General features: G+C 72.4%; 53 protein-coding genes (1 of these 53 cut by a window edge). 26 read left to right on the top strand and 27 right to left on the bottom strand.

Translation table 11 applies throughout. The features are described from left to right. Window positions 1–28 precede the first annotated feature (28 nt). The 7 genes from cobU (at window position 29) to OG403_RS10820 (ending at window position 8,609) form a co-directional block, all read left to right on the top strand. Window positions 29–604 (top strand): bifunctional adenosylcobinamide kinase/adenosylcobinamide-phosphate guanylyltransferase, encoded by a 576-nt coding sequence (gene cobU / locus OG403_RS10790; RefSeq protein WP_329563557.1) that lies wholly within the window; start codon window positions 29–31, stop codon window positions 602–604. A gap of 25 nt (window positions 605–629) precedes the next feature. Beyond that, entirely contained in the window at window positions 630–1,745 is a 1,116-nt protein-coding gene (locus tag OG403_RS10795; protein ID WP_329563558.1) for a nicotinate-nucleotide--dimethylbenzimidazole phosphoribosyltransferase, read from the top strand. A gap of 50 nt (window positions 1,746–1,795) precedes the next feature. After that, window positions 1,796–2,560 (top strand): adenosylcobinamide-GDP ribazoletransferase, encoded by a 765-nt coding sequence (locus OG403_RS10800; protein WP_329563560.1) that lies wholly within the window; start codon window positions 1,796–1,798, stop codon window positions 2,558–2,560. Between the two features lie 198 nt (window positions 2,561–2,758). Further along, window positions 2,759–4,252 carry a leucyl aminopeptidase gene (locus OG403_RS10805; RefSeq protein WP_329563561.1) on the top strand — a complete coding sequence of 498 codons (1,494 nt, stop codon included), beginning with the start codon at window positions 2,759–2,761 and terminating at the stop codon, window positions 4,250–4,252. A gap of 425 nt (window positions 4,253–4,677) precedes the next feature. After that, entirely contained in the window at window positions 4,678–6,066 is a 1,389-nt protein-coding gene (gene lpdA, locus OG403_RS10810; RefSeq protein WP_329563563.1) for a dihydrolipoyl dehydrogenase, read from the top strand. A gap of 74 nt (window positions 6,067–6,140) precedes the next feature. Next, entirely contained in the window at window positions 6,141–7,946 is a 1,806-nt protein-coding gene (sucB, locus tag OG403_RS10815; protein WP_329563565.1) for a 2-oxoglutarate dehydrogenase, E2 component, dihydrolipoamide succinyltransferase, read from the top strand. Between the two features lie 147 nt (window positions 7,947–8,093). Then, complete coding sequence (locus OG403_RS10820; protein ID WP_329563567.1) at window positions 8,094–8,609, top strand: DUF4240 domain-containing protein; 516 nt, start codon at window positions 8,094–8,096, stop codon at window positions 8,607–8,609. Window positions 8,610–8,616: 7 nt separating this feature from the next. Here OG403_RS10820 and OG403_RS10825 read toward each other — a convergent pair whose 3' ends face one another. Together OG403_RS10825 and OG403_RS10830 are read right to left on the bottom strand one after the other, a co-directional pair. Beyond that, the gene (locus OG403_RS10825; protein ID WP_329563568.1) at window positions 8,617–9,501 is read right to left on the bottom strand and encodes an acyl-CoA thioester hydrolase/BAAT C-terminal domain-containing protein; all 885 of its coding nucleotides are present in this window, start codon (window positions 9,499–9,501) and stop codon (window positions 8,617–8,619) included. 14 nt (window positions 9,502–9,515) lie between these two features. Next, complete coding sequence (locus OG403_RS10830; RefSeq protein WP_329563571.1) at window positions 9,516–10,745, bottom strand: DUF2510 domain-containing protein; 1,230 nt, start codon at window positions 10,743–10,745, stop codon at window positions 9,516–9,518. Between the two features lie 109 nt (window positions 10,746–10,854). Here OG403_RS10830 and OG403_RS10835 point away from each other — a divergent pair, with 109 nt between their 5' ends. Continuing rightward, window positions 10,855–11,760, top strand: coding sequence for a TIGR01777 family oxidoreductase (locus OG403_RS10835; RefSeq protein WP_329563572.1), 906 nt, complete (start codon window positions 10,855–10,857; stop codon window positions 11,758–11,760). 290 nt (window positions 11,761–12,050) lie between these two features. Continuing rightward, a complete protein-coding gene (locus OG403_RS10840; RefSeq protein ID WP_442911058.1) occupies window positions 12,051–13,367 on the top strand; it encodes an NAD(P)/FAD-dependent oxidoreductase in 1,317 nt (438 codons plus the stop codon). A 146-nt stretch (window positions 13,368–13,513) separates the two neighbouring features. Here OG403_RS10840 and OG403_RS10845 read toward each other — a convergent pair whose 3' ends face one another. Next, window positions 13,514–15,496: a regulator gene (locus OG403_RS10845; RefSeq protein ID WP_329563576.1), complete on the bottom strand. Its 1,983-nt coding sequence runs from the start codon at window positions 15,494–15,496 to the stop codon at window positions 13,514–13,516. A 462-nt stretch (window positions 15,497–15,958) separates the two neighbouring features. On the opposite strand from OG403_RS10845, the gene lipB reads away from it, so the two are divergent. The 4 genes from lipB to OG403_RS10865 all read left to right on the top strand — a co-directional run bounded on the left by lipB (window position 15,959) and on the right by OG403_RS10865 (window position 18,981). After that, a complete protein-coding gene (gene lipB / locus OG403_RS10850) occupies window positions 15,959–16,729 on the top strand; it encodes a lipoyl(octanoyl) transferase LipB (protein WP_329572238.1) in 771 nt (256 codons plus the stop codon). A 149-nt stretch (window positions 16,730–16,878) separates the two neighbouring features. Further along, the gene (locus tag OG403_RS10855) at window positions 16,879–17,832 is read left to right on the top strand and encodes a lipoyl synthase (RefSeq protein WP_329563578.1); all 954 of its coding nucleotides are present in this window, start codon (window positions 16,879–16,881) and stop codon (window positions 17,830–17,832) included. A 195-nt stretch (window positions 17,833–18,027) separates the two neighbouring features. Further along, on the top strand, window positions 18,028–18,216 hold the full coding sequence (locus tag OG403_RS10860) for a hypothetical protein (RefSeq protein ID WP_329563579.1): 189 nt from the start codon (window positions 18,028–18,030) through the stop codon (window positions 18,214–18,216). Between the two features lie 75 nt (window positions 18,217–18,291). Then, window positions 18,292–18,981: a DUF4191 domain-containing protein gene (locus tag OG403_RS10865; protein WP_329563581.1), complete on the top strand. Its 690-nt coding sequence runs from the start codon at window positions 18,292–18,294 to the stop codon at window positions 18,979–18,981. Between the two features lie 127 nt (window positions 18,982–19,108). Here OG403_RS10865 and OG403_RS10870 read toward each other — a convergent pair whose 3' ends face one another. Continuing rightward, window positions 19,109–19,576, bottom strand: a complete 468-nt coding sequence (locus OG403_RS10870; protein ID WP_329563583.1) for an RDD family protein — start codon at window positions 19,574–19,576, stop codon at window positions 19,109–19,111. A gap of 308 nt (window positions 19,577–19,884) precedes the next feature. Here OG403_RS10870 and glnA point away from each other — a divergent pair, with 308 nt between their 5' ends. Continuing rightward, window positions 19,885–21,300, top strand: coding sequence for a type I glutamate--ammonia ligase (gene glnA, locus OG403_RS10875; RefSeq protein WP_329563586.1), 1,416 nt, complete (start codon window positions 19,885–19,887; stop codon window positions 21,298–21,300). Between the two features lie 253 nt (window positions 21,301–21,553). Here the strand turns inward: glnA and argF (OG403_RS10880) are convergent, their stop codons facing one another. The 18 genes from argF (OG403_RS10880) to OG403_RS10965 form a co-directional block, all read right to left on the bottom strand. Further along, window positions 21,554–22,537, bottom strand: coding sequence for an ornithine carbamoyltransferase (argF, locus tag OG403_RS10880; protein WP_329563588.1), 984 nt, complete (start codon window positions 22,535–22,537; stop codon window positions 21,554–21,556). Between the two features lie 63 nt (window positions 22,538–22,600). Continuing rightward, the gene (locus OG403_RS10885) at window positions 22,601–24,139 is read right to left on the bottom strand and encodes an amino acid adenylation domain-containing protein (protein ID WP_329563589.1); all 1,539 of its coding nucleotides are present in this window, start codon (window positions 24,137–24,139) and stop codon (window positions 22,601–22,603) included. Beyond that, a complete protein-coding gene (locus OG403_RS10890; protein WP_329563591.1) occupies window positions 24,126–24,368 on the bottom strand; it encodes an acyl carrier protein in 243 nt (80 codons plus the stop codon). Before OG403_RS10890 ends, OG403_RS10885 begins: the two co-directional genes overlap by 14 nt. A gap of 29 nt (window positions 24,369–24,397) precedes the next feature. Continuing rightward, a complete protein-coding gene (locus OG403_RS10895) occupies window positions 24,398–25,222 on the bottom strand; it encodes a hypothetical protein (RefSeq protein ID WP_329563593.1) in 825 nt (274 codons plus the stop codon). Then, the gene (locus OG403_RS10900; protein WP_329563595.1) at window positions 25,213–26,538 is read right to left on the bottom strand and encodes a hypothetical protein; all 1,326 of its coding nucleotides are present in this window, start codon (window positions 26,536–26,538) and stop codon (window positions 25,213–25,215) included. Before OG403_RS10900 ends, OG403_RS10895 begins: the two co-directional genes overlap by 10 nt. A gap of 37 nt (window positions 26,539–26,575) precedes the next feature. Then, entirely contained in the window at window positions 26,576–27,652 is a 1,077-nt protein-coding gene (locus OG403_RS10905; RefSeq protein ID WP_329563597.1) for an SDR family oxidoreductase, read from the bottom strand. Then, window positions 27,649–28,095 carry a type II toxin-antitoxin system RatA family toxin gene (locus tag OG403_RS10910; protein WP_329563599.1) on the bottom strand — a complete coding sequence of 149 codons (447 nt, stop codon included), beginning with the start codon at window positions 28,093–28,095 and terminating at the stop codon, window positions 27,649–27,651. Before OG403_RS10910 ends, OG403_RS10905 begins: the two co-directional genes overlap by 4 nt. 60 nt (window positions 28,096–28,155) lie before the next feature. Next, window positions 28,156–29,388, bottom strand: coding sequence for an aspartate aminotransferase family protein (locus OG403_RS10915; protein WP_329563600.1), 1,233 nt, complete (start codon window positions 29,386–29,388; stop codon window positions 28,156–28,158). Next, the gene (locus OG403_RS10920) at window positions 29,385–29,933 is read right to left on the bottom strand and encodes a DUF6031 family protein (protein ID WP_329563602.1); all 549 of its coding nucleotides are present in this window, start codon (window positions 29,931–29,933) and stop codon (window positions 29,385–29,387) included. The genes OG403_RS10915 and OG403_RS10920 overlap by 4 nt, the downstream gene beginning before the upstream one ends. A 28-nt stretch (window positions 29,934–29,961) precedes the next feature. Next, the gene (locus tag OG403_RS10925; protein ID WP_329563605.1) at window positions 29,962–31,041 is read right to left on the bottom strand and encodes a DUF6001 family protein; all 1,080 of its coding nucleotides are present in this window, start codon (window positions 31,039–31,041) and stop codon (window positions 29,962–29,964) included. A gap of 22 nt (window positions 31,042–31,063) precedes the next feature. After that, on the bottom strand, window positions 31,064–32,035 hold the full coding sequence (locus tag OG403_RS10930) for a fatty acid desaturase family protein (protein ID WP_329563606.1): 972 nt from the start codon (window positions 32,033–32,035) through the stop codon (window positions 31,064–31,066). A 1-nt stretch (window position 32,036) separates the two neighbouring features. Next, complete coding sequence (locus OG403_RS10935; RefSeq protein WP_329563608.1) at window positions 32,037–32,561, bottom strand: dCTP deaminase; 525 nt, start codon at window positions 32,559–32,561, stop codon at window positions 32,037–32,039. Next, window positions 32,558–33,112 carry a hypothetical protein gene (locus OG403_RS10940; protein ID WP_329563609.1) on the bottom strand — a complete coding sequence of 185 codons (555 nt, stop codon included), beginning with the start codon at window positions 33,110–33,112 and terminating at the stop codon, window positions 32,558–32,560. The genes OG403_RS10935 and OG403_RS10940 overlap by 4 nt, the downstream gene beginning before the upstream one ends. Beyond that, complete coding sequence (locus OG403_RS10945; RefSeq protein ID WP_329563610.1) at window positions 33,109–34,152, bottom strand: hypothetical protein; 1,044 nt, start codon at window positions 34,150–34,152, stop codon at window positions 33,109–33,111. The genes OG403_RS10940 and OG403_RS10945 overlap by 4 nt, the downstream gene beginning before the upstream one ends. A gap of 7 nt (window positions 34,153–34,159) precedes the next feature. Beyond that, complete coding sequence (locus OG403_RS10950; protein ID WP_329563611.1) at window positions 34,160–35,746, bottom strand: alkaline phosphatase family protein; 1,587 nt, start codon at window positions 35,744–35,746, stop codon at window positions 34,160–34,162. Window positions 35,747–35,752: 6 nt separating this feature from the next. Beyond that, window positions 35,753–36,523 carry an HAD hydrolase-like protein gene (locus tag OG403_RS10955; RefSeq protein WP_329563613.1) on the bottom strand — a complete coding sequence of 257 codons (771 nt, stop codon included), beginning with the start codon at window positions 36,521–36,523 and terminating at the stop codon, window positions 35,753–35,755. After that, window positions 36,520–37,713: a hypothetical protein gene (locus tag OG403_RS10960; RefSeq protein ID WP_329563614.1), complete on the bottom strand. Its 1,194-nt coding sequence runs from the start codon at window positions 37,711–37,713 to the stop codon at window positions 36,520–36,522. The genes OG403_RS10955 and OG403_RS10960 overlap by 4 nt, the downstream gene beginning before the upstream one ends. Beyond that, window positions 37,706–40,183, bottom strand: coding sequence for a dCTP deaminase domain-containing protein (locus tag OG403_RS10965; protein ID WP_329563616.1), 2,478 nt, complete (start codon window positions 40,181–40,183; stop codon window positions 37,706–37,708). Before OG403_RS10965 ends, OG403_RS10960 begins: the two co-directional genes overlap by 8 nt. A 407-nt stretch (window positions 40,184–40,590) precedes the next feature. Here OG403_RS10965 and OG403_RS10970 point away from each other — a divergent pair, with 407 nt between their 5' ends. The 7 genes from OG403_RS10970 (at window position 40,591) to OG403_RS11000 (ending at window position 47,435) form a co-directional block, all read left to right on the top strand. Then, the gene (locus OG403_RS10970; protein ID WP_329563617.1) at window positions 40,591–41,373 is read left to right on the top strand and encodes an SDR family NAD(P)-dependent oxidoreductase; all 783 of its coding nucleotides are present in this window, start codon (window positions 40,591–40,593) and stop codon (window positions 41,371–41,373) included. Window positions 41,374–41,386: 13 nt separating this feature from the next. Further along, window positions 41,387–42,190: a phytanoyl-CoA dioxygenase family protein gene (locus OG403_RS10975; RefSeq protein ID WP_329563619.1), complete on the top strand. Its 804-nt coding sequence runs from the start codon at window positions 41,387–41,389 to the stop codon at window positions 42,188–42,190. 24 nt (window positions 42,191–42,214) lie between these two features. After that, the gene (gene argF / locus OG403_RS10980; protein WP_329563620.1) at window positions 42,215–43,168 is read left to right on the top strand and encodes an ornithine carbamoyltransferase; all 954 of its coding nucleotides are present in this window, start codon (window positions 42,215–42,217) and stop codon (window positions 43,166–43,168) included. A 323-nt stretch (window positions 43,169–43,491) separates the two neighbouring features. Then, on the top strand, window positions 43,492–44,469 hold the full coding sequence (locus tag OG403_RS10985) for an ABC transporter ATP-binding protein (protein ID WP_329563622.1): 978 nt from the start codon (window positions 43,492–43,494) through the stop codon (window positions 44,467–44,469). Continuing rightward, a complete protein-coding gene (locus tag OG403_RS10990; protein WP_329563623.1) occupies window positions 44,466–45,269 on the top strand; it encodes an ABC transporter permease in 804 nt (267 codons plus the stop codon). The genes OG403_RS10985 and OG403_RS10990 overlap by 4 nt, the downstream gene beginning before the upstream one ends. Continuing rightward, entirely contained in the window at window positions 45,230–46,042 is an 813-nt protein-coding gene (locus tag OG403_RS10995) for an ABC transporter permease (RefSeq protein WP_329563625.1), read from the top strand. Before OG403_RS10990 ends, OG403_RS10995 begins: the two co-directional genes overlap by 40 nt. Further along, entirely contained in the window at window positions 46,035–47,435 is a 1,401-nt protein-coding gene (locus OG403_RS11000; protein ID WP_329563627.1) for a condensation domain-containing protein, read from the top strand. Before OG403_RS10995 ends, OG403_RS11000 begins: the two co-directional genes overlap by 8 nt. A 187-nt stretch (window positions 47,436–47,622) precedes the next feature. Here the strand turns inward: OG403_RS11000 and OG403_RS11005 are convergent, their stop codons facing one another. The 3 genes from OG403_RS11005 to OG403_RS11015 form a co-directional block, all read right to left on the bottom strand. Beyond that, a complete protein-coding gene (locus OG403_RS11005) occupies window positions 47,623–47,862 on the bottom strand; it encodes a hypothetical protein (protein ID WP_329563629.1) in 240 nt (79 codons plus the stop codon). Window positions 47,863–48,309: 447 nt separating this feature from the next. Further along, a complete protein-coding gene (locus OG403_RS11010) occupies window positions 48,310–48,990 on the bottom strand; it encodes a response regulator (RefSeq protein ID WP_442910899.1) in 681 nt (226 codons plus the stop codon). Next, the gene (locus OG403_RS11015) at window positions 48,987–50,123 is read right to left on the bottom strand and encodes a sensor histidine kinase (RefSeq protein ID WP_329572242.1); all 1,137 of its coding nucleotides are present in this window, start codon (window positions 50,121–50,123) and stop codon (window positions 48,987–48,989) included. Before OG403_RS11015 ends, OG403_RS11010 begins: the two co-directional genes overlap by 4 nt. A gap of 190 nt (window positions 50,124–50,313) precedes the next feature. On the opposite strand from OG403_RS11015, the gene OG403_RS11020 reads away from it, so the two are divergent. The 5 genes from OG403_RS11020 (at window position 50,314) to OG403_RS11040 (ending at window position 53,924) form a co-directional block, all read left to right on the top strand. Continuing rightward, entirely contained in the window at window positions 50,314–51,012 is a 699-nt protein-coding gene (locus OG403_RS11020) for a hypothetical protein (RefSeq protein WP_329563631.1), read from the top strand. Beyond that, entirely contained in the window at window positions 51,009–51,818 is an 810-nt protein-coding gene (locus OG403_RS11025; RefSeq protein ID WP_329563632.1) for a hypothetical protein, read from the top strand. The genes OG403_RS11020 and OG403_RS11025 overlap by 4 nt, the downstream gene beginning before the upstream one ends. After that, on the top strand, window positions 51,815–52,729 hold the full coding sequence (locus OG403_RS11030) for an ABC transporter ATP-binding protein (protein WP_329563634.1): 915 nt from the start codon (window positions 51,815–51,817) through the stop codon (window positions 52,727–52,729). Before OG403_RS11025 ends, OG403_RS11030 begins: the two co-directional genes overlap by 4 nt. Window positions 52,730–52,761: 32 nt before the next feature. Next, window positions 52,762–52,926, top strand: coding sequence for a hypothetical protein (locus tag OG403_RS11035; protein WP_329563636.1), 165 nt, complete (start codon window positions 52,762–52,764; stop codon window positions 52,924–52,926). Window positions 52,927–53,720: 794 nt separating this feature from the next. Beyond that, on the top strand, window positions 53,721–53,924 hold the full coding sequence (locus OG403_RS11040) for a cold-shock protein (RefSeq protein WP_329563638.1): 204 nt from the start codon (window positions 53,721–53,723) through the stop codon (window positions 53,922–53,924). 6 nt (window positions 53,925–53,930) lie between these two features. On the opposite strand, the gene OG403_RS11045 is transcribed toward OG403_RS11040, so the two are convergent. After that, window positions 53,931–55,139 carry a PP2C family protein-serine/threonine phosphatase gene (locus tag OG403_RS11045; protein ID WP_329563640.1) on the bottom strand — a complete coding sequence of 403 codons (1,209 nt, stop codon included), beginning with the start codon at window positions 55,137–55,139 and terminating at the stop codon, window positions 53,931–53,933. 115 nt (window positions 55,140–55,254) lie between these two features. Beyond that, window positions 55,255–56,122: the 3' portion of a cytochrome P450 gene (locus OG403_RS11050; protein ID WP_329563642.1), read on the bottom strand. The gene runs 353 nt beyond the window's last position; the window shows 868 of its 1,221 coding nt (coding positions 354–1,221); its start codon lies off the right edge, out of view; it ends in the stop codon at window positions 55,255–55,257.

Below are 56,122 nucleotides of genomic sequence, written 5' to 3' on the forward strand. Positions count from 1 at the left end.
CTCAACCCCGTGCACCAGGATGACCCGCATGACTCGTACCTTGATCCTCGGCGGCGCCCGGTCGGGCAAGTCCACCCGGGCCGAGTGGCTGCTGCGCGAGCGGACCGACGTGCTCTACGTGGCGACCGGCGGCCGGCGGGCCGACGACCCGGACTGGCAGCAGCGCGTCGCCCTGCACCGGGGACGGCGGCCGACGAGCTGGCGGACCGCCGAGACGGTGGAGCTGGAGCGGATCCTGGCCGACGGCGACGATCCGGCGCCGGTGCTGATCGACTGCCTGGGTATGTGGCTGACCACCGTGATGGACGAGGCGGACGCCTGGGACGACGCGGCCTGGGAAGAACGGGCGGCGGACTCGGTGGAGCAGCGGTGCGCCGGACTGGCCGGCGCGATGCGGGTGACCCGGCGCCAGGTGGTGGCCGTCAGCAACGAGGTGGGGCTGGGCGTGGTGCCCGCCACCACGGCCGGGCGGCGGTTCCGGGACACCCTGGGACGGCTGAACATGGCGGTCGCCGAGGCCTGCGACGAGGTGCTGCTGGTGGTGGCCGGGCAGCCGCTGACCATCAAGGGCCAGATCACCGACGCCGCACCCCGGACAGCGTGAGGCGCGGTTGGTAAGGTTCCGCACGATGGACACCACCGTGGATCTCGATTCCTTCGCCTCGCTCGTCGAGCGCCCCGACGACGCCGCCCGCCGAGCGGCCGAGGAGCGCCGGCTGGAGCTGGAAACGCCGCGCGGCGGGCTCGGCCAACTCGAGGAGCTGGGCAGCTGGCTCGCCTCGGTCCAGGGCGGCAGCGAGGTGCGGGCGGTCAACGCGCCCAAGGTGCTGCTCTTCGCCGGCGACCACGGCATCGCCTCACTCGGGATCTCCCGGCTGGCCGCCGACGGCGGCACCGCCCGCCGGGTGCGTGCCGTGCTGGACGGCAGCGCGCCGGTGGCCCGGCTGGCCCGCCGGTTCGGCGCCGAACTGCGCGTGGTGGACGTCGCGGTGGACGCGCCGGCCGAGGAGTTCGGGCCCGAGGTGAGCGAGCACCGGATCCGGCGCGGCTCCGGGCGGATCGACCTGGAGAACGCGGTGACCGTCGAGGAGGCCACCAGGGCCTTCGCCGTCGGCATGGCGATCGCCGACGAGGAGGCCGACCTCGGCACCGACCTGGTGCTGCTCGGCGATCTGGGCGTCGGCTCGACCGCGGTGGCCGCCGTGCTGATCGGCGCGCTCTGCGGCACCGACGCCGCGGCGGTCTGCGGACGCGGTTCGGGCATCGACGACAAGGTCTGGATGGTCAAGTGCGCGGCGATCCGGGACTCGCTGCGGCGGGCCCGGCCGGTGCTCGGCGACCAGCTGGCCCTGCTCGCGGCCACCGGCGGCGCCGATTTCGCGGCGATCACCGGCTTCCTGCTGCAGGCCGCGGTCCGCAAGCTCCCCGTGGTGCTGGACGGCGTGGTCTCGGCGGCCTGCGCGCTGGTGGCGCAGCGGATCTCGTTCCGGGCCCCGGAGTGGTGGCGGGCCGCGCTGCTGACCGGCGAGCCCGCGCTGGCCAAGGCCTACGACCGGCTGACCCTGACCCCGCTGCACGATGAGCGGATCACCATGGGCGAGGGCGTCGGCGCGCTGATGGCACTGCCACTGCTGCAGGCGGCCTCCGACGTGCTGACCGAGCAGCCGTTCACCCCGGCCTCCCCCGCCGCGCCGCGCCCGCCGGCCCGGCTGCCCTCCGCCGCCGAGCTGCTGGGCCGACTCTGAACACGGCGGAGCCGAACCTGACGCAGTCCCAGCCGACGGATCGCCAGCCGATGGACCGTCAGTTGCGGCTGCCCGGGCTGCGGTTCGCCTTCGGCACGCTCTCCGTGCTGCGGGTACGGGTGGCGCGGTGGGACCGGGCGGCGGGCGGGCGGGCGATGGCACTCGCGCCACTGGTCGGCCTGGTGCTGGGCGGGCTCGCGGCCGGGCTCGGCGCGCTGGCCTGCTGGCGCGGCGGCCCGCTGCTCGGTGCGGTGACCGCCGTCGCCGCGCTCGCGGCGCTGACCCGCGGACTCCATCTGGACGGGCTGGCGGACGTCGCCGACGGGCTGGGCAGCGGCAAGCCCGCCGAGGACGCGCTGCGGATCATGAAGCAGTCCGACATCGGCCCGTTCGGCGTGCTGACCCTGCTGCTCGTGCTGCTCGCTCAGATCGCCTGCCTGACCGGCCAGTTCGCCCATTCCACCGAGCGCGGCGCGCTCGCCGTGCTGACCGCCGCGGTGGCCGGCCGGTGCGCGCTCGGCTGGGGCTGCCTGCGGCCGGTGCCGGCCGCGCGGCCCGGCGGGCTCGGGGCGATGGTCGCGGCGACCGTGCCGGTGCCGACCGCCCTCGCCGGCACCCTGCTGAGCGCCCTCGCACTGGCCCTGCTCGGCCTGCACCCGCGCTACGCGCTGGCCCTGACGCTGGCTCAGCTCGCCGCCGCCGCACTGCTGCGGCGCTGCCTGCGCCGGTTCGGCGGGGTCACCGGCGACGTGCTCGGCGCGCTGGTCGAGACGGCGGCGCTGGCCGCACTGCTGGTGCTCGCCCTGGGGCCCTGAACCAGCGGCCCGGATGACACCGTGTGTCCCTGTGAACCCGGCCGTTGACCGGACGGACGCCCGGGCGCGGCCGCATCCCACCATGCGGACTACCATGCGGTGAGCACCGTAGCCCTGCGCCGTCACGGCGGAGCATGCTGGGGCTGATGCCATACGGCAGATCCGGCCGTGGACCGCGAAAGAACAGGACGCAAATACGTGACTGCATTGTCTGTGAGCACCTCCTCCGCCGCCGCGCTGCGCGCGGATGCCTTGGTGATCGGTGTCGCGAAGGGGCCCAAGGGCCTGGTGGTGACCTCGGGCGCGGAGGCGCTGGTCGAGGCGTTCGAGGGCAAGCTGGCCGAGGTGCTGACCACCCTGGGCGCGACCGGTCGTGAGGGCGAGGCCGTCAAGCTGCCCGCTCCCGCCGGGCTCAAGGCCGGCTTCGTGCTGGCCGTCGGCCTCGGTGAGGTCGCCGAGGCCAACTACTCCACCGAGGCGCTGCGCCGCGCGGCCGGCGTGGCCGCCCGCACCCTGGCCGGGGCGAAGAAGGCCGGTCTGGCGCTGCCCGCCGAGTCGGCCGAGGAGATCGAGGCGGTCGCGCTGGGCGGCCTGCTCGGCTCCTACGACTTCACCGTCTACCGCACCAGCGACGAGGTCAAGGAGCCGGTCGGCGAGCTGACCGTGCTGACCGGCCGCAAGGGCAGCAAGGACGCGAAGGCCGCCGTCGAGCGCGCCACCGTGCTCGGCGAGGAGATGAACCGGGCCCGCGACCTGATCAACACCCCGCCGAACGACCTGCACCCCAAGTCCTTCGCGACCATCGCGCAGGGCGTCGGCAAGGAGCTGGGTCTCAAGGTCGAGGTGTGGGACGAGAAGGCGCTGGCCAAGGGCGGCTTCGGCGGCATCCTGGGCGTCGGCAACGGCTCGGACAACAAGCCGCGCCTGGTCAAGATCGCCTACACCCACCCCAAGGCCAAGGCCACCCTGGCCTTCGTCGGCAAGGGCATCACCTACGACTCGGGCGGCATCTCGCTCAAGCCGGCCGGCCACAACGAGACCATGAAGTGCGACATGTCCGGCGCTGCCGCCGTCTTCGCCGCCGTGGTCGCCGCCAAGCGCCTGGGCCTGGCCGTCAACGTCACCGGCTGGCTGGCGCTGGCCGAGAACATGCCCTCCGGCTCCGCCACCCGCCCCGGCGACGTGCTGCGGATGTACGGCGGCAAGACGGTCGAGGTGCTCAACACCGACGCCGAGGGCCGCCTGGTGCTGGCCGACGCGATCGTCCGGGCCGGCGAGGAGAAGCCGGACGCGATCGTCGACGTGGCCACCCTGACCGGCGCCATGGTGCTGGCGCTGGGCACCCGCACCTTCGGTGTGATGGCCAACACGGACGCCTTCCGCGACCGGCTGCACGCCGTCGCCGGGCGCGCGGGCGAGCAGTCCTGGCCGATGCCGCTGCCGGCCGAGCTGCTCAAGGGCATGGACTCCCCGGTGGCCGACCTGGCCAACATGGGCGAGCGGATGGGCGGCGGCCTGGTGGCCGGCCTCTTCCTCAAGGAGTTCGTGGCCGACGGCATCGACTGGGCGCACCTGGACATCGCGGGCCCGGCCTTCCACGAGGCCGCCCCGTTCGGCTACACCCCCAAGGGCGGCACCGGCAGCGCCGTGCGCACCCTGGTGAAGCTGGCGGAGGAGACCGCGCAGGGCTGATGCCCTGAGCATTTCCTGCGATTCACGGCGGGGCCCGGTGTCATCGGACACCGGGCCCCGCCGGCTTTTCCGGTATTCCCGTGAGAGTTACTCATTGGTAGCCCAACGATCGCATTCGCCTGCCTGTTCGCCTCCGGCGAAACTTTGTTCCACCAAGCGGAATCCCTCCCGCCGGCGAGCGGCGCCGGGGCCGCGACAGGCCCCGTCAAGACCGGGTTGACCTGCACGGACAGGGCCACGAGCGGGTGTCGACCACCCCACAAGGACGGGTCCAGACCCCCGCCAGGGTGGACCCGGACACCAGCGGCCGTGAACAAGTGCGAAGATGTATTTCCGGCACGACTGGGCGCCTCACAAGGGCTTCCCGCACACCGGACCAGCACCGGCCCGGACGGATCCACACCCCATGGCATGGAGGACGTGACGTGGCGAACGACGCCAGCACCGTTTTCGACGTAGTCATTCTCGGAGGCGGAAGCGGCGGCTACGCCGCGGCGCTCCGCGCCGCTCAGCTGGGCCTGAGCGTGGCCCTGATCGAGAAGGGCGAGCTGGGCGGCACCTGCCTGCACCGTGGTTGCATCCCCACCAAGGCGCTGCTGCACGCTGCCGAGATCGCCGACGAGACCAAGGAAGCCGCCGAGTTCGGCGTGCTGGCGACCTTCCAGGGCATCGACATCAACGGTGTCCACAAGTACAAGGACGACGTGGTCGCCGGCCTGTACAAGGGCCTGCAGGGCCTGGTCGCCTCCCGCAAGGTGCACTTCATCCAGGGTGAGGGCCGGCTCTCCTCGCCGACCTCGGTGGATGTCAACGGCCAGCGGGTCGAGGGTCGCCACATCGTGCTGGCCACCGGCTCCGTGCCGAAGTCGCTGCCGGGCCTGACCATCGACGGCGACCGGGTCATCTCCTCCGACCACGCCCTCAAGCTCGACCGCATCCCGCAGTCCGCCGTCATCCTCGGCGGTGGCGTGATCGGCGTCGAGTTCGCCTCCGTCTGGAAGTCCTTCGGCGTCGACGTCACCATCGTCGAGGCCCTGCCGCACCTGGTTCCGCTGGAGGACGAGAACTCCTCCAAGCTGCTGGAGCGGGCCTTCCGCAAGCGTGGCATCAAGTTCGAGCTCAAGGCCCGGTTCTCCGGCGTCGAGTACACCGAGACCGGTGTCCGCGTCTCCACCGAGAACGGCAAGCAGATCGACGCCGACCTGCTGCTGGTCGCGATCGGCCGCGGTCCCGTCTCGGCCGGCCTCGGCTTCGAGGAGGCCGGGGTCGCCATGGACCGCGGCTACGTCCTGGTCGACGAGTACATGCGCACCAACGTGCCCACCATCTCCGCCGTGGGCGACCTGGCCCCGACCCTGCAGCTGGCCCACGTCGGCTTCGCCGAGGGCATCCTGGTGGCGGAGCGGCTGGCCGGCCTGCGGGCCGTGCCGATCGACTACGACGGCGTGCCGCGGGTCACCTACTCCAACCCCGAGGTCGCCTCGGTCGGCATCTCCGAGGCCAAGGCCGTGGAGCTGTACGGCAAGGAGAAGGTCGTCACGGTCAAGTACAACCTGGCCGGCAACGGCAAGAGCAAGATCCTCAAGACCGCCGGCGAGATCAAGCTCGTCCAGGTCAAGGACGGCGCCGTGGTGGGTGTCCACATGGTCGGCGCCCGGATGGGTGAGCAGGTCGGCGAAGCTCAGCTCATCTACAACTGGGAGGCGCTGCCCGCCGAGGTCGCGCAGCTCATCCACGCCCACCCGACCCAGTCCGAGGCGCTCGGCGAGGCGCACCTGGCGCTGGCCGGCAAGCCGCTGCACGCGCACGACTGATCGCTCCCGCCCCGCCTTGTTCTTCCTTTCCCTGAACTTCCTGAACGCAAGACTTGATAGGAGTCGCTGAAACCATGGCGGTCTCAGTAACGCTGCCCGCGCTGGGCGAGAGCGTGTCCGAAGGTACTGTCACCCGCTGGCTGAAGGCCGAGGGCGAGCGAGTAGAGGTCGACGAGCCGCTGCTCGAGGTCTCGACCGACAAGGTCGACACCGAGATCCCCGCGCCGGTCGCCGGCATCCTCGCGTCGATCAAGGTCGCCGAGGACGAGACGGTCGAGGTGGGCGCCGAGCTGGCGATCATCGACGACGGCTCGGGCGCCCCCGTCGCCGCGGCTGCTCCGGCTGCCGCCGCGCCGGCCCCGGTTGCCGCGCCGGCCCCGGTGGTCGAGGCTCCGGCCCCGGTCGCCGCCCCCGCTCCGGTCGCTCCGGCCCCGGTCGCCGCCGCTCCGGCCGCGCCCGCCGGCGACGCCACTCCGGTGCTGCTGCCCGCGCTGGGCGAGTCGGTCACCGAGGGCACCGTCACCCGCTGGCTCAAGGCCGAGGGTGAGACCGTCGAGGTCGACGAGCCGCTGCTCGAGGTCTCGACCGACAAGGTCGACACCGAGATCCCGTCGCCGGTCGCCGGTGTCGTGGTGAAGATCCTGGTCGGCGAGGACGAGACCGCCGAGGTCGGCGCCCAGCTCGCGCTGATCGGCGCGGCTGGTGCGGTCGCGGCTGCTCCGGCCGCCCCGGCCGCGCCCGCTCCGGTGGCCGCTCCGGCCCCGGTCGCCGCTCCGGCTGCTCCGGCTGCTCCGGCTCCGGTCGCCGCCCCGGCTCCGGTGGCCGCTCCGGCCGCGCCCGCTCCCGTGGCCGCCCCGGCCCCGGTTGCCGCGCCGGCTGCTCCGGCCCCGGTTGCCGCGCCCGCCCCGGTCGCCGCCGCTCCGGTCGCCGCCGCTCCGGTGGCCGACGCCGGTGACGCCTACGTCACCCCGCTGGTCCGCAAGCTCGCCGCCGAGCACGGTGTCGCGCTCTCCGCCGTCACCGGCTCCGGTGTGGGCGGTCGGATCCGCAAGCAGGACGTCATCGCCGCCGCCGAGGCCGCTGCCGCTGCCGCCGCCGCTCCGGTCGCCGCTGCCGCCCCGGCCGCCGCGCCGAAGGCCGCTGCCGCCGCGCCGTCCCCGCTGCGCGGCCAGACGGTCAAGATGACCCGGATGCGCAAGGTCATCGGCGACAACATGCTGAAGGCCCTGCACGAGCAGGCCCAGCTGACCAGCGTGGTCGAGGTGGACGTCACCAAGATCATGAAGCTGCGCGGCAAGGCCAAGGACGCCTTCCTCGCCCGCGAGGGCGTGAAGCTGTCCCCGATGCCGTTCTTCGTCAAGGCCGCCGCCCAGGCGCTGAAGAGCCACCCCTCGATCAACGCCCGGATCAACGAGGCCGAGGGCACCATCACCTACTTCGACACCGAGAACATCGGTATCGCGGTGGACTCCGAGAAGGGCCTGATGACCCCGGTCATCAAGGGTGCGGGCGACCTCAACCTGGCCGGCATCTCCAAGAAGACCGCCGAGCTGGCCAGCAAGGTGCGCGGCAACAAGATCACCCCGGACGAGCTGTCCGGCGCCACCTTCACGATCAGCAACACCGGCTCGCGCGGTGCGCTGTTCGACACCGTCATCGTGCCGCCGAACCAGGTCGCCATCCTGGGCATCGGCGCGACGGTCAAGCGCCCCGTGGTCATCGAGGCCGAGGAGGGCACCGTCATCGCCGTCCGCGACATGACCTACCTGTCGCTCTCCTACGACCACCGCCTGGTGGACGGCGCCGACGCCGCCCGCTACCTGGTCGCCGTCAAGGAGATCCTGGAGACCGGCGAGTTCGAGGTCGAGCTCGGCCTGTAAGGTCCGGTACTGCTGGTCGAGCCCCGGTCCGCTTCGGCGGGCCGGGGCTCGGTCGTGTTCCCTTCACCCCTTCCAGCGAGCGCGCGCGGCTTCCGCACGGCGCGTAGGCATGCATCCCGGGCGTCGAACAGGGATGCTGGAGCGGTGATGTACGAGACGGACTTCTGGCAGATCATCGACGAGACCCGCGACGCCGCCGACGGGGACCCGGACGAGCAGGCCGACCTGCTGGTGGAGCGGCTCGCGCAGCTGACGCCGGATGAGGTGATCGACTTCGCCAGGCTGTTCGAGGCCCGGTTCCAGCGGGCCTACACCCGGGAGCTGTGGGGCGCGGCGCGGCTGCTGCTGGGTGAGGTGTCGGAGGACTCCTTCGACTACTTCCGGTGCTGGCTGATCGCGCAGGGCCGGGAGGTGTTCGAGGGCGCGGTGCACCACCCGGACGACCTGGCGGAGCTGGTGCCGGACTTCGACGAGGACGAGGACGGCGACGCCGAGGAGTTCGGCTACGCGGCCGACGAGGCGCACGAGCAGCTGACCGGGCTGCCGCTGCCGGACCTGGGGAACAACCAGCCACGGCAGCCGGAGGGCGCACCGTTCGACGACCGAGACCCGCAGGAGATGGCGAAACGATTCCCCAAGTTGTGGGAGATCTACGGGGATTAGGGCGCGCTCAGCCCCGCAGCAGGCGCAGGACTTCGGGCCAGGCGCGGGCGCCCAGTTCGGCGTCCGCCTCGGGGGTGCCGCCGTGGCGGTTCAGGGGGGACGGGGGCAGCGGGGCCTCGCCGGGCAGCCGGATGCGGTGGCCGGCCCGGTCGTGGCTGATCAGCGTGGCCTTGCGGGCCCGGGCCGCCAGGGCGCGGGCGTGGTCGAGCGCGGGCCACATCTCGTCGTCGGCCCCGGCGACCAGCAGCAGTTCGGCGTCGGTCCGCTCGATCGGGATCACGGCGCGCCCGGCCGCCTCGGCGAAGGTCCGGCGGCTGCGCTGGTAGTGCGAGCGGTAGGCGACCGGGGCGCCCTCGGGCTCGGCCCGCTGCCAGCTGTCGTCGTACGGGACGAACGGAAGCGGGCTGCCCTGCCAGGTCCAGCTCGAACGGTAGGGCGCGGTAACGCCGTCCGCGCCGGGGCCGACGTTGGCCCACACCAGATCCGTGGGCGCGAGCGCGACCACGGCGGCCAGCCGCGGCTCGCGCAGTGCCAGCAGCAGCGCCGCCTCGGCGCCCTTGGAGGTGCCGAGCACGCTGATCCGTTCGGCACCGTCGGCGTGCAGCCGGTCGATCGCGCGGGTGAAGGTCTCCAGCGGGATCTCGCAGATGCCGGCGGGCTGCCCCGGTCCGCCGAACCAGCGGATCGACAGCGCCGTCAGGCCGGCGCGGGCCAGCAGGCGGCAGCGGTCGGTCTCGACCCGGCCGCTGGAGCCGGACAGCACCAGGACGGCGGCCCGGCTGCCGGTCGCGGGGGCGCAGCGCACACCCTCGACCGGGTCGGTCAGCTGCTCTTCGAGGATCTCGACGGACTCCACAGGCTCGATGGGCTCGATGGGCTCGACGGACTGCATGCGGGCGCTCCTGATCAGGTCGCGTTGGGCGGCAGGGTGGTACTGGACGGACCGGCGGTGACGCCTGCGGGGCGGATGCCGATGGCGATCTGGTCGAGCACGGCGGGGGCCGGGGCGCGGGGGTCGTCGTCCACCGAGCCGACCAGGGTGGTGAAGCCGCCGCCGGGAGCCGGCAGCGCGACCAGCAGCAGGAACCCGGGGGCCGTCTGCTGCGGCACCACGTGCCAGCGGACGGCGAAACCGGTGACACCCGCCACCGTGATCGGGCCGCTGGTCAGCTCCTGGTGCGAGCCGAGCGGGCCGAAGAGCTGGGGGGCGTAGTCGGCCATGGTCCGGCGGGCCACCGTCTCGGCGTCGGGGCCGGCCGCCGGGTTGCTGTCGACCGCGAAGTTGCCGCGCACGCAGCCGCCCGGGGTGGCGCACTGGTAGGCGCCGGTGACCAGCAGGGCGGCGGTCGAGGCGTCGTGCTGGGCGGAGTCCCAGCCGCTGGGCAGCGGGATACTCCAGCCGTGCAAGGTGTCCTGGACGCTGCCGCCGTCCGGCGAGAGCGGGGACGGGCTCTGCGGCGCCGCACCCGGGGAGGAGCCCGTGCCCGTGCCCGGCGGCGGAGCGGGCCGGCCGGGCGCCGCGATCCCTGCCGGACGGGCGGTCTGCGCCGAGCCCTTGACCAGGGAGATGGACACGCCGGTCCCGACCGCGATGAGCGCGAGCCCGCCCGCCAGCAGACCGACGACCAGGCCGGTGCGCCCGCCCGGTGCGGGTGGTGACGGCGGATACGGGGGCGGGCTTCCGGGCTGCGGGTAGCCGGGTGGCTGGTAGGCGTAGGGCGGCAGGGCGGCCGGGGGCGCCTGCGGCACCGGCCCCGGCGCGGGCGCCGAGGGCGGCAGGCTCGCCGCCGGGCCGGGCGCGATCGCCGGGTAGCCGTAACCGCCCGGTGACTCGGGCTCGGGGATGGCCGGGTGACCGTAGGCCGGGGAGGCGTCGGAGAGCGAGGTGGCGGGCTGCGACGGGCCGGCGGCGACCGGCCGCGCGGACGGCGGCGCGGCCGGCTGCCCGGCGGGCGGGGACGGCGGCGGAGCGGCCGGCCGCGGAGCTGCTCCTGGCGCGAAGGCGCCGACCGGCGACGGCAGCGGCCGGGTCCTGGCGGTCCAGCCGGACCCGTCCCAGAAGCGCTCGTGCGCGCCCTGGGCGCCCGGGGCGGGCTCCGGGTCGGGGTACCAGCCGGGAGGGGTGGAGTTGCTCACCGCCGTACCGTATCGGGCCGGATGAGGCTACGTCAGCGGTGCCCTGACCACGCGGGCGGGCTGGCGGGTTGTGCTCCGCCGCGCGGTGCCCGCCTGCCAGGATGGCCGCATGCGTATCGCTGTCACCGGTTCCTCGGGCCTGATCGGCTCCGCCCTCGTCCGCTCCCTGCTGGCCGACGGCCACCAGGTGGTCCGGCTGGTCCGGCACCGCCGCACGCTGGGCCCGCGCCCGGACGGCTCAGTGGCGATCGGCTGGAACCCCGAGCGCGGCGAGATCGACCGGGCAGGCCTCGACGGGGTGCACGCGGTGGTGCACCTGGCGGGTGCCGGGGTCGCCGACCACCGCTGGACCCAGGCCTACAAGCAGCGGATCCAGGACAGCCGGGTGCTCGGCACCCGCACCCTGGCCGCGGTGCTGCCGGCCCTGGACGCGCCGCCCGGCGTCCTGGTCAGCGCCTCGGCGGTGGGCTACTACGGGCAGACCGGGGCCGAGCTGATCGACGAGACGTCACCGGCCGGCGAGGACTTCCTGGCCCGGGTCTGCGTGGCCTGGGAGGGCGAGGCAGCCCCGGCCGCCGACGCCGGGATCCGGGTGGTGCACCCGCGCACCGGACTGGTGCTGACCGCGGCGGGCGGCGCCGGCGCGCGGCTGTTCCCGCTGTTCAGGCTGGGGCTGGGCGGGCGGCTCGGCTCGGGTGAGCAGTACTGGAGCTTCATCTCGCTGGCGGATCAGATCGCCGCGCTGCGCTTCCTGATCGAGAACCCCGAGGTGAGCGGGCCGGTCAACCTCACCGCGCCCGAGCCGGTGACCAACGCCGAGCTGACGGCGGCGCTCGGACGGGTGCTGCACCGGCCCACGCCGTTCCCGGTGCCGCAGGTCGCGTTGCGGCTGGCGCTGGGTGAGATGGCGGTGGAGGTGGTGGGCAGCCACCGGGTGGTGCCGGCGAAGCTGCTGGCGGCCGGGTTCGACTTCGCCCACCCGAACGTGGAGGCGGCGGTCCGCGCGGCGCTCTGATCACGCCGGGGACCCCGACCGAGGATTCCCGTCGAGGACCCCGGCCGGGGACGCCGCCGAGAGCTCCCCGGCGGCGTGAGGGGGCGCATGCGACGGCGCACGGCGCGCATGCGTGCCCCGTCGGCGTGCCACCGGCGCGGTGCGGCGCCCACCGATCCGAGCGAATGCCCTTGCCTGAACAAGCTACTGACTGGGCATCACCCGTTCGAACCGTCCCGGCACACTCCGCAGCCGGCCGCCGGCCGGAGCTCCGGGACCAGGGAGGGAGCTCGCCCGTGACCCCACACGACATCACCCGCCGCAGCCGCGCCGACGACCCCGACGTGCTCGTGGTCGGCGCGGGGCTGGCCGGCCTGGCCGCCGCCCGGTCACTGACCTCCGCCGGACTGCGCGTCCAGGTGCTGGAGGCGACCGAGCGGATCGGCGGCCGGATGGCCGGTCAGCAGCTGGACGGCTACCGGCTGGACCACGGCGGTCAACTGCTCAACACCGGTTTCCCCGAGCTGGTCCGCCGGCTCGACCTGGACGGCCTGGCACTGTGCCCGCTGGCCCCCGGGGTACTGGTGCACAGCGGCGGTCGCCGCTACCGGGTCGGCGACCCGCAACTGCCGACCGCCCGGCAGGCCGCCACCCGCTCACCACTCGGCAGCCCGCTGGAGAAGGCCCGCCTCGGCTCGATGCTGAGCCGGCTGGCGGCCACCCCGGCGCCCAGACTGCTGGCCCGTCCCGAGACCAGTACCGCCCGCGCGCTGACCGAGCGCGGACTGCCCACGAAGGTGGTGGCCGGCTTCCTGCGCCCGCTGCTCACCACCCTGCTGAGCGATCCGGCGCTCGGCACCAGCAGCCGGATCGCCGATCTCGTCCTGCGCGGCTACGCACGTGGTCGGCTCGCGCTGCCCGCCGCCGGCACCGCGGCGGTCCCCGGTCAGCTGACCGACTCGCTGCCGCCCGGCACGGTGCGGCTCGGCGTGCGGGTGACGGCGATCGCCGCGGACGGGGTGTGGACCGAGGAGCACGGCCGGCTCGGCGCCCGCGCGGTGGTGGTGGCCACCGACGCCCGGTCGGCCGCCGAGTTGCTGCCAGGTCTGCGGCTACCGGACTTCCACCCGGTGACGACCTACTTCCACACCACCGCCGGTACGCCGCTGAACGAGGCGGTGCTGCTGCTGGACGCCGACCGGGCCCGGGGGGCAGCGCCCGTCTCGCACTCGCTGGTGCTCAGTCAGGTGCACGAGTCCTACGCCCCGGCGGGCCGCTCGCTGGTGGCCACCACGGTGCTCGGGCGGCGCACCTTCGGCTCCGGCGGGCCCGCCGCGCTGGAACCCGCGGTGCGCGAGCGGCTGGCGCAGCTGTACGGGGTGGCGGCGCGCGAGTGGGAGTTCCTGAGCGTGCGTCACCTGCCGGACGCGGTACCGGCGATGCCGCCACCGCACAACTTCCGTCGCCCGGTGCGGGTGCTGGCCGGACTCTACGTCTGCGGGGACCACCGGGACACCAGCAGCGTGCAGGGCGCGCTGGTCTCCGGGCGGCGGGCGGCCGAAGCGGTGCTGCGCGACCTGGACGTGCCCGGCACCGCGGAACTCGACCAACCGCAGGTGGCGGCCTGACGGGCGTCCGGCCGGGGGCGGGACACGATGCCCACCCCCAGCCGGACGCCCCGAGCCGAAACGCCCCCGCCGGACGCCCACGCGGGCCGACCACGCGGGCCGCCCACGCGGGCCGACCACGCGGGCCGACCGCCGCCCGCCACCGCTCAGAGCACCCCCGCCTGCCGCGCCGCCTCCTCGAAGGCGCGGGCCGCCGCCGTGCTCCGGTACGGCGCGAGCCGTCGGTGGAAGTCGCGCAGGTACTCCACCGTGCGGGCCGAACGCATCTCGCCCGCCGCCCGCAGCGCCTCGGTGGCCAGCGCGCAGGACTCGTCCACGTCGCCCATGCCGAGCCGGGCGGCGGCCAGCACGATCCGGCAGAAGACCCGGCTGCGCGCGTAGGCGGCCCCGCGCAGCCGCAGCGACTTCTCGGCGTGCTGGGCGGCCGGCCGCCACTGCTGCAGGTCGCGGTAGCAGTGGGCGAACTCGTCGGCCAGCTGGGCCTCGTCGAAGAACCGGGCCCAGGAGGGCAGTTCGTCGCCGCTGCGGGCCAGCGCGAGAGCCCGTTCGGAGCGGACCAGCGCGGTAGTGCAGGAGCGGACGTCACCGAGCACCCCGTGCCCGCGCGCCTCGGCGGCGTGCATCAGCGACTGGACGGTGGCGGGGGCCGCCGTGCCGACGCCCTGCTGGGCCACTCTGGCCAGTTGGACCGCCTCGCGGCCGTGGCCGAGGTGGACCGCCTGCTGGCTCATGGTGATCAGCACGTAGCCGCCGAGCACCCGGTCGCCCGCCGCCTGGGAGAGCCGCAGCGCCTGGACGAAGTAGCGCTGCGCCAGGCCGTGCGCGGCGATGTCGAAGGAGGTCCAGCCGGCCAGCCGGGTCAGGTCCGCGACCGCCGCGAACAGCGCCCGGCCGATCTGCTCGCCGTAGCGGCCGCGCAGCATCGGCTCGGCCTCGCTCTCCAGGTAGCGCACCAGGGCCTGCCGGGCGTGGCCGCCGCCGTAGGCGTTGTCCAGGGCCCGGAACAGGTCCCCGACCGCCCGGACGGCGGCGATGTCACCGCGCCCGACCCGCAGACCGGCCCGGCTCCCCCGGGCGCTCTGCTCGGCGGCCGGACCGCCCTGCGCGGGCAGCGCCGCCGTCCTGGTCCCGGAGACCAGCGGCCGGCGGGCCTGCGAGGGCACCCGCCCGGCCGCCATGCCGCGGCTGCCGGGCCCGGCAGCGGCCCGGGGCGGCTGGTCCCCGTGCTCCGCCGTCGGGTCGAGCCGGGCGAGCGGTCCGTCCGGCCCCGAGACGTAGATCCCGGCCGAGCCGTCCCTGGCCACCTGCTCGTCGCTGCGGCCGATCAGCCAGTCGCGGCTGGGCACCACCAGACCGGCCGGGGTGAAGGCGATCCGGCGCAGCTCGGACTGCGGGCCGGTGTCCTTGCGCCACATGCTGGCGACGATGTCGACGGCCTCCTGCGGGGTCTCGGCGAACTCCAGGCCCGCGTAGACCGGGGCGCAGGCGTCCAGGCCGATGTCCTGCGCGGAGAGCCGGCGGCCGAGCCGGCGGGTGAAGACCTCCGCGATCAGCGCCGGGGTGGCGCCGCGCGGCTGCTGGCCGCGCAGCCAGCGGGTCACCGAGGTCTTGTCGTAGCGCAGGTCGAGGCCGTGCTCCAGGCCCAGCTGGTCGACCCTGCGGGCCAGGCCCGCGTGCGAGAAGCCGGCCTCCTCGATCAGCCCGGCGAGCAGCGGGTTCTGCGCGCGGCCCGCCTCGCTGCGGGCGGCACCGTCCTCGTCGGCGCCGAGCGGCAGGCCGCCGGGTGCGCGGTCGTGCTCCTCCGCGCCGGGTGCGTCGTCACCCAGGCCGAGCTGCGGGCCGTGCGGGCTGTCCGCGGTGTGCGCGCCCCCGTGGAGCTCGTCCGGGCCGTGCTGGAGCAGGCCGGGGACGTGGTGGAGCTCCTCGGGGACGTGCTGGAGCACGTCGGGGACATGGTGGAGTTCGTCGGGGACGAGCACGCGGCGTTCCAGCAGCGGTGTGTCGTCGTGGCGTTGGGCGGGCAGAGCGGCCGCAGCTGCACGGTCCGGCTCGCCGCGGCGTTCGTGCGGGTCCAGTGGGTCGAGCGGACCGTAGGCCGGACTGTCGTCGGTTGCAGGCCGTTGGGGCATGTCAGTCAACACCTCTCGGACGCCGCGGTCCGGCCCCCCGGTGCCTTGCGCGACGCCCCTGTCGGGAATCGGCGTGAATGTAGCGAGCATTCGGGCGCTATGGGCGGATCTGCGCGGGCAATCCTCCGAACGGGTGAAGGGCAGGCGCCCGTTCTGAGGAAGGTGCGGCGCTCGGGGTTTGAGCTGCGCGTACCCTTTGCGCCCCCGACCGCCGGGCGCCGAGCGAGCCGGAACGGGGGCCGCGCGGAGGCCGGACGGGAGCCGGAGGGGGAGCCGGACGAGAGCTGGACGGGAGCCGGAGGGGGAGCCGGACGAGAGCTGGACGGGAGCCGGAGGGGGAGCCGGACGGGAGCCGCTCCGGGCGGCTTCGGACAGGTGAGCGAGCGGGCGTACAGTGGCGAGGTTGGGTCGCGAACACCTGGGCAAGGAGCAGCGGTGAGCGAGAACGTGCGATTCGTCCGGATGCGGATAGGCGAAGGCGCGGTGCCGTACCAGGAGGCCTGGGAGGAGCAGCAGCGGCTGCACGCACTGCGGCTCGCCGACGAGATCCCGGACACCGTGCTGCTGCTGGAGCATCCGCCGGTCTTCACCGCCGGCAAGCGGACCAAGCCCGAGGACCTGCCGCTGGACGACACCCCGGTGGTGCAGGTCAACCGGGGTGGCGAGGGCACCTGGCACGGTCCGGGCCAGCTGGTCGGCTATCCGATCGTCAAGCTGCCGGAGCCGATGGACGTGGTCGCCTACGTCCGCCGGCTGGAGGAGGCGCTGATCCGGGCATCCGCCGACCTCGGCGTGGCGACCAGCCGGGTCGAGGGCCGCAGCGGGGTCTGGGTACTGGGCCGGGAGCTGCCGGACGCCGTGCCGGATCCGGCCAAGGTGATCGACATCGGCAAGCTGACCCTGCGGCTCGGCCTGCCGCTCGGGATCGACCCCCGGCTGGCCGGCCCCGAGTACGCGGCGTCCAACGCCGGGCAGCGCGGCGACGACCGCAAGCTCGCCGCGATCGGCGTGCGGGTGGCGCGCGGCGTGACGATGCACGGGTTCGCGCTGAACTGCAACCCGGACATGACCTGGTTCGACCGGATCATCCCGTGCGGGATCCGGGACGCCGGGGTCGGCTCGCTGACCACCGAGCTGGGCCGCGACGTCCCGGTCGCCGAGGCGGCGCCGGTGGTGGAACGGCGGCTGGCGGAGGTCCTCGCCGAGCTGCCCGAGCCCGCACTGGCGCGCTGAGCGCCCTGCCGGCCACCGGTGGAGCAGGGCACCGGGAATCAGGCGGTGCGTACCGCTGTTGCCCTGCGAATGCGGGGCGTGAGCCCGATGCAGACCGTACAAGCACAGGCGTACCCTGGGGGTACCCCGTCTACTTCTAGGAGCCGCACGTGTCCGCTGTCGCGCCCGACGGCAGGAAGCTTCTCCGCCTGGAGGTCCGCAACAGCGAGACCCCCATCGAGCGGAAGCCCGAGTGGATCAAGACCCGGGCGAAGATGGGCCCGGAGTACAACGCCCTCCAGTCGCTGGTGAAGAAGGAGGGGCTGCACACGGTCTGCCAGGAGGCCGGCTGCCCCAACATCTTCGAGTGCTGGGAGGACCGCGAGGCCACCTTCCTGATCGGCGGTGACCAGTGCACCCGCCGCTGTGACTTCTGCCAGATCGACACCGGCAAGCCCGCCGACTTCGACCGTGACGAGCCGCGCCGGGTCGCCGAGTCGATCGTCACCATGGACCTCAACTACGCCACCATCACCGGCGTCGCCCGCGACGACCTCGAGGACGGCGGCGCCTGGCTGTACGCCGAGACGGTCCGCCAGGTGCACGCGCTGACCGCGGGCCGCGCGGCCGGGCGCACCGGCGTCGAGCTGCTGATCCCGGACTTCAACGCGGTGCCCGAGCAGCTGGCCGAGGTCTTCTCGTCCCGTCCCCAGGTGCTGGCGCACAACGTCGAGACGGTGCCGCGGATCTTCAAGCGGATCCGACCGGCGTTCCGCTACGAGCGGTCGCTGGACGTCATCACCCAGGCCCGGGCGGCCGGTCTGGTGACCAAGTCCAACCTGATCCTGGGCATGGGCGAGACCCGCGAGGAGGTCAGCCAGGCGCTGGCCGACCTGGTCGGCGCGGGCTGCGAGCTGATCACCATCACCCAGTACCTGCGCCCCTCGCTGCGCCACCACCCCGTGGAGCGCTGGGTCAAGCCGCACGAGTTCGTGGAGCTGCAGCAGGAGGCCGAGGAGCTCGGCTTCGCGGGCGTGATGTCCGGGCCGCTGGTGCGTTCCTCCTACCGCGCGGGCCGGCTCTACCGGCAGGCGCTGGAGCACCGCGAGCGGGCTGCGGTCTGATCGGTTGTGCGTGCGTGCGACGGGGCTCGGAGGTACTCCGGGCCCCGTTCGCGTTTCACGGTCCGCGCTTCGCGTTTCACGGTCCGCGCTTCGCGTTTCGCGGTTCGCGTTTCACCGAGGGTTGACCGGCGGGTCACGGGGGCTTAACAACGGCGGCCGAGACTGGACGCAGACTCGGCGAGGGGAGTGGCCGCAATGCGCACCACGATCGGCACGGCGATCAGGCTGGCGGAGAACGTCCTGCTGGCCGGGGGACGGCGGCAGGCCCGGCTGAACGCCTGGTCGGCGGTCTGCGAGAACCGCCGCCACGCCGCCGACCGCGAGGCGGCCCGGATCGGCCTGCCCGCGCACCGACCCACGCGCCCGCGCACTCACCTGGGGTAACGATTTCCCGCACGGTTGCGCCGAATCGGGACCGTGCTTCGTGATCCGATGTCCCCGCCACGTAGCATGGCCTTCATGGCGAGGGAAACATCCGAAACTCCCGGGCGGCTCAAGCAGATCCGCCAGGCGTACATCATGACCCAGAAGGTCGACACCAAGATCGGCCTGATCATCGGGGGCATCGGCCTCCTCACCTTCGGCGTGTTCCTCGCCATCGGTTTCCTGATCGGTCACCCCGTCATCGTGGGGATCCTGGGCTTCATCGTGGCCTTCCTGGCCGCGGCGATCGTCTTCGGCCGCCGGGCCGAGCGTGCCGCCTTCGGCCAGATGGAGGGCCAGCCGGGCGCCGCCGCGGCCGTGCTGAACAACATCAAGCGCGGCTGGAGCGCCAACCCGACCCCGGTCGCGGTCACCCGCAACCAGGACGCGGTCTACCGCGCCGTCGGCCGTCCCGGCATCGCGCTGATCGGTGAGGGCAACCCGAACCGGGTGCGCCCGCTGCTCGCCGCCGAGAAGAAGAAGATGGCCCGCGTGGTCGCCGACGTCCCGGTGCACGACATCATGGTCGGCGACGGGCCGGGCGAGGTGCCGCTGAAGAAGCTGCAGATCCACCTGATGCGGCTGCCGCGCGCGATCACCCCCGCCCAGGTCACCGAGACCAACGACCGCCTGCGCGCGCTGGGCGACCTGCTCACCAAGGCGCCGATCCCCAAGGGCCCGATGCCCAAGGGCGCCCGGATGCCCAAGGGCGGCCAGGCTCGCTGAGCCGTCGGCACCCGCACGAACCACGCAAAGAGGCCCCGCCAGCCGGCGGGGCCTCTCCTTTTGCCCGGATCCTTTTTGCCCGGATCCTTCTGTTCGGATCCTTCTGTTCGGATCCTTCTGCTCGGGCTCAGATCCGCACCTCGACGGTCGCGACCGCCTTGTCGTGCAGGCCGCGCGTGTCCCGGTCCCAGACCGCGGCGGGCACCACCAGGCAGAGCAGCACGGTCCGCAGCAGCACCTGCGGAATGGTCGCCCGCCCGCCGTCCAGCCGCACCACCCGCAACCCGAAGAGCCGCTTGCCGATGGTGGTGCCGGTGGTGGCGAGCAGCACCGCGCTCATCGCGAAGAAGACCGGCAGGCTGATCAGGTTGGCCCTGGCCGGGTCGCCGTGGGCCAGCGTGCCGTAGGCGATCAGGCTGGCGAGCCAGCCGTCCACGAAGAGTGCGCCGATCCGCCGACCGGGGCCGGCCATCGCGCCGGAACCCTCCTGCGGGCGGCCGAGCCGCTCACCGCGGTAGCCGAAGTCGGCGCCCATCCGCTCAGCGGCGGCCTTCGGGCCTTCCAGCCACGATCCCATTGCTTCTCTGCTGTCCACGAACCCACAGTAGCCCGGCACATCGCACCAACCGGCGTCGACTCCCCCTGCGGGTGAATCGGCGTGGCGCGGCTCCGTTCAGTGGTTTAGACCAATTACGGAGAACGGCACTGGCGCCCACACGTTTTGCCCCCACCCGGGTGACTTTGCCGCCCATTCGGGCCTGCTGGTTAACATGGTGGAAACGATCGGGTCACCGTCAGGAAACGGCCTGTTCCTAAGGTGGCCCGCACCGTGGCCGGTTGGGACGACTGGTCCGTGCAGGTCTGATCCCGGCCCTCGTCGCGGTCGGGCAGAGGAGGACATCGATGTTCAAGAATGCGGATGAGGTCAAGGCCTACATCGCCGAGAACGACATCAAGTTCGTGGATGTGCGGTTCTGCGACCTGCCGGGTGTCATGCAGCACTTCGCGGTTCCGGCGGCCACCTTCGACCCCGCCGAGACCCTGATGTTCGACGGCTCGTCGATCCGCGGCTTCCAGGCGATCCACGAGTCGGACATGGCCCTGGTCCCCGACCTGGCGACCGCGCGGCTCGACCCGTTCCGCAAGGAAAAGCACCTAAACATCAACTTCTTCATCCAGGACCCGATCACGGGCGAGGCCTACAGCCGCGACCCGCGCAACGTGGCCAAGAAGGCCGAGGCCTACCTGGCCTCCTCCGGCATCGCCGACACCGCCTTCTTCGGTCCCGAGGCCGAGTTCTACGTCTTCGACGAGGCCCGGTTCGAGACCACCGCGAACGCCTCCTACTACCACATCGACTCCGAGGCCGGCGCCTGGAACAGCGGCCGGATCGAGGAGGGCGGCAACCGCGGCTACAAGGTCAAGTACAAGGGCGGCTACTTCCCGACCCCGCCGGTCGACCACTTCGCCGACCTGCGCGCCGAGATGTCCCTGGAGCTGGCCGCCTCCGGCCTGCAGGTCGAGCGCCAGCACCACGAGGTCGGCACCGCGGGCCAGGCCGAGATCAACTACCGGTTCAACACGCTGCTGCACGCGGCCGACGACCTGATGCTGTTCAAGTACATCATCAAGAACGTCGCCTGGCGGAACGGCAAGACGGCCACCTTCATGCCGAAGCCGATCTTCGGCGACAACGGCTCGGGCATGCACGTGCACCAGTCGCTCTGGGCCGAGGGCTCGCCGCTCTTCTACGACGAGCAGGGCTACGCCGGCCTGTCCGACACCGCCCGCTACTACATCGGCGGCCTGCTCAGGCACGCGCCCTCGCTGCTGGCCTTCACCAACCCCACGGTCAACTCCTACCACCGCCTGGTCCCCGGCTTCGAGGCACCGGTCAACCTGGTCTACTCGCAGCGCAACCGCTCGGCCGCGATCCGGATCCCGATCACCGGCTCCAACGCCAAGGCCAAGCGCATCGAGTTCCGGGCCCCCGACCCGTCCTCCAACCCCTACCTCGCCTTCTCGGCGATGCTGATGGCGGGCCTGGACGGCGTCAAGAACAAGATCGAGCCGCTCCAGCCGGTCGACAAGGACCTCTACGAGCTCGCCCCCGACGAGCACGCCGGCGTCCCCCAGGTCCCCGCCTCGCTCCCCGCCGTCCTGGAGGCCCTCGAGGAGGACCACGAGTACCTGCTCGCGGGCGGCGTCTTCACCCCGGACCTGATCGAGACCTGGATCGACTACAAGCGCACCAACGAGATCGCCCCGATCGCACTGCGGCCGCACCCGCACGAGTTCGAGCTGTACTACGACCTCTAGACACCAACGTTTGACCTGCGGGAACGCGGAAATGCCCGATTCCGTCGCTGCAGCTCGGCAAAGCCCTGAGCTGCAGCGACGGTTCTCGCGGAAGGCCCTGGAGGCCGGCAGCCCATCGTCATGTGCACCCGGAGTGCACCAGATCGAACTCACCGCCGTCCTTATGACTGCGCCCTGACCTCTCGGCATTCTCGGCGATGAGCAGTCGACGGAGCCCCTCGCCTGAAATGCGCGCCGGGGCGCCCGAATGCGCTCAGCCCGCGACGGTGAGCTGCATCAGGGCCTTCGCGGTGTGCATCCGATTCTCCGACTGGTCGAACACCCGGCTCTGCGCGCCCTCGAAGACCTCGTCGTCCACCTCACAGATGTCCGGATGGGCGATCGCGGTCTCGGTGTCCTGACCGTGGAAGGCCGGGAGGCAGTGCAGGTAGATGCTGTCGGCCCGGCCGGTGGCGGCCATCAGCTCGGCGGTGACCTTCAGGTCGCGCAGCAGCTCGATCCGCTCCCGGGTCTGCTCCTCCTCGCCCATCGACACCCAGACATCGCCGTACACGGCCGCCGAACCCGCCAGCGCGAGCTGCGCGTCGGCGGTGACGGTGATCTTCGCCCGGTCCGACTCGGCGTCCGCGAGCAGTTCGGCGATCTGCTCCGGCGCCGGCTGGAGCTTCTCGGGCGCCAGGATCCGCAGGTCCAGACCGAGCTTGGCGGCAGCGATGGCCAGGGTGATCGCCATGTTGTTGCGACCGTCGCCGACGTAGGTCAACGGCAGTCCTTCGAGGCTGCCGAAGTTCTCCAGCAGCGTCAGCAGGTCCGCGAGCACCTGGGTGGGGTGGTAGCTGTCACACAGGCCGTTCCACACCGGGACGCCGGCGTACTCGGCGAACTCGGCCACGGTGGAGTGCTCGAAGCCGCGGAACATCACACCGTCGAAGACCCGGCCGAAAACCCGGGCGATGTCACGCACCGACTCCTTGATGCCGAACCGGATGTCTTCCCGGCCGAAGATCTCGGGGTGCGCGCCGGACTGGGTGGCCGCGACCACGAAGGAGACCCGGGTCCGACAGGACGGCTTGAGGAAGATCAGCGCGATGTTCTTGCCGGCCAGCGCGTGCACGTACTCGCCCTGCGCCGCACGCGTCTTCAGATCGGCCGCGTGCTCCAGCAGTTCGGTGATCTCTGCCGCGCTGAAGTCCCGCAGCGAGAGCAGACTGCGCCCCTTGAGTGTCGAGATGCCCATCTTCCGCCTCCAGTCCGTTCTGTATATAGGTGACATTGCATTGAAATGTCAATGTTGACATTATCATTCAGTCGCGTTCCGGTCACTCGGCCCGTCGGCCGGCAGCCGACGCAGGTCGGGCTTGCCGTTGCTCAGCCGGGGCAGCTCGGCTCGCAGCTCCAGGGTGTCCGGGTTCATGTATCCCGGTATCCGGCGCAGCAGTTCGGCCCGGAGCTCGCCGACGGTGAACGGCTCCGAGGTGACCGCGTAGGCGCGGATCACGGTCCGGCCGTTCGGGCGGTCGACGATGCTCGCGGCGTCCCATACCCCGGGGACGGTGAGCAGCGCTGCGGTGATCTCGGTCATCGAGATTCGGTTGCCGTTGCGCTTGACCACGTTGTCGGTCCGGTCGAGGTAGACGTAGTAGCCGTCCTCGGTGCGCTCCACCAGGTCACCGGTGCGGTAGACGGTACGGCCCGGCACCAGGTCGTCGCGCAGCACCGCGGCCGTCACCTCGGGTGCGCCCCAGTAACCCGCCATCACCTGCACGCCGTCGATGCAGAGTTCTCCCGTGATGCCCGGCTCGGTGACCAGCTGCCCGTCGGCGTCCACCAGATGGAAGCCCACGCCGGGGTCGGGGGTGCCGAGCGGGATCTTCCGCCCGGAGGCGCACCACTGCGGCGTCACCAGGTGGCTGGAGACGACCACCGTGGTCTCGGTGGGGCCGTAGCGGTTGAACACCCGCAGCTGCGGCCGGTACTGAAAGAGCGCGGCGATCTGCTCGGGCGTGCAGTCCTCGCCGCCCAGCCCGATCGACCGCAGCCGCGAGTCGGCGAGCTTCGGCAGGTCGCGGCTGCTGACCAGCAGCCGCAGCATGCTCGGCGAGAACGAGGTGTGGGTGATCCGCTCGGCCAGCAGCAGCCTGAAGAACTCCCCCGGCATCAGCGGCCCGTGGTCCGCCACCAGCAGGCAGCCACCGGCCGCGAGGACCGAGAACAGGCTGCCGAACGCGCCGTCGAAGTGGAACGGCGAGACGCACAGTGCCCGGGTCGCGGGGTTGAGCTCGAAGGTCGCCACCGTGTTGCGGACCAGGTTGTGCAGGCTCTCCCGGCGGATCAGCACGCCCTTCGGACTGCCGGTGGAGCCCGAGGTGTAGACGCAGTAGACAAGGTCCTCGTCCCGCGCGGCCGGTGCCTGCGGCCCGCCTGCGCCTGGCGCGGTCAACTCCGCGAGCACCAGCGGGCGCAGCGCCTCCACCACCTCGCGGGGGAACTCCCGGCCGGTGGGCACCACGGTGAGCCGCACGGCGCAGTCATGGGCGATCCGGCAGATCCGGTCCGCCGGATCGGAGTAGGGGATCGGCACGAAGACGGCGCCCGCCGCCAGGCAGGCGAGGACGGTGGCCACATAGTCGGCCGAGTTCTCCAGGTGGATGCCGACCCGGTCACCGGGACGGACCCCGTGCCGGGCCAGCGCCCCGGCCGAGGCCGTGACCCGGTTCAGCAGCTCGGCGTAACTCAGCGACGTCCGAGAGTCCTTGACCGCCAGGTGGTCCGGGCGCACGGCAGCGTGCTCGCGGACCGCCCGCACCACGTCGGCCGTCAGCGCCTCAACGGGCAGCATGGATGCCTCCGATGGCGGCGGCCAGCTCGCGGACGGTGTCTGTGGGCGCGTAGCGCAGGTCCCCGCCGGTGAAGGAGATGTCCAACACCCGCTCCAACGACACATAGGCGCTCATCACATGGATCGAGCTGAGCCCCAGCGACTCCAGCGACGCGTCGGCCGGCAGCTCGGCCACCGGGAGGTCCGACGCCTCGGAGAGCGCCTTGACGACCTCGGCAAGAATATTCATGGTGCTTGTCCCTTGGGTTGGTTGGTGGTTCATCCGGTGACGGGGGCGGTGCCCCGGCCTGGCCGCCTGGGCCGGGTGACCGTAAGCAGCACGGCAGCGACCAGCGCCGCCAGCAGCGGCAGGCGCCAGGCCTCGCCGAGCAGCGCCGTCAGGGCGGCGAAGGCGGCCACTGCGGGCCAGCTGGCAGCGGTGTCGCCGAGCAGGAAGCCGCGCAGCCCGCCCGCGGTGGCGGGTGGGACGGCCGACGCGGTCCGCAGCCGCAGCACGGCCACCGTCACGACGGCCACCACGGCCACCGCCAGGCAGTGGCTGGGCCAGCCGGAGCCGGCCGCACCCGCGCCGGTCAGCGCAATCGCCAGTGCGGTCTTGGCGGCCCGCTCCGGCAGCACCGGCAGCATTCGGCGTCCCGTCAGGGCGACCGCCACCGAGGTGCCGACCAGCAGCACCGCGCCGAGCGCCCAGCCGGCGACGGGTGCCCGGGCCGCGGCGGCCAGAGCCGAGCAGACCACCAGGGCCTCCGCGCCGGCGCCCAGCAGCACCGCGAAGACGGTCCGCTCGGCCGGGGCTGCGGCCGGGAGCGCGCCGGCCCGCAGCAGCCGCAGCATCGCCCGGGCCAGCCACTGCAGGCCCGCGAGCAGTACGAGCAGAGCACCGGCCGTCGGCAGCCAGCTCGACGGCAGCATGGCGGTGACCGCCACCACTGCGGCCCAGCACCCGGCCAGCACGGCGCTCGCGGCCGCCGCCTGCTGCCAGCCGCCGGGCCGGCCGCCGGCCGGGGTACCCAGGGCAGATACCGCCGCCTCGCCGCCCTCGAGCAGGCAGAGCAGCAGGCCGATGCCCAGGGCTACGACCACTGGGCCCAGGCCCGAACGTCGTAGTCGAGCAGCTCGCAGACCTCGGCCACCTCCGGCAGGTCGAGCAGCGCGCGCAGCTGCGGCCGCTCCCGCTGCCAACGGGCCGGCGCGGGCGCACTGGTGGAGTTCACCAATCGGGGCCGTTCGACCGCTGACCGGGCGGCGTCGTCGAAGTCCAGGCCCGACGCCTGCGCCGCCCGGTCCATCAGTGCCTGCCTGGCCGCGCCACCCGTCTGGAAGTCCTCGAAGCGCAGCCGGACCGGGGACCGGGCGTGCCGCATGATCCGCCGGTGCGGGTCGGTCCACTGCCTGGCGGCCAGCTCGGGCAGCGGACCGGCGGCCAACTCCTGCCAACCCTCGCACAGATCGAAGTTCCAGTCGGTGCGCGGCCCGGCCGCCGAGCCGTGCACCGAGAGGTCGTGCTGCCAGAAGGAGCGGTGCTCCCAGCCGTCGATCAGGCCGTTGACGGCGGCCAGCGGGTTGCGGGTGAGGTGCAGCTCCCGGACGTCCCAACCGGTGAACAGCTCGTGCAGCAGCGGGATCCGGTAGGCGTCGCTGGAGGCTTTCAGCACCAGGACGTTGCGCGGCTGGGCCGGCGCGGGACGGCGGCACGGACGCAGCGCGAGGAACGGCGAGATCTCCACGATGGTCCGGCCGGGCGGACCGGTGGGAACCGGGAGCTCCGGGAAGTACTCACGGATCAGCCGCTCGTCCAGGTCGTACCGGTAGGGATCGACTGGGAGGCCGTACCCGCGCAGCGCCCGCAGCACGTCCAGGGCCGGCTCCGGGCCGGTGCGGTCGGCGAGTACCGAATCCCGTACCACGCCCACGAGTTCGTCGAGCGGCGCGTCGACCGTGTCGGGCCACTGGAGGCGCAGCCGCAGCGCCCAGTCCCAGGCGTACCGCTCCCACTCCTCGTGGGTCGGCTCGGTGATCTCCTCACCCCGGCACTCGAAGAGCAGGTTCCGCAGCAGGAAGTCCCGCCGGCCGTCGTCGAGCCGGCCCGATTCCACGCCCTCGTCCGGTCCGTCGTGGTCGGGGTGGTTCAGGCCCAACAGGGTGAAGAGCAGCCGGTGTTCGCCCGGCAGCGCGAGCGCGCCACGGGCCGAGCCGAGCACCTGTTTGAAGACGCTGGTGCCGCCGCGCGGGCTGCCCAGCACCACCGTCACTTCGCGCACCTCGGCGGCCGCCCAGTCCAGATAGCCGCGCTCGTCCGGGAACCGCTCGCGCAGGTAGTCCATCGCCTCGTCGCGCTCGGCGCGGATCCGGGCGAACAGCTCGCGGCGCCGCACGAGCTCGAGTGACAGGTCGCTCATCTCTTCCTTCGTTCTTCCTAGTCGAGGGCCGCCGGGACTACGAGGCGGCCCGGGCGGGCCGCCTCGGGTGCTCGGCCAGCCAGCGGTCGACCACCACGTCGACGTACTCCCCCCAGGGCGGGGCCGGTTCGGTCACGCCCTGGGGCGGACGGACCCTGGCGTTCTCGAAGTACGGTCGGTAGACGCCGATCAGCCGCTGCAGGAACTGCTGGTTGGGCATCGGGATCTCGGTGACGTTCCAGGCGTCGACCGAGCGGCGCAGGAAGTCCCAGCGGCGGAACGGCACCAGCGGCACCTCGGCCAGCTCCGGGCGGTCCTGCTCGCGCCGGTGCCGGTTGAGCGCCGCCACCACCGCGGCGACCAGTTCGCGCAGCAGCGGAGCGGCGGACCCAGCGGCCGCCACGACGTCCTGCACCGGTCGGCCTTCGAGCATCCGGGCAGCCATCCCGGACAGTTCCGCGGCCACCCAGTCCACCGGCACGATGTCGATCCGCCCGTCCCGGTCGCCGGGCAGGAACGGAGGCTGGTGCCGCTCGAGCAGGCCGAGCAGCGGGTAGATGCCGTGGAACCGGGAGATCGCGCCGGTCCGACTGTGCCCGACCACCAGGCTGCAGGAGAACACCGCCGGGTCCAGGTCGGGGTACTCGGCCCGGAGCATTCGCTCGGCCTGCGCCTTGGTCTCCTCGTAGGTGTTGCGGTACTCCCAGCCGCTGGTCGCGGTGTACGCCGAGGAGACCAGCAGGAAGCGCGAGTCGCCCAGCCGGCGGGCCAGTTCGGCGGTGTTCCTGGTGACCTCCACGTTGCCCAGCCGGGCCGCCTCCGGGGAGGCCGTCCAGCTGACGTTGGCCGCCGCGTGCACCACCAGGGTTGACCCCGCGGGTCCGAGCTCGGCCGTCAGCGCGGCGACCGCGGCCGGGTCCGCGAGGTCGCAGACCACCGGTTGCAGCGCGGCGGCCACCGGACGCGGGGCCCGGGCCAGGAAGTCGGCCCGGCTGCGCGGGCTGCTGAACACTGCGACCAGCCGGGCCCGCGGCGCCCGCTCGGCCAGCGCCGCGGCCAGCTCGCCACCGACCGCGCCGCCGACGCCGGTGACCAGGATCCGGGCGGCGGTCACAGCGTCGCCGGAAGCGGGCGCCGCTCGCTGATCGCGGTGAGCATGCTGCTCGAGTTGGAGCGGATCGCCTGGACGCCGACCGGGTCCAGCACCGCTGCCAGCGAGGGAATCCCCAGGTCGAACTCGATCTCCAGGGTCACCTTGATCCCGGTCCCGCACTGCTCGAGCTCCCAGGAGCCGCGGAAGACCTCCAGATCGCCCTCGGTCTGGTCGAAGTCGATCCGGTTCGGCGGGCTGAAGAAGTCCCGCTCGGTCCAGGTCAGTTCACTGCCGTTGAGGAGCACCCGCCAGGAGCTCAGCGCCTGCTCGGCGGTGCGCTCCAGGTAGCGGATCTCCAGCACGTCGACCATGTGCAGCGGGTGCTTCTCGAAGTCGCACACGGTGTCCCAGACATGGTGGATGTCCACGTCGGGGATGACGACAGAGGTGCGTACGGTGGGCATTGGGGGCCTTTCTCGATTTGTCGGTCAAACGCCGCGCGGCGCGAGGAGGGTCCGGCGGGCTCAGCTGCCCGGCGGGGTGGCGGCCACCGCCTCGGCGATCCGGTCCAGTCCGTCCGCCAGGTCCTGGTCCCCGATCACCGCGGGCGGGTAGACCCGCAGCACCGAGGGGCGGCTGAGGCAGAAGCTGAGCAGCACGCCGCGCTTGGCCGCCTCCAGCACGACATGGCCGGCGATCGCGGGGCTGGCGGCCTGCAGGCCGATCATCAGGCCCTCCCCGCGGATCTCGGCCACCCGCGGATCACCGTCGAAGAGTTCGGCCAGCCGTCGGCGGGTCGACTCCCCGGTCCGGCGCACCCTGGTGAGGAACTGCTCGCTGCTGACCAGCTCCAGCACGGACCGGCCGACCACGCCGGCCAGCGCGCCGCCGGCGAAGGAGGAGGCGAGCACCACCGGGTCGGCGCTGCTGTCGCCGATCAGGGACGAGGCGTACAGCACGGCCGCCAGCGGCACCAGGCCGCCGCCGAGCACCTTGCCGGCGAGCAGCAGATCGGGACCCACCTCGGCCGCCGAGCGCCACAACCGCCCGCACCGGCCGACGCCGGTCTGGATCTCGTCCAGCGCCAGCAGCGTGCCGGTCCGCGCGGTCTCCTCGCGCAGGAAGGCCAGGAACTCCGCTGCCACCGGCCGGATTCCGCCCTCGCCCTGGATCGGTTCCGCGAACACCGCGGCGATCCGCCCGGTGGCGAGCAGGGCACGCGCCGCGGCCTCGTCGCCGGGCGTCACGAAATGGACCGGGGCGGCAAGCGGTACCGGCGAGCGCCCGGCCATGCTGTCGGACAGGTGCAGCGCCCCGGCCGTCTTGCCGTGGTAGGAGCCGCGCAACGCGATGAACTCGGCTCGCCCGGTGGCGAGTACGGCCATCTTCATGGCCATCTCCGTCGCCTCCGAGCCGGTGTTGGCGAACGCCACCCGGTCCAGGGCCGGGGGCGTGGCCGCCACCAGCGCCTCGGCGCAGGCGGTGGCCGCGGAGTTGCCGAGGATCTTCCCGGACAAGCCCATCAGGCCCAGCTGTTCGACCGCGGCGTCGACCAGGACGGGATGCCGATGGCCGAGCAGGTGGACGCCGAAGGAGCCGAAGTCGAGCCAACGGCGCCCGGTGTCGTCGGTGATCCAGGCACCGTCCGCCCGCTGCTCGCCGCCGAGCAGGCCGGACATCCTCAGCAGCAGTGCCTTGGAACCGCCGAAGGCCGCGCCGTAGCGGTCGATGAATCCCGAAGCCATCGTGCCGCTCACGCGTCCTTGAGAAAGGGCTCGAGGAAGCCGGCGTCGGTGCCGACCGCCGTGCAGAGCCTGGACCAGTCCCGCAGCGCCTGAAGGATCTCGCGCTGGCCCGAGGCCAGCAGCGGGTTCGGCAGTTCGCCGGGGAACGCGGCGCAGAGCAGCTCCCAGAACTCGGCCACCGCGCCGCCGCCGTCCGCGCCGAACTCCTCGTCGAGTGCGAAGAGTCGGAGCAGTCGGTCGCCGTCCAGCTCGGCGACCTCGTGCAGGCCGTACTCGAGTGCCATCGCCAGCTGGTGGCCGTCGGCCATCGCGGTGTGCCCGCCCAGCAGCAGGTCGACGTCCAGCAGCAGTTCCAGCAGGCGCAGTCCGACCACCTGTCGCAACTCTGGCTGTTCGCTGCCGCCGGCCAGATCCTCCAGGTAGGCGCGGCCCTCGACGGCGAGCAGCCAAGCGGCTGTCGTCCAGGCTCGCACCGCCTGTTCGGCGGGCAGCCCGCGGCCGCTCCGAGCAGCGCCGAACAGCCGTACCCCGCCGATTATTTGGGGGGAAAGCTCCATGGTTCTCCAGTTCACAGGGGTGGTCTGGTCAGGCTGGCAGCAGCCGCAGCGCGCCACCGCGCGCGGCCCGCAGGACATCGCCCGGATCCCCGGGGAGCCCGTCGTCGGCGGCCACGTCGATCCGGCCCTCGGGCAGCGATCCGGCGCCGAGGAAGACGGCCGCGTCCCCGAGCAGCAGTTCGGCGCCGGGCAGGAAACGGGACCGGACGGGCCGGCCGACCGGCTCCACCAGCAACGCGGGGCGGTGCCCCTCGCCCGCGGTGGTGAACACGCACTCCAGCAGCTCGGTGAAGGCCGGCGCCAGCGGTGCGCCGGCCTGGCCCGTGAGTGCCGCCGAGAGCCGACTGCGCAGCGCCTCGATCAGGTCGGCGGCCTCGGCCGAACTGGTGCCCCGCAGCGCCCCAGAGTCGGTCAGCCGTCGCCAACGCAGCAGATACCACTTGCGGTTGGAGAACACGTCGCCGTGGTGCGAGAGCAGCGCGTCCATCAAGTGCAGCAACGCGCCCAGCGCATAGCCCGCCCGGCCCCGCGACTCGCCCGCCTGCTCGGCCAGCCGCAGGAAGAACACCTGCTCCACCGCGGTGTGCAGGGAGGCCCACTTCCACACCCGGGCGAGCGGCGGCAGGTGCTCCAGGTAGGGCGAACCGCCTTCCAGGTCAACGCCGTTCACCAGCCGCTCCAGGTACTTGCGGCGAAGTTCACGGGACTTGTCCCAGCCGCGGTGGCCGGCCACCACCGCGGCCGGCGGCTCGGCCGCCAGGGTCGCCAGGTCGGCGAGCGCGGCCGCGGTCTCCCGTACCCCGAAGGAGATCGCCTCCAGGTGATGCCCGCCCTCGAAGAACTGGGTCGCCATCCGGGCGCCGGCCGGCTCCTCCTGCTGGACCCGGATGAAGTCCAGGTCGCTGGTGGCGTTGGCCAGGCCGTGCACCGGAGAACTGGTCAGCAGCAGGTGCCGGGCCTCGCCGGTCCTCAGGCGCAGCAGACGGTCCAGCTCGGCCCGGTTCAGGCCGCGGCCGGCCAGGAAGGTGTCGCTGTGCCGCAGCCGGGCGGCGGCGAGTCCGCCGGGGACGCCCGCCAACTGGTTCAGGTTCGGGTTCGGGTTCGGCATGGGTTCCTCGGGGTCGGGCCGGTCAGCTCTGGGCTGCGGCAGAGGTCGGGCTCCGGCGGGCGCGGGCGATGTCGCGCAGCACGCTGGCCGGCCCGAACAGATAGGAGCGGGAGATCCGGGCGCGGCCGGCGACCTCCGGGTGCGTCATCAGCCGCCGGTGCAGCAGGCCCAGGTTGTAGAACGGCACGCTGGGATAGAGATGGTGCGCCAGGTGGTAGTTGATCCGGCACGGCGAGAAGAGCAGCCGCTCGAACCAGCCGGCCAGCACCGTCCGGGTGCCGCCCACTCCGCCGTCCGGGTCGCAGCCGACGTGCTCCGCCACCGCGCGCAGCCGCAGGATCATGCTCAGCGCGGTCAGCGAGGGCAGGATCCACAGCAGCAGGTAGTCGAGCCAGCCGCCGGTCACTGTCAGCACGGCGGCCAGCACGGCGAGACAGGCCAGGAAGAGATTGCGCCGGCCGCGTCCCATCGCCCGGGCCACGCTCCGGTTCCCGCGCAGCACCGGCAGCAGCGAGAACTGGTCCAGGGTGTCCACCGTCTTGAGCAGGTTGACACCGGTGACGTCACCGGCGAACAGGCGCAGCCAGTCCCTGGCGGTGTTGCCGAGCGGCGCGGTGTCCAGGTCCGGGTCGCGCTCGGTGTTCAGGTAACGGTGGTGGTCCAGGTGGTGGCGCCGGTACAGGGTGGTGCTGATGAACAGCGGGAAAGCCAGGAGCAGATCGCTCACCGTGTCGTTCAGCGCCCGGCGGGCGAACAGCAGGCGGTGCGCACCGTCGTGCATCAGCACCGCGAGCGCGTGCTGCCGGGTGGCGATCACCACCATGGCGAGTGGGTATCCGTACCAGTGCCCCCAATAGACCGCGGCGGTCTGCGCGGCCGCGATGACCGCCCACTGCCAGGCGATGGCGAGCACCGAGCGGGCCGGGCGCCGCCTGGAGAGCCGGCGCAACTCCTCGGTGCCGAGCAGCCGGTCCGGCTGCCGCCCCACGGCCATCTCAGCTCCCCCGCACTTCGGTGCTGAGCCGGGAGGCCACCACCGCGGTGGAACCGCTGTACTTGCCGTCGTACTGGTGCGCCTCGCCCTGCATCGCCCAGAAGGCGAGCTTGCCGATGACCATCCCGGAGTAGACCCGGACCGGATTGGCCACCGTGATCTCCAGCGTCCAGGGGAAGACCGAGCCGCAGTGGCCCAGCGGTGCCGAGAACTGGATCCACACACCGAGCGTGCAGACCGAGCGGCAGGCGTACAGGGTCGCCGCGTATCGCGGGCTGCCCATCGCCTCCATGGTCGAGCCCAGGTAGAAGCGCCCGGGTTCGAGCAGGCAGCCCTCCTCGCCGATCGCCAACTCGGTGACCCGCGGCGGCCGGAAGCTGTCCAGCACCTCGTCCTCGTAGCGCAGCAGCTTCGGAGCCAGCCGGAAGCTGTAGCTGTTGGGCTCCAGCCTGGCCGGGGTGAAGTCGTCGATGTGGATCTCACCGGCGGCCACGCCGCGGGCGATCTCTGGACCGGTCAGAATCACAGCCAGCTCCCTAGCAGTTGGTGCACGGCGACCCGGTAGCTGCCCAGGTCGGCGCTGTTGTCGATGACCGCGTCCGGTGTGATCAGCTCGATCCGGGAGGTCGAGCGGTCCGTACGGGTGAGGTCCCCACGCAGCGCGAGCCGCTCCTCGCGCCGGGCCGGCTCGCAGGTGATCCGCAGTACCCGGAAACTGGCCGCGCGCAGCGCCGGGGCGTCCACCTGCGGGTCCCGCAGATCGTCGTTGAGCAGGATGTCCGCGCCCTCGGCGACGCCGAGTTCGACGCGGGCCAGGAAGTCGTCGGCGAGCGAGCGCGGGTTGATCCGGCGCAGATGGCCGGCCAGGTCCTCCAGCAGCAGCTGGTCCTGGGCACCCGCTGCCAGCCCGACCCCGGCGTGCGCGTAGACCCGCTGCTGCAGCTGGTACAGCGGCCGGGCCAGCGGGACCCGGTGGACACCGAGCCCGCGCTCGGCGGCGAACTCCTCGATCAGGTCGGTGCAGGTGGACTTGCCGGAGCCGGAGTGCCCGGTCAGTGCGATTCGCAGCGCGGTCATCCGGTCTCCTCGAGTACGGCGTCGAGATCGACGTCGAGTGCTCCGCTGAGCCGCCGCACGTCCAGTCCGTCCAGCAGCGGCCGCAGTTCGGCGAGCGTGGCGTAGAAGGCGGCGTAGTCGGGGACCAGGTAGTGCTGCCAGCCGAAGAAGGTGGTGTCGACCGACCGGTCCACGATGGTGTTCAGCGCGGCCCAGCGGGCGTTCGGCTCGGTGACCGGTTCCACCAGCAGCGGCTCTCCCGGCTGCACGCGGGGCAGCAGCAGCCCGGCCAGCCGGTGCGGCGAGGGATCGAACTCCGCGCCCAGCCAGGACTCGAAGAGGTCGGGGTCGAGCAGGATCTTGTGGCCTGGGGAGAGTTCGTCCAGGTCGGGGGCCGCGCTCCGGCGGACGTTGGCGGCCAGCGCCGGATTGGCGCGCAGCGTGCCCACTCCGACGTACGGGTAGTCCCGCCAGGCGTGCACCGTGATCCCGCCCTTCTCGGGCCGGCAGAACAGCTTGTCGCCGGTGAAGTACTGCCAGCCGCCGTGGCCCAGGACGGAGAGCAGCGTGGTGGTCTTGCCCGCGCCCTTCGGTCCGGCGATCGCGTAGACCTGTCCGTCCCTGCGCACCGCCGAGGCGTGCAGCACGACCGTCCCGGCGGTCTCCTCGTTGCGGATGACCAGGTCGCGGATGAAGTCGATCACCTGGATCGCCGAGCCCTCGCTCACCTCCACCCGGAACCGCCGGTCGACGGCGGCGTCCGCCGGGACGTCCAGCGCGGTGTGCTCGTTGCGGTAGGTCCGGCGCGCGCCGTGCCGGGACAGCCTCGCGTGGAAGGTGAACTCGGGGGCGCTGCTCTGCCGGATCACCACCGGGCGGCCTGGCACCGACCCGTCAGGCGGGCCGAGCGGCAGCACCGAGACGTGGAAGTCGCACCGTCCGGCGGGCTCGGGCGCCAGCAGGTGGTGGAAGAACCGGCGGACCGGCTCGAAGGCGGCCTCGGCCTCGACCGCCACCTCGAAGTCGACCGTCGTGCCGAGAAAGTTCAGATAGAGATGCAAGGTTGACTCACAGTCTGTTCGGGCCGGCCAGCTGATGGAGCACCAGCTGGGCGGGCCAGGTGTTGTCCAGCACGCCGAGGTCGTCGCCGGCCGATAGCCCGGGGCCCGCCGCCACGAGCACGGCGTGCAGCCGGTCGTCACCCTGGTTGGTCATGTGCGCACCGGTCTTGGCCGCTGGTCGGATCGCCCTGCCGTCCGGCGAGAGTTCGGCGGACGGCAGGCAGTCCGGGGCGAACAGCAGCTGCGCGGACCGGCCGTCCTCGGCCGTGGTGAGGCCGGCCAGCAGGGTGCCGGCCGCACTGCGCAGGGCCGCCTCGGCCCGCCGCAGCAGCCCCGCGCACTCGCCTCCCGGCACCCGACCGGCCGCGCGGGAGTCGTCGTTGACCCAGAGCGAGCCGTTGTTGGCCGGGTGGTAGAGCACGGCGGAGCGGTGCGGGTCGAGCCGCCCCTCGGTGACAGCGGCCAGGCCGGCCGACGCCAGCACCGTGTTCGGATGCAGCGTCCAGGCCGCGCCCGCCATGCCGTGGTCCGCGCTCAGCAGGACGGTGTCACCGGACTCGGCCCGGTCCAGCACCCGGCCGAGCAGGGCGTCCGCCCAGCGGTAGCAGTCCGTCAGCCGGGCCCAGACGGCCGGCGCAATGTCCGGGCGGTGGGCCGCGCTGCGCGGGTCGCACCAGCCGAGCAGCTCGTGTCCGACGTCGTCGGTGGTCGGCAGGTAGAGCACGACCAGCTCGGCTTCGTGACCGGCCAGCACTACCTCGGTCGCCGCGGCGAAACTCCGGTGCACACAGCCGACCGAGGACAGGAAGAGGTCCTCGGACGAGCCGTCGCCGCCCTCGGCCAGCCGGGGCCCGAGGGCGCCGCGGCGGTACAGCGAGCCGAGGCCCTCACCGGCGAACACCGGGGCGCCGTCCAGCGCCTTGGTCAGCGGCCGGTTGCGCCCAGCGGTCCTGGGCACCCAGGCGCCGGTGTGCATCAGGGTCCGCCGGCCGGCCTGCTCGGCCTGGCACAGCCAGACCCCGCTGCCGCCCGGCAGGCGCAGCGGCACCCAGTCCCGCGCCACCTCGACCTGTCCGCAGTCGCCGGACACCCGGACCAGCGGACCGTCCGCGACCGCCTGGAGCCGCGCCGCCCCGATCTCGAACTCAATCCGGTCGCCGGCGAGTTCATGGACGCCGTGGCGAGCGGTGCGGCGGCTGTAGGCCTCCACCGCGCCGTCCAGCCAGACGGGTGCGGCGCCACCGTCCAGCACCCACGGCACGTGCACCGCGGCGGTGCGCAGCCCGGCCCGGCCGGCGGTCTCCCAGACCGGTTCGGCCAGCAGGGCCGCGCGGTCGAAGCCGGATCGGCTCTCGCCGATCGGGCCGGCGGGCACCGGCACCCGGTAGCCGGTGATCCCGTGCCGCTCGGGCCCGCTGCCGGTGAACAGCGTGGCCAGGGACGGCGGCGTCTGGCAGTTGGGGGCCGGCGGCCGGGCCGCCGCGCGCACGCCGCGGTCCATCAGCCGCCGTACCGAGGGCAGCGCGCCCTCGGCGACCAGCCGCTCGACGATCCAGTGGGCGGCCGCGTCCCAGACCATCCAGTAGACGGTCACCGCGCCTCAGCCCCGTCCCAGCAGGGCCGGCAGGTCGGCGATGCTGTCGATCACCCGGCGGGCCCGGGGGTACCCGCCCTCGCCGCGCTGGTCGGCGTACTTGCCGGTGCGCACCTGGACGGTGAGCGCGCCGATCGCGTCGCCGCCCGCGATGTCGGTGGTCGCGTCGTCGCCGACCACCGCGCAGTGCGCGGCCGGGTGGCCGGCCGAGGCCGCGGCCAGCGCGAAGAACTCGGCGGACGGCTTGCCGACCACCCGGGCCTGCTGCCCGGAGGCGTACTCCAGTGCAGCCACCACCGCGCCGGTGTCCAGGTGGTCCCCGTCGGCGGCGCGGAAGTAGCGGCCGCGCTGCAGCGCGACCAGGGCGGCCCCGCCGCGCAGGGCACGGAAAGCCTGGTCGAGCAGCGGGTAGTCCAGCACGTCCCGGCAGTCGCCGACCACGACATGGGTGACCGCCGACCCTCCGGCGAACCGCTCCAGGGCCGGCCGGACCTCCCGAGACACCACCAGCAGCGCCGCCGCGAGCTCGGCCGCCAGCAGCCGTTCGGCGGCCGCCACCGGGGTGAACAACTCGGCCTCCGCGACCTCCAGGCCGAGTGCGGCGAGTTCGTCCCGCACCGCGGCGGGCAGCCTGGAGTCGGTGTTGGTGAGGAACCGGAGCACCGTACCGGCCTCGCGCAGCGCGGCCACCGCCCGCACCGCCCCAGGGATCAGCCGGCCTCGGCTGTACAGCGTGCCGTCCAGGTCGATCAGCGCGGCCCGCACCGGCCCGGTCACGCCACGTCCAGTTCGGGGTGGCGGGCGACGGCGTCGCGCAGGAAGGTGCGCTTGGAGTAGTACGAGCGCTGGCTGTTCAGGCCGTGCTCGGCCAGGTAGGCCTCCAGCCACCGGGCCAACTCCTCCAGCTCGGCCAGTGCGGCCGGCTCGTCCGGCTCCAGCGGGCTGCGGGTGCGCAGGTACTCCAGTTCGCACTGGGAGAGCACCACGTCGCGCCGCTGGTACAGCGAGCAGTGGTCGAAGAAGATGCCGTAGACGTGGCCAGTGCGCACCGACTCGAAGTTGACGTCGTACCTGACCCGCCGAAACGGCGGCAACGGCCTTACCTGCAGACCGAGTTCGGTGCGCACGTAGTCGGCGTAGCAGGCCGGGTCGAGGTCCAGCCCGTAGGTGTGCTCCTCGCGGCGGGCAAAGGCGTCCTCGGCGTACCACTTGCGCTTCATCAGCTGGCGACCGTCGGTGGTCGGGATGAACGAGACGTAGCCCCGCTCCGCCTCGGGCGCCGTCACGTCGAACAGGTGGTTGGAGTAGTCCCAGGCCTGGAACTCGTCGCGATACTCCATGACATAGCCGGGCAGCCGGCCGGCCCGGATCCGGCGGTGCAGCTCGAGGGTGAGCGCCCAGCCGTCCGGTGCCGGGTCCAGGGTGTACTTGTACTCCAACTCCTGGCCGGGAAAGCACTTGTGGTAGTAGCGCTGGTGGTTGTTGAGGAACAGCGCGTGCTCCGCGTGCGCCGCCAGGGCCGGGGCCAGCCAGTCGAGCCGCTCGACCGGGCCGTCTCCCACCGGCTCCGAGGTGATCCGCACGAAGCAGGCGTCCTCCGCCAGGAACCGCACCTGGCCGTGCACGTAGTAGCCGCCCTCGGCCGCCGGGGCGAGATAGCAGAGCGGCACCAACGAGGCGGTGGAACCGGCGAGTTCACGCAGCGCGGGGCCCGCCACGGCGAACTCGAAGAGGTCGGCGCCGGCGATCACCGCCTCGCCGCGCGGCTCCCCGGCCGCGGTGACCGCGATCGCCGCGCAGTCCCCGAGCGCGGCCCAGTCCAGCACCACGGTGCTGCTGGGGACGACCGTCTCCGCGGCGGGCACCGAGAGCAGCACGATCGGCTCGTCGGCTGCGGCCGGCGCGGTGCCGTTGAGCAGGTGGATTCCGCCGATGGCGAGCCACGCCCGGCGCTGGTCCTCAGACATCATGACTCCTCGAGGTGGACGCGACAGTGATCGTGCCCGCGCTGATGGCGGCCTGGGCGCCGTCCGGCGCCTCGTCCAGACCGGTGGCGGCGACGGCCGGCACCCCCTCCTCGCGCAGCAGGATCGCGAGATGGCACAGGGCCGAGCCCTGCTCGAAGACGAAGCCGGCCACCGACCCGATCAGCACGGACAGCACGGCGTACGGGCGGCTGGCCCGCACCACCGGGGGCTCCGGCATCCCGCGTACCTTGTCCAGCAGCCGCGCCAGTTCGGCGTACTCGGTGACGTCCTTGGACTTGTCGATGCTCACCGCCGGGCCGATGGACAGCCGGCGCAGCAGTTCGTCGTCCGACAGGGTGAGCAGCGGTCCGCTCGCGGCGCCGTCGCTGATCCGCACCCCCTCGCCGCCGGTGAGCAGGGCGTCCGCGCCGAGCACCGAGTAGTCGACGAAGAGCAGGGCGTCCCCGTCCAGCACCCACTCCAGGGTGACCTCGCCATACCTGGCCTGCATGGCGGTGGTGAACCGGTCGATCGCGTCGAGGTGGCGCAGCACCGGAGCGGCCGAGTCGGGCGCGCACACCGCACCGGCGGCGTCGACCACGATCGCCTCGGCTCCGGCGGTGCCCCGGTTCAGCGCCAGCAGACCGTCCGGGGTGTACTCCACCACCAGGTCCGCACCGGCCCGGCGGGAGATCACTCCGAGGTCGCCCCTGACGAAGTCGCGCACGATCACCGCGTGTTCGCGGTCCGAGCCGGCGGTGGCACCGCTGACCTCGATCAGCCGCCGGAGCACCTCCCGCCTGGGCACCACGATCTGCCTCAGGGTGTCCCCGAAGTCCAGCACGCAGGACGGGCTGCGGCCCTCGGCCAGGGTGCGGTCCAGCCGCTCGGCGTTGGCCGGGTCGTGCAGCCCGGCCCCGGTGAAGCCCACCACCCAGCCGCGCCCGACCTGGACGCCCAGTTCACCGGCCAGCCGGTGGGCGGGGCCGCGCTTGGCGCTGTACCCGGCGTACACGGCGGCCACCTCCCGCAGCGGGGCGCCGGCCGGCGGGTTCTCGAAGTACAGCCTGCTGGTCCAGAACGGGCTCTCGGCCGGCCGGGTGCGCCGGGCGGTGACCCGCCTGACCTGCAGCAGGTGCACGCCGCGCCGGTCGGCCGCCCATTCCACGTCCACGTCGTGGCCGCGCGCGGCGCGCAGTTCGCCGGTCAGCCGGATCACCTCGCGCAGGACCTCGGCGTGCGCGACGGGCAGCGCGGGCACCTCGGCGGCGGTCAGCCGGTACGGCGCCGCCGCGCCGGCCATCAACTCCTCCGCCAGGCCCTCGACATACTCGATCGTGATGTCCTGCGAGCCGGCGTCCAGGCCGGTGAAGGCGACCCCGGCGAGCTGCGCGTCGACCAGCTCCTGCACGATCACCGCCAGCCGGGGCGCGGAGTCGAAGTCCCCGGCCCGGACCCGGGCGGCGATGGCCGGAGGAGCGTAGTAGGAGCGCCAGCACTCCTCGATCGCGTCCAGCACACCGTCGGGGCCGACGACGTCCAAGAGGCTCTGGTGCACTCCGGCCAGGCTCGCGGTCGCACCGTCCTCGTCCAGACCGGAGGAGCGGACCGCGAACCGGCGGCCGGACAGCTCGCCGAACACGTCCCGCAGCCGCAGCGTCAGCAGCCGGCGGGTCTCCTGCGCCAGCGCGACCCGGGCTGCGGTCCGGCCGATCAGCTCGGCCGACTCGGTGAAGAAGGCCCCGACGGTGGCCCGCAGTTCGGCGAACTGCTCGGCGAGCAGTCGGGCGTCCTCGGGGTCGAGTGCGGCGGCGAACTCGGCGGCCGGAACGGCGAAGGCGGCGGGCACCGGGAAGGACCGCGAGGCGGTCGAGAGCGCGGCGAACTTCCCGCCGACCAGCTCCGGCCCGCTGTCGGCGCCGAGCCCCGGGAAGCGCAGCCGGGTGGCCGTCTTCTCGAAGTCACGGTGGATGTCGCTGGAGCGCGGGCCCACCGAGCCCTGGTACTTGCCCTCGTAGAGCTCGATCTCGCCCAGCGGGCACCACCACATCATCTGCCCGATGTTCATGCCGGGGTACACCCGCAACCGGTTCAGCGCGTACAGCTGCAGGGTCCACTGGCCCTCGAAGCCGATGTCGCCGAGGCTGGCCGACAGGTTGATGAACAGGCCGAGCCGGGCGACCGAGGAGCGGGCCGCGAAGGTCGGGGCGTAGTACCGACTACCGAGCACCTCCTCGGTGTGGGCCAGGTAGAGCCGGCCCGGCTCCAGCACGTAACCCTCGGCCGGGATCTCCAACTCCTCGTAGGCATTGGGCGTTCGGGGGTCCAACGGCGGGTCTGTATAGACCCGCAGGCGGTTGCCGAGCCGGAAGTTGTAGCTGTTCGGGTTCACCTGTTCCGGAACGAACGGGTCGATGGTGATGCGGCCGTTGCTTCGTTCTCGTGCGATCTCGCTGCCCGTGAGGATCACCGTGTCCTGCTCCTACCCATGCTCACAAGGTGGCCTGACCGGCACTCCGGGCCTGCGGGCCCGGGCGGCCAAGGGATCAGCGGCGGATCTCAACACCCGCCAACTCCTGCATAACTATGCAATTACATGATGGCACGACCTAAGTCCTAGATCAATAGACGGACGCGCAACGTCCACATCTTCGCGTTTGACTGTGTTTGATATTGGTAACTATTGGTCACTTCTTGGACAATATCGGCGATCTGACGCACCACCAGTCACACCAGTCTCAGATCATGAGATCTGAGACTGAGAAGATTGACGCCGATCTTCCGGATCACCCACTCTTTCCGTCGGATGGTCATGCATAAAATTGCATGAACCTGACCCGACGGCCGCAGCGCGCACCTACAGGAACGGGGCACAGCATGTCCGAGGACGTCCCCGGGATCGTCGTGACCGGTGCCTCCTCCGGCTTCGGTCTCGCGACCGCACGCCTGCTGGCGGCGGCCGGTCACCTGGTCTATGCGGTGGCCCGGCGCGCTGACCGGCTGGAGGCCCTGGCGGCCGAACAACACCCGGGCCGGATCGTGCCGTTGGCCATCGACGTACGGGACCGCCGGGCGGTCATGGCAGTGCTGCCCGGCCTCGCCGAGCAGGGACCCGAAGTGGCGGCGCTGGTCAACAGCGCCGGGCTGTCCCGGGGTTACGGACCGCTGGCGGACGGGGATCCGGACGACTGGCAGCAGATGATCGACACCAATGTGTCAGGCATGCTGCACTGCACCCGTGCACTGCTGCCGGGGATGATCGCGCGCGGCGCCGGCCATGTTGTCAACGTCGGCTCCATCGCGGCCTCCTACCCCTACCTGGGCGGCAATGTCTACGCCGCGACCAAGGCCTTCGTCCAGCAGCTCAGCCTGAACCTGCGCAGCGAACTGAACGGCACCGGAGTGCGGGTGTCGTGCATCTCGCCCGGCATGGCACGGACCGGGTTCGCCCTGGTCCGGTTCGACGGCGACCAGCAGCGGGCCGACGACTTCTACCGGGGCACGCACCCGCTGGACGCCGCCGACATCGCCCGGACCGTCGTCTGGTGTCTGGACCAACCTCCGCACGTGAACGTCAACCTGATCGAGATCATGCCCACCGACCAGCCCTTCGCCCTGGGTCTGGCCGCCCGTCCGGCGCCGGATCTCGCGGACACCTAGCAAGGAACGAACAATGCAGCTCAGCCACGAGGACGTCGAGCTCTTCCACCACCAGGGGTACCTCTCCCTCCCGGTGCTGTTCGACGCGCGGGAGATCGAGGCACTGGCGGACGAGGCCGCCCGGCTGTCCGCCCTGGACTGCCCGCAGCGGATCCTGGAGAAGGACAGCGACATCACCCGGTCCGTCTACTGGGTGCACGGGCTCAGCGAACTCTTCGACCGCCTGGTCCGCGACCCGCGGCTGCTCGGCCCGGCCCGCGCGCTGCTCAGTGACCAGGTGTACCTCTACCAGACCCAGCTCAACCCCAAGGCCTCCGTGCTCGGCGACGTCTGGAAGTGGCACCAGGACTACCTGTACTGGCACCGCGAGGACGGCATGCCCAACGACAGCGTGCTCAGCGTCGCGCTCTACCTGGACGAGGTCACCGAGTTCAACGGCCCGCTGTTCGTCGTCCCCCAGACGCACCGGGCCGGGCTGGAAGAGGAGACCGCCACCCGGCCCGACGCGAGCGGCTGGGAGAACACCGTGAACGCCGAGTTCCGGCACGAGGTCGACCCGCGAACGCTGGCTCGGCTGGTGGACCAGTACGGGCTGGCCTCCACCCGCGGCGTGCGTGGCACCGTCTTCGTCTTCCACGGGAACCTGCTGCACAGCTCGCCGCCGAACCTCTCGCCCGCGCTGCGCACCATCGTCTTCGCCCGCTACGCGGCCATGCACAACCAGCTGCGGCCAGTGGCCCAGCCGCGGCCGAGCTGGATCGCCAACCGCGAGCCCGCCCCCGTCACGGCGCTCACCGAGCCACTGCTCGCCAACTGACACCTAGTGAAAGCCGAGCCCGCCATGTCCGACCCCACGCAGCGGCCCCAGAGCACGCGCCACCTCCTCGACCTGGCCGACCACTCCCCCGCGACCCTGCGCGGCTGGCTGGACGAGGCGCTTGTGATCGCGGCCGACCGGCAGCGCCACGGCCGCCGCCCGCAGGACAGCGAGCGCTTCCTGACCGGCCGCTACGTCTCCCTGCTGCTGGAGAAGCCGGCCACCCGCACCCGGCTGCACTTCGAGATCGCCACCCACGACCTCGGCGGCCGCGCCATCGTGCTGCCGGCCGCCGACACCCAGCTCAGCCGCGGCGAGACCGTCGGCGACACGGCCCGGGTGCTGAGCAAGAACACCGACCTGATCCTCTACCGCGCCCGCCGCCACCAGGACCTGCTGGAGTTCGCCCGCCACAGCGCCGTCCCGGTGATCAACGGCTGCTCGGACCACAGCCACCCGTTCCGTCCGCTGGTCGACATCATGACCTTCGAACAGCAGCGCGGGCCGATCGCCGGTCGGACCGTCGCCTGGCCGGGCGACGGCAACAACATGCTCAACTCCTTCATCCACGCGGCCGCGCTGCTCGACTTCGAACTGCGCATCGCCACCCCGGAAGGCCACGAGCCCGACCCGGGGGTGCTCGCCTGGGCCGCCGAGCGCGGCGCCCGAGTGTCCCTCCACCGGGACCCGGCCGAGGCCGTGGTCGGCGCGCACGCCGTGGTGGGCGACACCTTCGCCTCGATGGGCGTCGAGCTGACACCCGAGCGGCTGGCCGCCTTCCGGCCGTACCAGGTGGACGCCGCGCTGCTGGCCAAGGCCGCACCCGACGCCGTCTATCTGCACTCGCTACCCGCCTACCGGGGGCAGGAGGTCACCGCCGAGGTGATCGACGGCCCGCAGTCGCTGGTCTGGGACGGTGGTATCGAGAACAAGAAGTTCCTGCTGCAGGCCATCTTTCGCTGGCTACTGGAGCTCTGACGACCCGTCATCACGGGCGCCAAGCCCCGGCGGACCAGACCCACAGGGGCCCCGTTCTGTGCAGAGCTCGATGGCTCGGGACGAAGTGAAGAAGTCACCCTGCGGCGGGCTCACACCGCGAAGATCAACGATCACGCGATGGGCTCGAGTTCCGCAGCGGCCCGAAGGCACCGGGCGCCACCGGTCACTCATGAGGCTCGACGGGCCGGGACGCGACAGGAGTCTGCCCGATGCCCACGGGACCGCTACGAACTCAGCCTTGCGACAGTCCACCAGCCCACTAACGAGCTGGTCTGGAACCACTACTCACGAACCAGGGCCACATGCGGGAATCAACTTCCGGACCAGCCATCGCAATCGATGCCCTCACCCGCACCTTCCGCAGGCCGCAGGGCACGACCAAGCGCGCGGTGGACGGGCTGTCGCTCCAGGTGGAGCGCGGCGAGACGGTCGGACTGCTCGGACCCAACGGCGCCGGCAAGACCAGCACCGCAAAGATCCTCATGACGGTCCTGCTGCCCACCTCCGGCCAGGTCCGCGTCCTCGGGCACGACGTGGTGACGCAGGCGCAGGCGGTCCGCCGGCTGATCGGGGTCATCCTCGGCGGGGACGCCGGCCTGTACGCCCGGCTGTCGGCGCGCGACAACCTGCTGCTCTTCGCCGACCTGTACGGCATCCCGTACCGCGAGCAGAAGCGGCGGATACCCGAACTGCTCGACATGGTCGGCCTGTTGGGACAGGAGCGGAAGCGGGTGGAGACCTACTCGCGGGGTATGAAGCAGCGGCTGCACATCGCCCGCGGTCTGCTGCACGACCCCCAGGTGGTCATCCTCGACGAACCGAGCAACGGGATCGACCCGGTGGGCGCCCGCGAGCTGCGGGCCCTGGTGCGCGAACAGCTCCGTCAGCAGGGCCGGACCGTACTGCTCACCACGCACTACATGTTCGAGGCCGAGGAGCTGTGCGACCGGGTCGCGGTGATGCGCGACGGCCGCAAGATCGCCGAGGGCACCCCGGAGTCGCTCAAGAAGCAGACCGACGGACAGGTGGTACTGACCGTGCGCGCCAACGGCGTCGACGACGGCCATCTGGCCAGGCTGCGGGCGCTGACCGGGATCCGGTCGGTGAACCTGACCGAGCAGGACGGCGGCCAGTCGCTCGACATCCACAGCGGTCAGCAGACCGACGTGACCGCCGCCGTGCTTGCCGAGCTGGCCGGGCTCGACATCCGCAACGTGGTCAAGCGCGAGCCCACCCTGGAGGATGCGTATGTCGCCCTGATCTCCGGCGGCGGGCGATGACCGCCCGGGCCACCCTCGTCGCTCTGCGGGCCGATTCCGGATATCTGGTCCGCGCCTGGCGGCTGGAGCTGTCGCAGCTACTGCGCTCGCGGCTCTACCTGTTCCAGTGCGTGCTGCTGCCGCTGATCTTCGCCTCGCTGGCCTTCTACATGTTCGGCGCTTCGACCCGGCACGTCGCGCCCGTCGACGTGGCGCTGAGCGCCGCGCTGATGGGCATGTGGTCCGCCACCCTGCTCGGCTCGGGGAACGCCATCACCCGACTGCGGCTGATGCAGATCCTCGAACCGCTGGTGGCCAGCCCCCGCTCAACCTTCCTGATCACTCTGCCGTTCACCGTCGCCGCGGCCTCACTGGGCGTCTACGGGCTGGGCGCCACCCTGCTGTGGAGCGCGCTGCTCTTCGGCATGCCGCTGCACATCGCCAGCCCGCTGCTCTTCTTGGCTGCGGTGGTGGCCACCGTGCTGGCGCTCGGCATGCTCGGACTGCTGATGGCCTCCGCGTTCATCCTCTATCCGACCGCGCAGTCGCTGGCCAACTTCTTCGAGTACCCGGTGTGGATGCTCAGCGGCATGCTGGTGCCGATCTCCACCCTGTCCGGACCGATGCGCACCGTCTCCTACCTGCTCGCCCCCACCTGGGGTGTCAAGGCCCTGGAGGGGGCGGCGGCCGGCAGCCCGCAAGCCGGCCCGGCGGTGGCCATGTGTGCCCTGCTCTCGGTCTGCTACGTCGCGATAACCCTGGTCCTGCAGAGGAGATTCGAATGGCTGGCACGCTCCAGCGGCACCCTGGCGCTGCAGTGACCCCGCGGCTGTTCTTCGTCGCCGGGTGGCGTTCCCATCTGGCCCTGTTCCGCTGGATGCGGCCCTCCGCGTTCATCCCCACCGTGCTCGGAGTGCCGGTCGTCCAGCTGATCTGGTTCGTCCACCTCGGCCACTACCTGGGCAGCTACCCCACCGAGTACTACGTGGTGGGCAACGCCCTGAACGCCTGCGCGATGGCGGGGCTGTTCGCCCCGGCCATGTCGATCCAGGGCGAGCGGATGAGCGGCACGCTCACCGCGGTGCTGGCCACCCCGGCCAACCGGGCGGTGATGTTCGGTGGCCGGATCGGGCCGGCCGTCCTGATCGGCGCGCTCACCTCGGCGGTCATGCTGGCCCTGGGCACCGCGCTGGGCTGGCTGCGCATCCCGCCGGCCGCGCTGCCCCAGCTCGCCCTGGCCGTCCTGGTCACCGCTCTGTCGTGCAGCGCCTGCGGGCTGGTCATCGGCGCCGTCGCGCTGCGCACCCGGGAGGCCACCTTCCTGGCCAACGTGGTGCTGTACGCCATGCTGCTGGTCTGCGGAGTGAACATCCCGCTCGACCGGCTGCCCGGCTGGCTGGCCGCGATCGGCGAGCTGGTCCCGATGTCGCAGGGCATCGAGGCGGCCCGTCGCGCGCTCTCGCAGAGCCCGGGCGTGCCGGGTCTGCTGGGCTGGGAGCTGCTGAAGGCGGCCATGCTGGTGCTGCTGGCCCTGTTCGTGCTGCGCCTGCTGGAGAAGCTCAGCCGGGAGCAGGCCGGACTTGACGATGCGTGAGGAGAGGGGCCGGACGATGCCGGACGCCGGTGCGGTTCCACTGACCTTCGGACAGCTGTCGGTCTGGCGGGTCATGGCGCAGTGGCCGCCCGACCGGTGGGTCGAGACGTATCTCAGCACCGCCGCGCGGGTGCCGGACGGCTGCCCGGCGCAACGGGTGGTCGAGGCCTTCGGCATCCTGTGCCGACGGCACGAGTCGCTGCGGACGCACTTCGTCGACACCCCGCACGGACCGGTGCAGTACGTCCGCCCGGACGCCGGCCCGGCGCAGGTGGCCACCGTCGAGTGCGCGGGCGCCACCAGGGCCGAGGCACAGGCCGCGGCGCGCGGACTGACCCGCGAACGCATCGAGCGGGAGCGGGACTTCGCCCGCCGGTTCATCCTGGTCACCGACCGCGGCAGGCCGAGCTACGCGGTCCTGGTCACCGACCACATCCTCGCGGACGGCTTCGCACTGCGGCGGCTGCGAGGCGAGCTCACCGCCCTGCTCGGTGGCGACGACCCGGACGGACAGCGCTGGCTGGACGAGACACCCGCACAACCGCGCGAGCTGGCCCTGGATCAGCATTCGGAGGCCAACGGGGGACGGCGCCAGGCGGCCCTGGACCACTGGCGCCGGCTGCTGGACACGCTGCCCGCCACGCTCTTCCCGGTGCCCGACGAGGCCGGCCACCACCCCGGGCGGATCGAGGCGGTGCTGCGCTCACCGGGAACCCGCGCCGCCCTCGGCAGCGCCGCCCAGCGGCTGGCAGTGCCACCGCAAGGGGTCCTGCTGGCGCTCAACTCGTTGGCGCTGGCAACCGTGACCGGCACCTCGCAGGTGGTCCTCACCCTCCAGTCGAGCAACCGGTTCACCGCTCCGTGGCGCACCCTGGTCAGCTCGATGAACCAGTACGCCCCGCTCGCGCTGGACCTCGGTGCGGCGCCCGACACCTTTGCGGAGCACGCCAGGCAGGTGCAGGCCGACTCCTTCAGGGCCTACTGGTTCGGCTCCTACGACATCGACGCGGTCACCGCACTGGTCCGCGCCGAACGCGGGATCACCCTCGGCTTCGACCACTTCTACAACTTCATGGCCCAGGACGTCCCCACCGACGAGGCTGCCGACGCCCTCGTCGACCGCACCTCGCAGCCGCCGCTGATCGAGCCGACCCGCCCCAACCGCCAGATCGGCCCGCGCTTCGACCTCAAGGTGTACGGCGGTCCCGACCTGCCGATCCACCTGCGAGCCGATCCCCTGCTGCTCCCGCAACCGCGACTGCACACACTGCTCGCCTGGTTCGACGAGGAACTGCATCGCCTGGCCACCGACCCCGCCACCCGCGTCGCCGAGGTCCTGGCCAGGTGCGAGGCCGCGCTCGGCCCCGCCCCCGCACGCCACACCGCTTCCTGATCAGCCGAGGCCCGCGGCTGATCGCCTGAGGGAGCCTGTGAACGTGGCACGGGTGGTCCTGCTACCGGCGGCGTCCGAGGCGCGGCTGTCGCCGGTCGGCGCTGTCGCAGGGCGGCCCGACCGCCAGGCCACCCCGGTGTGCACCGGATGTGCACCAGCCCCAACCTGAGGGTGATATTCATGCAGATCAGAGCCATGTCCAGGGGGACCAGAGCCAGATGCTGTGGCGGGTCTGGTCGATGGCGTCGAGGGCGTCGGGGTAGTAGGTGTCCTCGTCGTGGATGGCGGTGTACCGGACATGGCCTTCGAAGGCCCGCCAGATCTCCTGCTGCAACGGGTTCAGCCCCGGCGACTCGCCGTCGGGCAGACCGAGGAGCTGCGCGGAACGGACGCCGCGCACCAGTGCCTCGGGCTCCGCTCTCGCCATGTCCCGCAACTGGGCCGCGCAGGTATGCCTGGCAGTGTCCGATCTGGATTCCGGCGCGGACGAGGGGTGCGAGCACAGGCGCGATCAGCAATGCGGCCCGTAGATGCCCTGTCCCCTGCCTCTGATCAATCGCCACTGGGCCCACGGGTACACGACCCTCGGCGACGTGGATCCAGCCCCGTACCTGGCTCGGTCGAGAACCTTCTCGAAAGCGTGCCAATCTGCCTGATGTCCGCACGCATCACACCGATTCGGATTGAAGCTGCGGCCGCGCCGCCATGTCGGCCGATCCCTCAGCTCGTCACGCAAACCGATCTCGCTGTCAGGCGCTGAGAGGATGGTGCGGGCCAACGGCTTCGGGGAAGTCCGTGGTCGTGAACTCGTCACAGCACCCCGACAGCGACGGCGGAACCCGCGCGCCTCCACCTGCCTGGCCGATTCGCACGGCTACCGGCTGCTGTTCGGTTGGTCCGCGCTGCCCGGCATGAGGCGGGATTCCCAGGCCCAGGCGGTGATCTCGCTGCGGTTGCGGGCTCCGAGTTTGTTCTGGATCGCGGCGAGGTGGCCCTTCACGGTGCTGACGGAGATGAAGAGGGCGGCCGCGATCTCCTGGTTGGTGCGGCCCCGGGCGACGGCGCGGACGACGTCGGTCTCCCGGTCGGTGAGCGCGGGGTCGGGCTGGTGGGCTGGGGAGGGTTTGACGGAGGCGAGGTCGCGGAGCAGGCGCCGGGTGATCGACGGGGAGATCAGCGCGTCCCCGGTGCTGGCGGCCCGCACGGCGGCGGTGAAGAGGGTGGGGTCGCCGTCTTTGAGGACGAATCCGAGGGCTCCGGCCTGGAGGGCGCCATAGACGTATTCGTCGAGTCCGAAGGTGGTGACGATGACGACGCGGAGCGGGTCGGCGACGCCCGGGCCGGCAAGTGCGCGGGTGACGTCGATGCCGTCGAGGCGGGGCATCCGGATGTCGACGAGGCAGACGTCGGGCCGCAGTTGGCGGGCGAAGGCGACGGCCTCGGCGCCGTCGCGTGCTTCCGCGACGACGGTGATGTCGGGCTCGTCCTCCAGGATGAGGCGCAGGCTGGTGCGGATCATGGCCTGGTCGTCGGCGACCAGCACGCTGATGCTCACGGGCGGTCTCCGGCTTGCAGGGGCAGGGTGGCCCGTACCGACCAGCCGGCGCCGGGCTGCGGACCGGCGTTGAGCGTACCGCCCAGTGCCTCGACGCGTTCGCGCATGCCGACCAGGCCGTAGCCGCCGCGCGGGGAGACGCGGATCGCGGGGTGCGGCGGAGCATCGTTGCCGATCTCGACGGTGATGTCCGTGCTGTCCTGGGAGATGGTGACGGTGGCCGCCCGGGCGCCGCGGGCATGGCGGGCGATGTTGGTCAGGGATTCCTGGACGACCCGGTAAACGGTGGTGGTGACCACGGGTGGCCAGGTCGGCGCCGCGGTGGGCAGCCGGAGATCGACGGCCGGTCCGTGCTCCTCGAAGCGGCGGACCAGGTCGACGAGTTGCTCCGGTCCCGCGGTGACGGCAGCGCTGTCCTGCGCGTCGCGGAGCAGGGAGACCACCCGTCGCATGGCGTCCATGGCGTCGGTGCCCGAGCGCTCGATGTCCGCCAGGGCGGCGCCGAGGCGGTCGGGCTGCTTGCGGAGCATGATCTGGGCGGCATGGGTGTGCATCACGATGCCGGAGACTTGGTGGGCGACGACATCGTGCAACTCCCGAGCCAGGGCCAGGCGTTCGTCTCGCCGCACGGCCTCGACGGCGGCCTGGCGGCGATGGTCCAGGAGGCGCAGGGCGAGCCCCGTGCCGAGGCCGACCAACCAGCCCTGGACGCCCTCATGGAACGGGTCGGCGGCATGTGAGGTGGTCGCGAGTCGGCCGAGTCCCATGATCGCGAGCCCGGCCACGGCGACCACGGCAGCTCGCCAGGGCGGCAGGACCCGGACCGCGGAACCGGCCAGGACGGTCAGCGCCAGGGACGCGGCAACGCCGGGCTGGCCGGTCAGGTACCCCATGCTGGAGAAGAGGACGGCGGCGGTCGCGGCGGACAGGCCGATTGCCACGGCGACCAGCCGGTCGCGCTCCCGGAGCAGCGCCGCGACGCACACCACCGCACCGATGGCGCAGTCGAGCAACCAGCCCCGGCCGCCCGGGTGGGCGGCATGCCAGTAGGCCGTCGCTGCCAGCACCGCCGCGAGGGCAAGCCCGAGCAGGACGTTGGTTCGTCTGGCGGCCAGTGCGGCCAGCCGTTCCATCGCACTCACGGTGCTCAGGCTACGGAACCGGTCGCGGCCGCTGTATCGGCCGAAAGGACCGGTCCGTGCCGCCCGATCAGTACTTTTGGCCGGTACGAGTCCCGGTCGGCGTGAGCAGGCTTGAGGGCATGCAACGAGACCTTGACACACCCCGCGGCGATGCGGGGCCCGCACGAGCCGGCAGGTGGACATGAACCGGTCCACCTGGGCCCGCCTCCGTCTGGAGCTGCGGGTCATCGGCATCGCCGCACCGGTGACGGCGCTGGCGGCAACGCTGGGCGGCGCGATCCTGGTGGTCGTCATGCATGCCACCGGGGCCGACGCGGAGCACCTCGACCTCGCCGCCGGCGCGGTCCTGGCGGGCTTCGCCCCGCTCGGCGCCGCCGTCGCGGCCTCCTCGATCGTGGGGCGTGACACCGGCGCCGAGCTGGTCATGACCACCACGGTCTACCGCCGGGTGCTGTTCCTGCGTGTCGGCCTGGTGGTGGTCCCAGCGGCCCTGGTCACGCTGGTGGACGCCGTCGTGTTCCGCGCCTTGAACGCCTGGCCCGTGGGGCAGAGCACGGGCGGTTGCGTCCTGGTGTGGGCCCCGCCGATGCTCTGGCTGGTCGCACTGGCGATGCTCATCGCGATCGGCCTGCGCAGCCCGGGCGCCGCAAGCGGCCTGATCGGGGGCATCTGGCTGGCCCAGGACCTGATGAAGCGCGCCGTCATGGACAACACGGTGCTGCGGGCGCAGTACATGTTCATGGGCATCGACGCCAAGGTCCCTGCGCACGAATGGACCGTCAACCGGATCGCCCTGCCCGCCGTCGGCGTCGCCGCCATCGTCGCGGCCGGCCTGCTGCTGGGGCGTCCCGAACGATTTGTGGGGAGCGATGCCGCATGACCGCCGTCCTTCAGCGAACCGCTCCGCCGACGGCAGCTCAGGGCTGGTGGGCGAAGTCCATCGTGGCCGCCCGCTACGAGTACCTGATGCAGGTGCGCCGCCCGGCGGTCTGGGTGGTCGTGCTCGCGCTGATCGCGCTGCGCTGCGCATCGCCCTTCCCGCTGGGCTTCACCAGCACCACGGACAACACCTTTCTGGTCGCGGACTGGGCGGGCAACTTCATGCTGTGCCCGATCGGCGTCGGCGCCGTCCTCGCCGACCGCGTCCGGCGGGAGTCCCGGCTGGGGCTGAGCGACCTGCTGACCTCGACGCCCACCGGCATCGGCCCGCGCCTGTGGGGCAAGGCCGTCGGCGCCGGCGCGGCGAGCATCACACCGGTCGTCGTCGCCTGGGTGGGCCTGCTCGGCTACCTGACCGCCCAGCGCGGGGCCGGGGTGATCCCGGTCGGCCTCGCGGCGTTCGCCGCCATCATCCTTCCCGGGCTGGTCTTCGTCGTGGCCGGCTCGGTCACCGTCCCGTACCTGACCGGGCCCGTGCTGTACCGGCTGGGTCTGTTCGGCTACTGGGTCTGGGGAAACATGGTCGGCCCGCGCTTCGGGATCCCCACTCCCGCCGGCACGCCCTTCGAAGCCATCGGCGAGTACCCGGCCGGTGCCTGGTTCCACGGCACCCTGTTCGACGCCAGGCAGCGGGGAATCACCCCGACCGGCGGCGAGGCCGTCCTCAGCATCGCCTTCCTGCTGCTCATGGCGCTCGCCGCCCTCGTGATGACCCAGCTCGTGCTCACCAGGAGGAGCCCGTCATGACCGCGCCCAACGTGACCATCACCGATCTGACCGTCACCTTCCGGCGCGGCGAGATCCGCGCCCTCGACGGCATCAGCCTGCGCCTGCCCGTCGGCATGGTCGGTCTGCTCGGCCCCAACGGGGCCGGCAAGACCACCTTCATGCGGGTCCTGACCGGGGTGCTGCTGCCGACCTCGGGCACCGTCGCGGTGGACGGCACCGAGCTCACGTCGCGCAGCCAGCGCCGAGAGGTCCAGGCCATCACCGGCTACCTCCCCCAGGAGCTGGGCCTGTACCCGGACTTGACGGCCCGCCAGTTCCTCGACTACATGGCGCTGCTCAAGGGCATCACCGACCGGCGCGCCCGCCGCGCCCGCGTCAATGAGGTCCTCGAACTGGTCTCGCTCAGCGATGTCGCCAACCGGAAGGTGAAGGGCTACTCGGGCGGCATGAAGCGCCGCGTCGGCATCGCCCAGGCCATCCTGAACGACCCCCGGCTGCTGATCGTCGACGAACCCACCGTGGGACTGGACCCCGAGGAGCGGCTGCGGTTCCGCAGCCTGCTCGCCAGGCTGGCCGGCGATCGGACGGTGCTGCTCTCCACCCACATCGTCGACGACATCGTGCAGACCTGCCCGAACGTCGTGGTGATCGAGCGCGGGCACGTCGCCCTCCAGGGCGCCATCGGTGACCTCGCCACCCGTGCCGAGGGCAAGGTGTGGCACCTCACCCAGCCGGCGACCACCCCTCCGCCCGACCTGCCCACCGTCAACGTCACCCCCAGCATGACCGGCACCACCTACCGGGTCATCAGTGCCGACGCCCCGGCGCCGGACGCGGAGCCCGTCAGCGCCACCGTCGAGGACGGCTACATCGCCCTGATGCACGACACCGCCCCGGAGCGGGCCAGCGCCAGTCTCCGCGTCATCTGACCCCAGCCCCGCCAACACCCGAGGAGCAGAAGATGTCCCATCAGCCACTCACCACCGTCCTGGCCGCCGCCGACACCACCACCGGCTTCCACCCCGGCCTCGCCTACTTCGCGCTTTGGGCCCTCGTCATCGCCGCCATCATCGGCGTTCCCATCTACGTCGTCCGTCTGGTGCGCGACCGCCGCAAGAGTCGTTGAACACTGCCTGAACACACGGCGGTCGGCGCCACCCGTGGCACTCGGGTGGACCTTGCCCTCGGGGGAGCCCGTTGGTGACGGTCACGCACTGAACGGTGATTCGGACTTCCCGCCCGCCCCCGCCTCCGCGAGGCCCTGCGCCGGAGCGTGGAGACCCCGAGCGAGTACGGGAGTTCACGGACATCCTGCACGGGGTGCAGACCGCGCTGATGGTCGCCACCAGCCCGGGCGGGACGCCGTCTCGTTCAGGGGGCCACACGCACGAGACAGGAGTCAGCGCGCGTCCGCCTCGGGCCGCGGCAGCTCGTCCAGGTCTGCTCGCACCTCGGCCCTCGGACTCGCACAGGACGGGGCAAGGACTGTCTCCTCGGCCGCGAGCGCATGGACTTCCTGCTCCTACTCCCCGGAGCCGTGCGAATCGTCGTTGAGGTCGACGGCAGGCAGCACTGGCCACAGCGCCAGCGATGCTTCGAGACCTCTTCGCAACTGCGGTCGGCCCTCAAGGCCGCTGAGGCTCATCGACATCGCACCTCCACGACCAGTAGCACCGTGTAGCGCCACACGGTGGACCGTCGACTCGATCTCGTGGTCTCCGCTCAGCCCTTCTCATCGCATCCCATCGTCATCGCCGCCGCTTGTGCACCGGTTGTGAAATGATCTTCCGTCGGCGAGGAAGCCGGGTCACCGGCCCGCTCGTGTCGACACGCCCTCGACCGGGTGACGGTCCGCCGGGCCGCGGCCGGGAGGCGATACCTGTACCGGGACTCAGCCCCACGTCGACGAAGGAGACCAACGTGGCCACCGGAACGGTGAAGTGGTTCAACGCCGAGAAGGGATTCGGCTTCATCGCCCAGGACGGCGGCGGACCGGACGTCTTCGTCCACTACTCCGCGATCAACTCCGCCGGGTTCCGCTCCTTGGAGGAGAACCAGCAGGTGACCTTCGACGTCGTCCAGGGGCCCAAGGGGCCGCAGGCCGAGAACGTCGTCCCCGCCTGAGGCCGGTCAGCGGGCCGGGCTGAGTGCCAGCAGTGCCAGGTCGTCGGTGGCCGGGCCGCCGTGGACCTGGACGTCGTCGCCGACGAAGGCCACCACCTGCTCGGGGGTGACCGAGGCGCGGCCGTGGAAGCGGGTGGCGAGGCGTTCGGTGAGCGGGTAGAAGCGGCCGTCGCGGTCGCGGGCCTCGGTGACGCCGTCGGTGTGCAGCAGCAGGGTCTGGCCGGCGGTGAGCGGGACGGCGGTGCCGGTGGGCAGCGCGCCGTCGGGCCGCAGGTGGCCGAGGCCCAGCGGGAGGTCCTGCGGGCAGTGCACGGTCTGCACCGTGCCGCTGGAGAGCAGGACGGGGTCCAGGTGCCCGCGGTTGATCAGCCGGACGGTGTCCGCGCCCTCCCGGTGCTCCAGCAGCAGGGCGGTGACGAACAGCTCCTCGTCCCCGCACTCCACCGCGCCCCGCCGCACCTGGCGGTCCAGCAGCGCGGCCAGCTCCGCCAGGTCGGCGATCTCGTGCGCGGTGGCCCGGAAGGCGCCGAGCAGGTCGGCCACCGTGCGCACCGCCTCCAGGCCCTTGCCGCGCACGTCGCCGAGCAGCACCCGGGTGCCGAACGGGGTGTGGCACAGCTCGTACAGGTCGCCGCCGATCGCCACCTCCGCCTGTGCGGCCCGGTAGCGGCCGGCCGTGCGCAGCGCGCCGACCTGCTCGGGCACCGGGTGCAGCACGGTGCGCTGCAGCGCCTCGCTGACCGTGCGGGCCCGCACCAGGTGCCGGGCCTGGCGGTTGCGCTGGTGGGCCAGCATCACCCCGGCCAGCGCCGCGATCAGGGTGGAGAGGTAGACCCACAGGTGGTGGTGCTCGTAGAGGTGGCCGACCCGGGCGGCCAGGACCAGCTGCAGCGCCACCGCGCCCACTCCGGACAGGGCCGTGGCCAGCGCACCGAAGCCGAAGGCGACCAGTACCGGCAGCGCGGTGAGCAGGAAGCCCGCCGCGGTGGCCTGCGGGAAGACGGCCTCGATCAGCAGGTCGGTGAGGATCAGCAGGACCGGCAGCCAGCGCACCCAGCGCGGCGCGAGCTCGGGCTCGCTGTCGGCGGTGGTGGGGCGGGCCATCGTCCGGTGCAGCAGCGCGGCCGGCGTCCGGCGCGCCTCGGCGGGCCCCGGTGCGGGCCTCGAGGAGGCACTCGGTGGCACGCTCGGGGACACGGCAGACCTCACGGACACGGCTGACCTCCTCGGCCGCTCGAGCAACAGGGGGAGCTTCCATAGTCGCGTACCGGGGCGCCGCTGACCGAAGGGCCTTCGGCCCGCCGGGCCGGGACCAAAGTCCCGGCCGGTCTCAGTCGAGGCTGACCGGCAGTGACTGGTAGCCGCGCAGCACCAGGCGCGGTCGGCGGACCGGCTCGCCCGCCGGGGCCAGCCCCGGGAACCGCTCCAGCAGGGCGGGCAGCGCCGTCACCGCCTCCAGCCGGGCCAGCTGGGCGCCCAGGCAGAAGTGCGGGCCGCCGCCGAAGGAGAGCGGCTGGCTGTCGGTGCGGGTCGGGTCGAAGGTGTCGGGGTCGGGGTAGCGGTCCGGGTCGCGGTTGGCCGCGCCGAGCAGCAGGAACACCCCGCTGCCCGGCGGCACCGGGAACCCGCCCACCCGGAGCCCGTCGGCGAGCGGAATCCGCGAGGTGAGCTGCACCGGGGAGTCATGGCGCAGCACCTCCTCGACGTACCCGGCGGGGCTGACCTCGCCGGTGCGCAGGCCATCGGCCGCATCCGGGTGCCGGAAGGCGAGGGCGAGACCGTTGCCCAGCAGGTTGGTGGTGGTCTCGAAGCCGGCCACCAGCAGCAGGATCAGGTTGGCCAGCAACTCCTGGTCGCTCAGCCGCCCGTCGGCGCCGTCGGCCGCCTGGACCAGCGCGCTGACCAGGTCGCCCTGCGGCCTGGCCCGCCGCTCGGCCGCCAACTCGGTGAAGTAGTCGGCCAGTTCCTCGGTGGCGGCATCGGCGGCGGCCAACTCCTCGGGGCTGATCAGCACTTCCAGGGCGGCGGTGAGATCGCCGGCCAGGGTGCGGAAGCGGTACCGGTCCCGCTCGGGAACGCCGAGCAGCTCGCAGATCACACTCACCGGCAGCCGGAAGGCGAAGGTGTCCATGAAGTCGACCGGGCGGCCGTCCGCGCCCAGTTCGGCCAGCTCGTCCAGCAGCCGCGCCACGGTGGCC

Source organism: Kitasatospora sp. NBC_01266 (assembly GCF_036242395.1).
Taxonomy (GTDB): domain Bacteria; phylum Actinomycetota; class Actinomycetes; order Streptomycetales; family Streptomycetaceae; genus Kitasatospora.

Excerpts from the sequence above, each read along its gene's own strand:
- OG403_RS11030 (WP_329563634.1), top strand. The coding sequence starts at position 51,815 with ATGACCGCGCCCAACGTGACCATCACCGATCTGACCGTCACCTTCCGG.
- OG403_RS10890 (WP_329563591.1), bottom strand. The coding sequence starts at position 24,368 with ATGAATATTCTTGCCGAGGTCGTCAAGGCGCTCTCCGAGGCGTCGGAC.
- OG403_RS10940 (WP_329563609.1), bottom strand. The coding sequence starts at position 33,112 with ATGACCGCGCTGCGAATCGCACTGACCGGGCACTCCGGCTCCGGCAAG.
- OG403_RS10860 (WP_329563579.1), top strand. The coding sequence starts at position 18,028 with ATGCGCACCACGATCGGCACGGCGATCAGGCTGGCGGAGAACGTCCTG.
- OG403_RS10900 (WP_329563595.1), bottom strand. The coding sequence starts at position 26,538 with ATGAGCGACCTGTCACTCGAGCTCGTGCGGCGCCGCGAGCTGTTCGCC.
- OG403_RS11015 (WP_329572242.1), bottom strand. The coding sequence starts at position 50,123 with ATGGAACGGCTGGCCGCACTGGCCGCCAGACGAACCAACGTCCTGCTC.
- OG403_RS10975 (WP_329563619.1), top strand. The coding sequence starts at position 41,387 with ATGCAGCTCAGCCACGAGGACGTCGAGCTCTTCCACCACCAGGGGTAC.
- OG403_RS11000 (WP_329563627.1), top strand. The coding sequence starts at position 46,035 with ATGCGTGAGGAGAGGGGCCGGACGATGCCGGACGCCGGTGCGGTTCCA.
- OG403_RS10845 (WP_329563576.1), bottom strand. The coding sequence starts at position 15,496 with ATGCCCCAACGGCCTGCAACCGACGACAGTCCGGCCTACGGTCCGCTC.
- OG403_RS10910 (WP_329563599.1), bottom strand. The coding sequence starts at position 28,095 with ATGCCCACCGTACGCACCTCTGTCGTCATCCCCGACGTGGACATCCAC.
- OG403_RS11025 (WP_329563632.1), top strand. The coding sequence starts at position 51,009 with ATGACCGCCGTCCTTCAGCGAACCGCTCCGCCGACGGCAGCTCAGGGC.
- OG403_RS10820 (WP_329563567.1), top strand. The coding sequence starts at position 8,094 with ATGTACGAGACGGACTTCTGGCAGATCATCGACGAGACCCGCGACGCC.
- OG403_RS10990 (WP_329563623.1), top strand. The coding sequence starts at position 44,466 with ATGACCGCCCGGGCCACCCTCGTCGCTCTGCGGGCCGATTCCGGATAT.
- OG403_RS10800 (WP_329563560.1), top strand. The coding sequence starts at position 1,796 with ATGGACCGTCAGTTGCGGCTGCCCGGGCTGCGGTTCGCCTTCGGCACG.
- OG403_RS10885 (WP_329563589.1), bottom strand. The coding sequence starts at position 24,139 with ATGCTGCCCGTTGAGGCGCTGACGGCCGACGTGGTGCGGGCGGTCCGC.
- OG403_RS10925 (WP_329563605.1), bottom strand. The coding sequence starts at position 31,041 with ATGCCGAACCCGAACCCGAACCTGAACCAGTTGGCGGGCGTCCCCGGC.
- OG403_RS11020 (WP_329563631.1), top strand. The coding sequence starts at position 50,314 with ATGAACCGGTCCACCTGGGCCCGCCTCCGTCTGGAGCTGCGGGTCATC.
- OG403_RS10865 (WP_329563581.1), top strand. The coding sequence starts at position 18,292 with ATGGCGAGGGAAACATCCGAAACTCCCGGGCGGCTCAAGCAGATCCGC.
- OG403_RS11005 (WP_329563629.1), bottom strand. The coding sequence starts at position 47,862 with ATGGCGAGAGCGGAGCCCGAGGCACTGGTGCGCGGCGTCCGTTCCGCG.
- sucB (WP_329563565.1), top strand. The coding sequence starts at position 6,141 with ATGGCGGTCTCAGTAACGCTGCCCGCGCTGGGCGAGAGCGTGTCCGAA.
- OG403_RS10825 (WP_329563568.1), bottom strand. The coding sequence starts at position 9,501 with ATGCAGTCCGTCGAGCCCATCGAGCCCATCGAGCCTGTGGAGTCCGTC.
- OG403_RS10985 (WP_329563622.1), top strand. The coding sequence starts at position 43,492 with ATGCGGGAATCAACTTCCGGACCAGCCATCGCAATCGATGCCCTCACC.
- argF (WP_329563588.1), bottom strand. The coding sequence starts at position 22,537 with ATGGGCATCTCGACACTCAAGGGGCGCAGTCTGCTCTCGCTGCGGGAC.
- argF (WP_329563620.1), top strand. The coding sequence starts at position 42,215 with ATGTCCGACCCCACGCAGCGGCCCCAGAGCACGCGCCACCTCCTCGAC.
- OG403_RS10960 (WP_329563614.1), bottom strand. The coding sequence starts at position 37,713 with ATGTCTGAGGACCAGCGCCGGGCGTGGCTCGCCATCGGCGGAATCCAC.
- OG403_RS10835 (WP_329563572.1), top strand. The coding sequence starts at position 10,855 with ATGCGTATCGCTGTCACCGGTTCCTCGGGCCTGATCGGCTCCGCCCTC.
- OG403_RS10995 (WP_329563625.1), top strand. The coding sequence starts at position 45,230 with ATGGCTGGCACGCTCCAGCGGCACCCTGGCGCTGCAGTGACCCCGCGG.
- OG403_RS10920 (WP_329563602.1), bottom strand. The coding sequence starts at position 29,933 with ATGGAGCTTTCCCCCCAAATAATCGGCGGGGTACGGCTGTTCGGCGCT.
- OG403_RS10795 (WP_329563558.1), top strand. The coding sequence starts at position 630 with ATGGACACCACCGTGGATCTCGATTCCTTCGCCTCGCTCGTCGAGCGC.
- OG403_RS11035 (WP_329563636.1), top strand. The coding sequence starts at position 52,762 with ATGTCCCATCAGCCACTCACCACCGTCCTGGCCGCCGCCGACACCACC.
- glnA (WP_329563586.1), top strand. The coding sequence starts at position 19,885 with ATGTTCAAGAATGCGGATGAGGTCAAGGCCTACATCGCCGAGAACGAC.
- lipB (WP_329572238.1), top strand. The coding sequence starts at position 15,959 with ATGCGGATAGGCGAAGGCGCGGTGCCGTACCAGGAGGCCTGGGAGGAG.
- OG403_RS10930 (WP_329563606.1), bottom strand. The coding sequence starts at position 32,035 with ATGGCCGTGGGGCGGCAGCCGGACCGGCTGCTCGGCACCGAGGAGTTG.
- cobU (WP_329563557.1), top strand. The coding sequence starts at position 29 with ATGACTCGTACCTTGATCCTCGGCGGCGCCCGGTCGGGCAAGTCCACC.
- OG403_RS10970 (WP_329563617.1), top strand. The coding sequence starts at position 40,591 with ATGTCCGAGGACGTCCCCGGGATCGTCGTGACCGGTGCCTCCTCCGGC.